This is a genomic window from Terriglobia bacterium (assembly GCA_020073085.1).
In the GTDB taxonomy this organism is placed as follows: Bacteria; Acidobacteriota; Terriglobia; order JAIQFV01; family JAIQFV01; genus JAIQFV01.
This window is the reverse complement of the sequence record JAIQFV010000027.1, coordinates 1-49,810: the sequence shown is the minus strand read 5'-3', so window position 1 is coordinate 49,810 and position 49,810 is coordinate 1. Positions and strand designations below refer to the sequence as shown.

41 protein-coding genes, 1 tRNA gene and 1 CRISPR repeat array are annotated in these 49,810 nt (G+C 57.0%); of the genes, 17 read left to right on the top strand and 25 right to left on the bottom strand.

What is annotated here, in order from left to right; all coding sequences use genetic code 11:
• The 12 genes from LAO21_19810 to LAO21_19755 form a co-directional block, all read right to left on the bottom strand.
• A partial coding sequence (locus LAO21_19810) for a hypothetical protein (GenBank protein ID MBZ5554968.1) occupies positions 1-1,058 on the bottom strand: 1,058 nt, incomplete at its 3' end.
• Positions 1,059-1,085: 27 nt separating this feature from the next.
• A complete protein-coding gene (locus tag LAO21_19805) occupies positions 1,086-1,805 on the bottom strand; it encodes an ABC transporter ATP-binding protein (protein MBZ5554967.1) in 720 nt (239 codons plus the stop codon).
• 13 nt (positions 1,806-1,818) lie between these two features.
• Positions 1,819-3,180, bottom strand: a complete 1,362-nt coding sequence (locus tag LAO21_19800) for an efflux RND transporter periplasmic adaptor subunit (GenBank protein MBZ5554966.1) — start codon at positions 3,178-3,180, stop codon at positions 1,819-1,821.
• A gap of 53 nt (positions 3,181-3,233) precedes the next feature.
• A complete protein-coding gene (locus tag LAO21_19795) occupies positions 3,234-4,394 on the bottom strand; it encodes an ABC transporter permease (protein MBZ5554965.1) in 1,161 nt (386 codons plus the stop codon).
• Between the two features lie 325 nt (positions 4,395-4,719).
• Complete coding sequence (locus tag LAO21_19790) at positions 4,720-5,868, bottom strand: ABC transporter permease (GenBank protein MBZ5554964.1); 1,149 nt, start codon at positions 5,866-5,868, stop codon at positions 4,720-4,722.
• A gap of 380 nt (positions 5,869-6,248) precedes the next feature.
• Positions 6,249-7,340 (bottom strand): diguanylate cyclase, encoded by a 1,092-nt coding sequence (locus LAO21_19785; protein MBZ5554963.1) that lies wholly within the window; start codon positions 7,338-7,340, stop codon positions 6,249-6,251.
• Positions 7,341-7,386: 46 nt separating this feature from the next.
• Positions 7,387-8,415: a chemotaxis response regulator protein-glutamate methylesterase gene (locus LAO21_19780; protein MBZ5554962.1), complete on the bottom strand. Its 1,029-nt coding sequence runs from the start codon at positions 8,413-8,415 to the stop codon at positions 7,387-7,389.
• Positions 8,412-10,652: a hybrid sensor histidine kinase/response regulator gene (locus LAO21_19775; protein ID MBZ5554961.1), complete on the bottom strand. Its 2,241-nt coding sequence runs from the start codon at positions 10,650-10,652 to the stop codon at positions 8,412-8,414. The genes LAO21_19780 and LAO21_19775 overlap by 4 nt, the downstream gene beginning before the upstream one ends.
• Positions 10,649-11,362 carry a chemotaxis protein CheW gene (locus LAO21_19770; protein ID MBZ5554960.1) on the bottom strand — a complete coding sequence of 238 codons (714 nt, stop codon included), beginning with the start codon at positions 11,360-11,362 and terminating at the stop codon, positions 10,649-10,651. Before LAO21_19770 ends, LAO21_19775 begins: the two co-directional genes overlap by 4 nt.
• 64 nt (positions 11,363-11,426) lie before the next feature.
• Positions 11,427-12,698: a protein-glutamate O-methyltransferase CheR gene (locus LAO21_19765; GenBank protein MBZ5554959.1), complete on the bottom strand. Its 1,272-nt coding sequence runs from the start codon at positions 12,696-12,698 to the stop codon at positions 11,427-11,429.
• Positions 12,698-13,162 (bottom strand): chemotaxis protein CheW, encoded by a 465-nt coding sequence (locus LAO21_19760; protein MBZ5554958.1) that lies wholly within the window; start codon positions 13,160-13,162, stop codon positions 12,698-12,700. Before LAO21_19760 ends, LAO21_19765 begins: the two co-directional genes overlap by 1 nt.
• Positions 13,163-13,169: 7 nt before the next feature.
• Entirely contained in the window at positions 13,170-14,795 is a 1,626-nt protein-coding gene (locus LAO21_19755; GenBank protein MBZ5554957.1) for a methyl-accepting chemotaxis protein, read from the bottom strand.
• A gap of 498 nt (positions 14,796-15,293) precedes the next feature.
• Here LAO21_19755 and LAO21_19750 point away from each other — a divergent pair, with 498 nt between their 5' ends.
• Positions 15,294-16,670, top strand: coding sequence for an insulinase family protein (locus LAO21_19750; protein MBZ5554956.1), 1,377 nt, complete (start codon positions 15,294-15,296; stop codon positions 16,668-16,670).
• Complete coding sequence (locus LAO21_19745) at positions 16,667-18,217, top strand: insulinase family protein (protein ID MBZ5554955.1); 1,551 nt, start codon at positions 16,667-16,669, stop codon at positions 18,215-18,217. The genes LAO21_19750 and LAO21_19745 overlap by 4 nt, the downstream gene beginning before the upstream one ends.
• 66 nt (positions 18,218-18,283) lie before the next feature.
• Here the strand turns inward: LAO21_19745 and guaA are convergent, their stop codons facing one another.
• From guaA to LAO21_19690, 11 genes are all read right to left on the bottom strand, one after another.
• The gene (guaA, locus tag LAO21_19740; protein ID MBZ5554954.1) at positions 18,284-19,918 is read right to left on the bottom strand and encodes a glutamine-hydrolyzing GMP synthase; all 1,635 of its coding nucleotides are present in this window, start codon (positions 19,916-19,918) and stop codon (positions 18,284-18,286) included.
• Entirely contained in the window at positions 19,908-21,167 is a 1,260-nt protein-coding gene (locus tag LAO21_19735) for a PLP-dependent aminotransferase family protein (GenBank protein ID MBZ5554953.1), read from the bottom strand. Before LAO21_19735 ends, guaA begins: the two co-directional genes overlap by 11 nt.
• Positions 21,157-22,140, bottom strand: a complete 984-nt coding sequence (locus tag LAO21_19730) for a hypothetical protein (GenBank protein MBZ5554952.1) — start codon at positions 22,138-22,140, stop codon at positions 21,157-21,159. The genes LAO21_19735 and LAO21_19730 overlap by 11 nt, the downstream gene beginning before the upstream one ends.
• 115 nt (positions 22,141-22,255) lie before the next feature.
• Positions 22,256-23,110, bottom strand: coding sequence for a CDP-diacylglycerol--serine O-phosphatidyltransferase (pssA, locus tag LAO21_19725; protein ID MBZ5554951.1), 855 nt, complete (start codon positions 23,108-23,110; stop codon positions 22,256-22,258).
• A 116-nt stretch (positions 23,111-23,226) separates the two neighbouring features.
• Positions 23,227-23,850: a phosphatidylserine decarboxylase family protein gene (locus LAO21_19720; GenBank protein ID MBZ5554950.1), complete on the bottom strand. Its 624-nt coding sequence runs from the start codon at positions 23,848-23,850 to the stop codon at positions 23,227-23,229.
• A gap of 219 nt (positions 23,851-24,069) precedes the next feature.
• Complete coding sequence (locus tag LAO21_19715) at positions 24,070-24,312, bottom strand: YdcH family protein (protein ID MBZ5554949.1); 243 nt, start codon at positions 24,310-24,312, stop codon at positions 24,070-24,072.
• Between the two features lie 151 nt (positions 24,313-24,463).
• Positions 24,464-25,549 (bottom strand): hypothetical protein, encoded by a 1,086-nt coding sequence (locus LAO21_19710; protein MBZ5554948.1) that lies wholly within the window; start codon positions 25,547-25,549, stop codon positions 24,464-24,466.
• Positions 25,550-25,563: 14 nt separating this feature from the next.
• A complete protein-coding gene (locus tag LAO21_19705) occupies positions 25,564-26,082 on the bottom strand; it encodes a sigma-70 family RNA polymerase sigma factor (GenBank protein ID MBZ5554947.1) in 519 nt (172 codons plus the stop codon).
• A gap of 207 nt (positions 26,083-26,289) precedes the next feature.
• A complete protein-coding gene (locus LAO21_19700) occupies positions 26,290-27,258 on the bottom strand; it encodes a hypothetical protein (GenBank protein ID MBZ5554946.1) in 969 nt (322 codons plus the stop codon).
• A gap of 308 nt (positions 27,259-27,566) precedes the next feature.
• The gene (gene thiS / locus LAO21_19695) at positions 27,567-27,770 is read right to left on the bottom strand and encodes a sulfur carrier protein ThiS (GenBank protein MBZ5554945.1); all 204 of its coding nucleotides are present in this window, start codon (positions 27,768-27,770) and stop codon (positions 27,567-27,569) included.
• Positions 27,771-27,811: 41 nt separating this feature from the next.
• Positions 27,812-28,447, bottom strand: coding sequence for a hypothetical protein (locus tag LAO21_19690; GenBank protein MBZ5554944.1), 636 nt, complete (start codon positions 28,445-28,447; stop codon positions 27,812-27,814).
• 165 nt (positions 28,448-28,612) lie between these two features.
• On the opposite strand from LAO21_19690, the gene ndhC reads away from it, so the two are divergent.
• From ndhC to LAO21_19630, 12 genes are all read left to right on the top strand, one after another.
• The gene (gene ndhC / locus LAO21_19685) at positions 28,613-28,975 is read left to right on the top strand and encodes an NADH-quinone oxidoreductase subunit A (protein MBZ5554943.1); all 363 of its coding nucleotides are present in this window, start codon (positions 28,613-28,615) and stop codon (positions 28,973-28,975) included.
• 106 nt (positions 28,976-29,081) lie between these two features.
• Positions 29,082-29,624: an NADH-quinone oxidoreductase subunit C gene (locus LAO21_19680; GenBank protein MBZ5554942.1), complete on the top strand. Its 543-nt coding sequence runs from the start codon at positions 29,082-29,084 to the stop codon at positions 29,622-29,624.
• 36 nt (positions 29,625-29,660) lie between these two features.
• On the top strand, positions 29,661-30,887 hold the full coding sequence (nuoD, locus tag LAO21_19675; protein ID MBZ5554941.1) for an NADH dehydrogenase (quinone) subunit D: 1,227 nt from the start codon (positions 29,661-29,663) through the stop codon (positions 30,885-30,887).
• A gap of 177 nt (positions 30,888-31,064) precedes the next feature.
• Entirely contained in the window at positions 31,065-32,852 is a 1,788-nt protein-coding gene (gene nuoF / locus LAO21_19670) for an NADH-quinone oxidoreductase subunit NuoF (protein ID MBZ5554940.1), read from the top strand.
• A gap of 66 nt (positions 32,853-32,918) precedes the next feature.
• Positions 32,919-35,234, top strand: a complete 2,316-nt coding sequence (gene nuoG / locus LAO21_19665; protein ID MBZ5554939.1) for an NADH-quinone oxidoreductase subunit NuoG — start codon at positions 32,919-32,921, stop codon at positions 35,232-35,234.
• A gap of 50 nt (positions 35,235-35,284) precedes the next feature.
• A complete protein-coding gene (gene nuoH / locus LAO21_19660) occupies positions 35,285-36,328 on the top strand; it encodes an NADH-quinone oxidoreductase subunit NuoH (GenBank protein ID MBZ5554938.1) in 1,044 nt (347 codons plus the stop codon).
• Between the two features lie 107 nt (positions 36,329-36,435).
• Entirely contained in the window at positions 36,436-36,930 is a 495-nt protein-coding gene (locus tag LAO21_19655; protein ID MBZ5554937.1) for an NADH-quinone oxidoreductase subunit J, read from the top strand.
• A 59-nt stretch (positions 36,931-36,989) separates the two neighbouring features.
• Positions 36,990-37,292: an NADH-quinone oxidoreductase subunit NuoK gene (gene nuoK, locus LAO21_19650; protein MBZ5554936.1), complete on the top strand. Its 303-nt coding sequence runs from the start codon at positions 36,990-36,992 to the stop codon at positions 37,290-37,292.
• 80 nt (positions 37,293-37,372) lie between these two features.
• Positions 37,373-39,334 carry an NADH-quinone oxidoreductase subunit L gene (nuoL, locus tag LAO21_19645; protein ID MBZ5554935.1) on the top strand — a complete coding sequence of 654 codons (1,962 nt, stop codon included), beginning with the start codon at positions 37,373-37,375 and terminating at the stop codon, positions 39,332-39,334.
• Between the two features lie 61 nt (positions 39,335-39,395).
• Entirely contained in the window at positions 39,396-40,931 is a 1,536-nt protein-coding gene (locus LAO21_19640; protein MBZ5554934.1) for an NADH-quinone oxidoreductase subunit M, read from the top strand.
• 111 nt (positions 40,932-41,042) lie between these two features.
• A complete protein-coding gene (locus LAO21_19635; protein ID MBZ5554933.1) occupies positions 41,043-42,512 on the top strand; it encodes an NADH-quinone oxidoreductase subunit N in 1,470 nt (489 codons plus the stop codon).
• A 161-nt stretch (positions 42,513-42,673) separates the two neighbouring features.
• Entirely contained in the window at positions 42,674-42,907 is a 234-nt protein-coding gene (locus LAO21_19630) for a hypothetical protein (protein MBZ5554932.1), read from the top strand.
• A 12-nt stretch (positions 42,908-42,919) separates the two neighbouring features.
• On the opposite strand, the gene LAO21_19625 is transcribed toward LAO21_19630, so the two are convergent.
• The gene (locus LAO21_19625) at positions 42,920-44,269 is read right to left on the bottom strand and encodes a sigma-54 dependent transcriptional regulator (GenBank protein MBZ5554931.1); all 1,350 of its coding nucleotides are present in this window, start codon (positions 44,267-44,269) and stop codon (positions 42,920-42,922) included.
• Positions 44,250-45,854, bottom strand: coding sequence for a HAMP domain-containing protein (locus LAO21_19620; protein MBZ5554930.1), 1,605 nt, complete (start codon positions 45,852-45,854; stop codon positions 44,250-44,252). Before LAO21_19620 ends, LAO21_19625 begins: the two co-directional genes overlap by 20 nt.
• A gap of 451 nt (positions 45,855-46,305) precedes the next feature.
• On the opposite strand from LAO21_19620, the gene serS reads away from it, so the two are divergent.
• The 3 genes from serS (at position 46,306) to LAO21_19605 (ending at position 49,024) form a co-directional block, all read left to right on the top strand.
• Positions 46,306-47,598 (top strand): serine--tRNA ligase, encoded by a 1,293-nt coding sequence (serS, locus tag LAO21_19615; protein ID MBZ5554929.1) that lies wholly within the window; start codon positions 46,306-46,308, stop codon positions 47,596-47,598.
• Positions 47,599-47,931: 333 nt separating this feature from the next.
• Positions 47,932-48,021 (top strand) — tRNA-Ser (locus LAO21_19610).
• Between the two features lie 583 nt (positions 48,022-48,604).
• The gene (locus LAO21_19605) at positions 48,605-49,024 is read left to right on the top strand and encodes a hypothetical protein (protein ID MBZ5554928.1); all 420 of its coding nucleotides are present in this window, start codon (positions 48,605-48,607) and stop codon (positions 49,022-49,024) included.
• A gap of 567 nt (positions 49,025-49,591) precedes the next feature.
• Positions 49,592-49,803: direct repeats of the CRISPR family, unit length 29 nt; unit sequence CGGTTCATCCCCACGCGCGTGGGGAACAC.
• Between the last annotated feature and the right edge of the window lie 7 nt (positions 49,804-49,810).

Genomic DNA, 49,810 nt, shown 5'->3' with positions numbered 1-49,810 from the left:
TTATTCGTCAGGCGATTTAAGGCATCATACTGATAACTCGTGATGATCCCGCGCGCATCGGTCTTCGAGAGCAGGTTCCCATTGCCGTCATAGCTGGTGTAGTTCACTGTTCCGCTCTCGGGATTGGTAGCGGTGGTGAGGCGTTTCAAGGAATCATAGGAAAAGCTGCGCGTTTGGCCCCCTTGCATGACCGTTTTCAGATCGTCCAGCGCATCATAAGTATAATTGGTCGGATACCCCAATCCAAGAGAGTCTTCGATCACCTGGGTCAAACGGCCCAGCCCGTCACTCAAGCTCTTCCTTGATTTGCCGGCCGGATCGGTCACCGTGGTGGCATTCCCGCTGTAGCCGGTCGCCATCCCCGCCCCATCCGGCGTCGTCACCGACGTGATCCGCGACAGGGCGTCGTAGCCAAAGGTGGTGATCCCGTAAGTCGGATCGGTCGTCAATCGATACGGATTCGACACCGTGTGTTTGCGCCCCAGCCCGTCGTAGGTGGTGTCGACATAGACGATCCCTTGCGGATCGCTCTCCAACTGCGTCTGAATCACCCGGCCCAAACCATCGTATTTCGTCAGAGTTCTAATCACTTGATCATTTGATGAATCCTTATCGCGTCTCGTTTCGACCGTCAGATTGGGGAAGATGTCGGCGTAGACAAACGTCATGCCCCCTCCGTCGGGAAATGAGGCGTGAGTCAGCCGATCCAGCGAATCGTTGTAAGCGTAGCTTGTCGTTTGCCCGTTGGGATCGGAGGTCGACAGCGGTTTTCCCCGACACGAATCATAGGTGTAGTGCGTGACCAGCCCCGTGGGGACATTCGGCGCGGCGGGAGTCGTCAGGGTGGTCAGATAGGCGGCCGCCTTCCCGAGGGATGGCGCACAGCTTGAGTTGCCCCATGAGTCGGCATAGCTGAATGTCGTGGAAAAACCCCGTGGATCGGTCGTTTGCACGACATTGCCGGCATCGTCATATTGGTGGCTGGTCGTCAACCACGTCCCATTGAGCCACCTCTGAACCGACGTCACGTTGCCACGGGTCGTATACGAAGTGCCCAACTAACACCTAACACCCGACACCTCGTCTCACGCTGGCAACAATTGTCCCTTCTCCAAATGCCTTGTGGTGTGGGCGTAAGCGGCGGCATGGGGATCGTGGGTCACCATGACGATGGTCTTGTGGAAGTCCTCGTTGAGGCGTTTCAGGATCTCCAAAACCTCAGTGGCGGAATGGCTGTCCAGGTCGCCGGTCGGCTCATCCGCCAGAACAAGGGTCGGATCCGTCACAATGGCGCGGGCAATCGCGACGCGTTGTTCCTGGCCGCCGGAAAGCTGCTTGGGCAAATGGTTCACTCGATCTTCAAGCCCCACCAGCTTCAGCGAGGTGGTGACGTGCTCTTTCCTCTGGGATTTGGAAAGACCCGTCAGCAGCAAAGGGAGTTCCACGTTTTCCGCCGCGGTGAGGACCGGGATCAGATTGAAGGTCTGAAAGACATAGCCGATGTGCTCGTTGCGCCAGCGTGAAATTTCCTTGTCGTTGAGCCGGAAGATATTCTCCCCCATGACCAAGAGTTCACCGGAGGTGGGATGATCGATGGCCGCAATCAGATTCAGCAGGGTGGTCTTGCCGGAGCCCGAGGGACCCATCAAAGCGAGGAAGTCCCCCGCCGTGATCTCCAGGGAAGCCTCATCCAAAGCCTTGACCTCAAAACTGTCGCGCCGGAATACGCGGCTTACACCGCGCGCCTGAACAATCCTTTTGGGAATGGCGGCGGTTCCCTTCGGCTCCTCTGCAACGGTCGGCATCAACAAGGTCCTTTCACTTGGATTCCTTCAGCCGGATCCGGTTCCCTTCTTTCAATCCGGCCGGTGGGTTCACGATGATATTTTCGCCGCCCGTCAGTCCCTCGACCATGACGCCCCCGCTGCGCTGACCCGCCATCCGGACCTCGCGGGCCAGAACCTTCCCGTCGAACGCGATCAGGACATACTTCTTCCCCTCACGATCGCGGACGGCGTTTTGAGGGACAAGCGCCGCATTCGATCCGCGGGGCGTTTTGTTATCTCCTTGGCTCGGCAAAAACGCCACCTTCGCATTCATTTCGGGTCGGAGGTATTCGTCCGGACTTAGGATCTTGACCTTGACCTGGACGGTGGCTTTCTGGCGGTTTGCTTCCGGGGAGATTTCGTCGATGGTCCCATCGTACTTTCGGTCTGGAAACGCGTCGGTCGTGACGATCCCCCGCTGTTGGGGGGTGAGTTTGGCGAAGTCGTCCTGACTGATGTCGAGTTCGACCTGGAGGTCATTCAAGTCCGCCAGGGTCACGACGGAACCACGCGGACCGCCTTCCGCCCCGCTGGCGAATTGCGACGTGACCAGTTCGCCCTTCTCCGCGGTGCGCTCAAGAATGGTTCCACTGACGGGCGCGCGAATGAGTGTCGCGTCCAGCAATGTCTCCGCGTAATTAAGCTGTCCCTGCGCTTCGACGAGCTGGCCCCGGGCCTGATCGATGTCCTCCTGGCGCGGACCGATACGCACCAACTCATAAACTTTCTCAAGCGAGCTGGCCTGCTCCCTGGCGGAGTCATAGCGTCCGATGGCGTCGTCGAGTTGCTGGTGCGTGAAGACGCCCTGGGCGACGAGGTCGCGGGTTCGATCCAGGGTCGCCTTGGCGTTGACGAGATTGGCGCGGGCCTGTTCGAGGTTGTGAAGGGCTCCGGCGATCTCCTGGGGGCGCGAACCGGTCTCCAGGGCCTTCAATCTCGCGGCCGCCGCGGCCGCGGTGCCTCGGGCCTGTTCCACCTGGGCCCGGAATTCCCGGTCCTCGAGCCGGACCAGGACTTGATCCTGTTTGACTTTGTCGCCCTTTTCGACGCCAATCCAGGCGATGCGCCCGGTCACTTTTGAGTTCACATTGATCTTATGGTGGGCGACGATATAGCCCGCCGCATTCAGGATGATGGAAGATGAAGTGGCGCTGTCCACCACCGCGCGGGTGACCTCGACTTCCGTGGCCGCGGGCGTCAGGACCCGGTAGGCCAGCATCGAGAGGCTCAATACCACCACCACGGCGATTCCAATCAGGATGTACCGTTTCGACCAGCCCGAGGCATTGTTTGTTCCACTCGCGCGGTCAATCTTCAGGTTTTTGAGCTCGTCGTATTTGGTGTCAATCGGCATATGAATTTCTAAAATGGGTGATCAGGGCGCCGTGCTTTCACCGCCTCCACTTTCTAATCCCTCAATGCTGTCAGGATATTCTCTTTGGCGGCGTGCCAGGCGGGGGCCAATCCTCCAAAGAGCCCCATGATGACGGCGAACCCCAGCGCCGTGGAGGCGACGACCGGCGTGATCCTCAGGTTGAAGACGACTTCGCTGAATGTGACCATGTTTGAGGTTCCGGTGGTCAGGCCGTTGAAAGGCAACATCAAGAGGATCCCGATCGAACCGCCCAGGATCGACAGTAACACGGATTCTATGACAAAAGAGGTCAGGATGCTGGATCGGGAAAACCCGAGAATGCGAAGCGTAGCGATTTCGCGGGACCGGTATGCCACCGCGGCGTACATGGTGTTCATCGCGGCGAAACAGGATCCGATAGCCATAATGATGGCGACCAGCGTGCCCACAAACTGGATGGGTTTGCCGGATTGGGTTTGGGTCGCGTAGTATTCCTGTTCGATCATCCCATCGAGCTTGAGCCGTTGATCGTCGCTCATGCGATGCTTTAATGCGTCGGCTGCCACGGGGTCCGTGGCCCTCAACAGGGCCGAAGAGTACTCGGTCCGGTCGAAGTCCGCACCCATCTGGTTCACGTCGGCCCAAATCTCGGAGTCGTGCGTTGTCCCCCGCGCATTGAAAATTCCCACGACGGTCCATTTCCCCTTCCCGAATTCAAGGGAATTTCCCAGCGATGTGTCGTCAAACCGCTCGTGGATCGATTGACTCACCACCACCTCGCGCTGCCCTGGAGTAAACCAACGGCCTTCAGCCAACTGCACTGTGGGTCGGAGCTTGAAACCTACCGGGGTCATCCCGCGCACGGTGACATTGGTTTCTCCAGAACCATTCTTTCGAGGCAGAACAATGACGACCACCATTTCCCCGGAGGCCAAAGGTTCCCCGGCACTATCCTGGGAAACCCCGGTCAGATACCTGAGGTCCTGCATCTGAGCCCGGGTGACGGTGCTGTTCAGTTCCGCTGTGGAGCCCTTGCGCAGAACTAATACGTTCAAGGGGCTTCCACTCGTCTTGAACGCGCTATTCAAACCACTCAACAAGGCCATGATGAACAGCGCCACGGTGACTGTGAGCGCGATGCCCAGGGCCGTCATTAGAGTGGCGCCCAATCGCAACCGCAGGTTCCGGATGTTATAGGTGATGGGAATAGCCATAATCTAAAGGCAAATTCCAAAATCCAAAGTCCAAATTCCAAATAAAACCCAAATTCCAAGGACCAATTTCCAAAGAACGGACCCCGCAATTAAGTTGAGAGCAAATTCCAAAATCCAAAATCCAAAGTCCAAATAAAACCCAAATTCCAAGGACCAATTTCCAAAGAACGGACCCTGCAATTAAGTTGAGAGCAAATTCCAAAATCCAAAGTCCAAATTCCAAATAAAACCCAAATTCCAAGGACCAATTTCCAAAGGCCAAAACCATGAACAAAATCGCAACTCCGCAATCTGAAATCCGCAATCGGCAATCCGCAAGCCGCAATCACCCAATGTGCCTCAGGCCCTCCACGATATTCAAGCGGGAAGCCCGGAAGGCCGGCACGAAGGCGCTGGCGAATCCCACCAGGGCGGCCACACCAAGGGAGATCACGAAGGTGAAACCGGTCACCCTCATGCCCGCCATCATGTCGCCCATGGGCGAATGGCTCGCGCCCGCGATGAGCCCTTTGGCCGCGAAAGCGCCCAGCAAGCCTCCCACCAGAGCCAGGAACATGGCTTCCGCGACGAACAGCACCAGGACGGTCGACTGCGTGAACCCCAGGGTTTTCAAGATCGCGACTTCCCGAATCCGCTCGCGGACCGACATCGCCATCGTGTTGGCTGAAACCAGCAGAATGGCGAAGGTCACGGCCAGGGCAATACTCAGGATAAAGGCCTTCACGTTCCCCATCATCGCGACAAACTCGAGCAGGAAGTCTTTCTCGCTTTCCGTTCGCGTCGGCGCCGGGGAGTTGCGAAACGTATCGTCAATCCCCGCGGCCACCCGGGAAACATCATCGGGGGAGGCCACCCGGATCGCAAAGGTGCCCGCCTGACCTTTGGCCCAGGCCACGGCTTCCTCCACATACTCTTTGTCGAAAAGCAAAGAGTTGAATTCCTCCCCGGCATCAAAGATTCCCCGGATCGTGAGTTCCAAATCGACTGGAAAGATATTGCCCTTGATGACAAGGCGATCCCCGATCTTCCAGCCGTATTTTTTGGCGAGGGTGGTTGAAACCACGGTTCCCGCGCGATCCCTCTGCCAGGCGGTGAGCTGGTCGGAGGGGATTTTCCACTCGTTGTGGACTTTGAAGATCTCCTGCGGGTCAGTTCCAAATTGAGCGAAAAAATTTTCAGGTTTGGTGTCCTTGTAGATGCCGCCAAACCAGTTCAGGGGAGAAACCTGGACCACGCCGGGGACAGCCCGTATCTTTTCACGATAGTAAGACGGCATGAAGAAATTCAACGACACACGGTGTCGGGTGATGAGCCGGAGGGCTGAATCAGCCGGTCCCTGGTCAATATAAAACCCTCGATAGACCGTGATCATCAGGGTCAGGAGCAAAAGCGAGAAGCTGATGCTCAGGACGGTCAGGATACTCCGGCGCTTGTTACGGAAGGTATTCTTGTAAACAAATCGTGCAAGGGTCATGCCCTGTTCCCTAATCGAGAGATGAGAGCGATGCTTGCCCTCTGAAACTCTTCGTCCCACCGGAGCGTTGCCTGGATCGGAGTCTGCAGAGGAGGGGATCCCGCTGTCTAGCTACTCGGGCGCACCGACCAAGGGCCGCTTCTCCTCTCAGCACGCCTCCGGACGACACCGTTCCCGCCGGAAATCAGTGTGAGGCAGATTCAGAGAGTTCATTCTAACGATCCGGATTGTATCATCGCCCTTGCGCGGGCCGTAGCAAAATTGATACTGAGGGAGGACTCCGGGGCGTTTCGTTGTGGGCGGAATGATCCTCACCTGGAGATGCAGGATCCGGGGTTCCGGTCTGGCTTGCCTAACGCTGCGTTAAGGAAGGATGGAATTCAGGTGTGGGTGGGAGGGTCCTGGTCGTCATCGGGCCGGGACGGGTCGGAAGGCGAGGCGGCCGTCTGCAGGGAGAACTCCGAGATCACCTGATTCCGGCCGTTTTTCTTTGCATTGTACAGTGCCGTGTCAGCGCGCTCCAGAAGACGTTGAGTGGACTGCCCGGGGAGCAGGGCCGCCACGCCTATGCTCGCTGTGATCGTGCGGGGACAGTCCACAACCTTTAAGGCTCTCAACTGGGCGCAAATCCTCTCGCCGGTTTGAACCCCCGTCTCCAGACCACAGCTGGGGAGCAGAATGACAAATTCATCCCCCCCGAAGCGCGCCACCACATCATAAGGACGGACGTTCCGGGCGAGGAATTCGGCGACAGCGATTAAGATGGCGTCCCCCACCCTGTGGCCGAAGCTGTCATTCACGGATTTGAAATAATCCAGGTCCAGGATCAGGGCGGTCAGGGGGTGACCTTCACGGATGGAGCGCTCGGCATTTTTTGTCAATTCGTCATCCAATACCCGCCGATTGACCAGCCCGGTCAACGGGTCTCGCCTTGCCATCTCAAATATTCTTCCATTGACCTCCTCCAGTCTCTGGTTGAGCAGGAGCAGGGACGCGTTGCTCTCGGACAGTTTTCGCTCACTCTCCTGGAGGGCCTGGTAGGCCGCGGCACGCTGCACCTGGTTGAGGAAGGCCCTGGAGTGATAACGGATTCGGGCGATCAATTCAATCTTGTCCGGCAGTTTCACCAAATAATCATTAGCGCCGGCCAGAAACGATTGACTCTTGACCTGCGGGTCGTCTTTCGTGGAAAGGACGATGATGGGTACTTCCGACGTGGCGGGGTTCGAACGAAAGCGCCGCACCAGAGTGAGCCCGTCGATTCCGGGCATAAGGAGATCTTGCAGGATGACGGTGGGGTTGAGTTTGTTGGCCTGGTAGATGGCCTTCTCGGGGTCGGGGCAGTAACAAAACATGATGTCCAGCTGATCGGATAACAAGCGGCGGACGGCTTCTCCCACCAGGGCCTGGTCATCGACCAGTAAGACCCGGGTGGCGTCATTCAAGGCTGCGTGGGGTGGTTTTCTCGTCATGGCATCAGTAGGAGTCATAGAGTTTGCCGGTGTATCTCTGGTTTCATCAGGGTCCCTGGAGATTAAAAGAACTGACCAGACTTCCTCCGATTTTGTCAAGCGGAAGGATCCGGGCAGCAGCATCCAGTTCCGCGGCGGCCTTGGGCATGCCGTAGACCACGCTGCTCAATCGATCCTGCGCAATGGTCATCACCCCGGCATTCCGCAGCGCCTTCAACCCCCTGGCGCCGTCCTGTCCCATTCCCGTCAGCAAAACCGCGATCAATTCGCCCTTCCAATGCTTCAGCGCGCTTTCGAAGAAGACGTCGATGGAGGGGTGGTAAGAACAGTTGCGGGGTTCCGAGGTGAGAGCGAGCGTTGTGGAGTCGGCAAAAACAAGGTGATCCTTGGATCCTGCAACCAGGACGGTTCCCCTCTGTGGGGAATCTCCGGCCTTCGCGAGGTGCACCGGAAGAGCCGACTGGTCATTCAGCCATTCGACCATGCTGGGTGCGAACTGAGAATCCACATGTTGAACCACGATGATGGCCGCCGGAAACTCCATGGGCAGTCCACTCAGGATTTTGGCCAGGGCCGTCGGGCCTCCCGCGGAAGCTCCAATGATGACCAGCCGTTCCCTTTGGCCGGCGACACGCCGTGCCATTGGGTCAGTCGGGGGCAACAACTTCCGGTCCTTCGGCCTCCCGAGCAGACGACTGATGGTGCTGATCTTCTTCAAAAGGGAAATGGCCCCTTCCGCTTTGACACCGCTTCCCATGATCGGCGTGCGAACAGCGTCCAAGGCGCCTGCCCCCATGGCCTCAAACACCTTGGCCGAATTCTTCCCCACCGAGGCCGTGACGACCAGTATGGCGCAAGGCGTTCGAGCCATGATCTGCCGCGTGGCTTCAACCCCATCCATGACGGGCATGATCAGATCCATCAGAATCAGATCGGGAACATCCTTCGCACAGAGCTCCACGGCCTTTTGGCCATCCTGGGCCACCCAGGCCAATTCATGATCCGGCATCCCTTCCAGAAACCGTCGCAGGACCTCGACAGCCATCGGAGTGTCATTGACGATGGCAATCCTCATGCCTCGACCTCCCCAATCAAGTCCACGACAGCCTGCAACAGGGCCTCCTCATGGAAGCTCCCCTTGGTCAAATAATAGTCAGCTCCGGCTTCCAACCCGCGGTGACGATCCTCATCACGATCCTTGTAGGAAACGACCATCACCGGAAGGGAAGCGAGCCGGGCATCTTTCTTGATCAAAGTCACGAGCCCGATCCCGTCTAGCCGGGGCATATCGACATCCGTGACGACCAGATCGTAATGCCCGGTCCGAACAGCGTTCCAGCCATCCATGCCGTCGACGGCCACCTCCACTTCATAACCCTGGCTGTCCAGGAGCTTTCGCTCCAATTCGCGCACCGTCAAGGAATCATCCACGACCAGGATACGCTTCTGCTTCCTGACCCCGCCTGAACTGCTGAATTCCGGCACCTGGGCCAACCGCTCGCCGCTGAGCAGGGTTTCGATGGACCGGATCAAATCTTCCACATCAACGATCAAGACCGGGGAGCCATCCGGCATGAGAGCGGCGGCCACGATGTCTTTGATCTTTCCAAGGCGCGGATCCAGGGGACGAACCACCAGTTCCCTTTCCCCCAAGAAGCGATCAACCACCACACCGAACATTCGACTGGCGTCCCCGAGAAGGAGAATGGATATTTCATCACTCAAACCCCAGGATTCCTTGCAACCCAGTACCTGGTGAGCGGTCACCAAACCGATTTGCTGAGTTCCCTGGGAAAAGAACTGGTGACCTTCCAGGACCTCAATTTTCCCCTTGGGAACTTTCAAAACCCGGGTGATGCGGCTTGAAGGCAGGGCATACGGTTCCCCGCCGATTTCCACCAGCAGGGCCCGCATGACCGAGAGCGTCAGGGGGAGTTGCAACTCAATTTGCATCCCTTGGCCTGGCCGGGTGGAAGCATGCGCCGTGCCCCCAACCTCCTTAACCATGGACTGGACAACGTCCAGCCCCACACCCCTCCCGGAAATTTCGGTCACATCGTTCTTCAGGGTGAATCCCGGCAAAAACATGAAATCAAGCAGTTCCTGGGCATTCATTCTCCGAGCCACATCCGGCCGGGCCAGTTCCTTTTCCACGATGATTTTTCGGAGGTTTTCCGGATCAACTCCCCGCCCGTCATCGGCCACCAGGATAACAAGCATCCCGCCCCGGTGCTGGGCCTCAAGCCGGATCGTGCCGGTTTCCGGTTTGTGGGATTGCCGCCGTTCCTCCGGGGATTCGATGCCGTGATCAATCGCATTTCTTACAAGGTGACTCAACGGCGCCTCGAGCCGTTCCAGGATATCCCGATCGACCGAGGTGGCCTGACCATTGATTTCGAGTCGGACGTCCTTTTCGAGTCGCCGCGCAAGATCTCGCACCATTCGGGGGAATCCCTGAGTGCCATCGGCAAAGGGGCGCATGCGACAATCCAGCGCCTCCTCATAAAGCCGATGAGACAGATTGATAAACCGGCGATCGAAAGACTCCATCTCCTCCAAATGTCTGGACAAGGCCAGCTGATTTGCCGCGGTCTTGGAGACCAGTTCCATGAGATGGCCTTCTGTCCGTTCATTCAGTTTCCCTTCCATCAGCGTATTCTGCAAGACGTCGAGGGAGTGGGACATTCCCTGGTGGAGGTTTTTGAGTTGCTTCATTGTGGCCACATATTGATCAAACCAGCGAGAGGCCACCAGGGTCTCACCCGCGAGTCCCTGCAGTCGATCCAGGGTTTCAGGCGCGACCCGGAGGACCCGGCTCAGGCCGGCCACCGGTCGGGGGACGGTCCAAGCAGTCTCAGGAACAGAGGGTCGAGCGGACGTGACGGAACCCGAGGCCGGGGAGCCTGAGACGGCCTTGACCGACGACAGGGCGGTCAGGAAAGCCGCCACTTCACCCTTCAACACATTCGGGTCCGGAGGTGAATCCTGGGCCAATCGAGTAAGGAGGTCGACACCGTTGAGCAAAATGTCGATTTGTTCCTGGGGAATCGTCAGATTCCCTCGCTGCGCGGCGACAAACCAGTCTTCCATTGTATGGGCGAGTTCGACGGCAATACTGTGATCCACGATGCGGGCCGCGCCTTTCACCGAATGAGCCGCCCGCATCAAGGTTTCGTAGGTGGAGGAGTCCTGGGGGTTATGCTCCAATCGCAGCAAGCCACGGGTGAGGATGGCGGTCTGGTTCTCCACCTCCAGACGGAAGAGTTCCCTCATGGAGAGGTGACTCAGATCGTTGGGATTCTTCGGCTTCATACCCAGCCTCGGTTCACAGCATGAAATAGCAGCTCATCATGCAGACAACCCACTGATTTGCCCTTCGACGAGAGGATACCGAGCAGATAGTGCGCCGATGTTTCAGGGATGGTGGCGGGAAGGGGATGCAACTCCTTCGGCTTATAGGAGGACACTCCCTGGACTTCGTCGACGGCAAACGCGAAGGGCCCCTCGCCGCCGCTCACAACCAGAAGCCGACGATACACGTTGGCCGTATGTGACGGTCCCTCATGGGGCTGCCTCTCAATTCCCAACAGCTTTTCCAGAGAGGCACATAACAACAGCTCGCCCCGAATGCAAACCAATCCGCTCAGGAGCCCCTCGCGGTGGTGAGGCACGGAATGCAAAGTGGTCTGTTCCGCGACCTCCTGGAAAACATGGGTAGGAAGCGCCAACCATTCCTTCCCGATCCGGAAAATCAGGACGGATGTTGTTCCGGGATCGAGGGTCGTTCGATCGGCGGCAATCTGCTTTGTCCATTGCGACTGGTCCTGCGGCGACAGGTCGCGGTCAAGCAGACGAGCAGCTGCCGTGGTGAACACCGAGCACTCCCGGCAATGGACGATTCTCTCCATCTCAGGGCATGAACCGTCTCCCCACACCCCTATCTTATTCCAGCAGTCCTCCAGCATTCGGAACGGAGAACTCGAAGGGTGGGAGAGAGCGCCACTGGCTTCATCAGTGCTCATGGATCACATTTTCCTCTCATTGGACGACGCGCCTGGGGGCTCCCGGCGAGTCGGGCGTCATCCCTCATCGCTTGTGGCGCGCCTCGACACGGCATGCCCGTGCGCGCAGCCGTTGCGCGCTGATATGATCTCCCCTTTTTTCCGACAACAGGGCAAAGTGAATCAGGGCCTCCAAATAATCAGGCTCCAGGTAAAGTGCCTTGCGGTAACAGTCGCCTGCCTCCTTTGAATCTCCTAATCCGTCCAGAGCTAAACCGAGCAGAAAATAAGCGGGCGCCGAAGGGCCCTGTTCCTTCAAGTACGCTCGGCAGAGGTCCGAGGCTTCCCCTAACCGTCCAGAGTCGGCCAGGCGGCGGGCGACTTCCAGATCACTCAGCCGCGGGCTCCGGGAGGTGGATGCCGGAAGAGGGTTCTTTTTCAGCGGCGCCGGTATGCGCGGTCTGGCTCCAGCAAACGCAACCGGTTTGTGGCCGGGAGCCGAGGGGTTCTTGAAGCCTTCCCCTTCTTGCGGAGGAAAGGCGGGGAGATGCTCCGGGGACATCGTGTTGCCTTTCCGAAAGCCGAATACCACCGGGTAACCAAGAGATTTGAAGTTACTGCTTATCGTCACAAACGTGTCCGCAGGGCCAAGAAACAGCACTCCATCCGGTACCACGAGGCGATCCAGTGATTTCAGCACGCGTTCGCGCGCGGAGCGCTCCAAATAAATGATGACGTTCCTGCAGAAAACAATGTCGTACGCCTCGGTCCCCCAATAAAAATCCTCCGCCAAAAAGTTGCGTTGCTGGAAGTGAACCTGCTGACGGATGGAGTCCACCAAGTGGTGTCCGTCTGCAGTGGGGCGGAAATAGCGCTCTCGAAAGCTCAGGTCCCCTTCCCGGAAGGAATTGTCATGGAACACGCCGTGCTTGGCCGCGACAAGGGCCTGCGAGCTGATATCGATGGCATCGACCCGGAATCGCTCGGGAGGCAGGCCGGCTTCAAGCAGCGCGATGACGATCGAATAGGGCTCTTCCCCCGTGGAACACCCGATGCATAAGAGCCGCAGGACGCCGTTCGGATGGGTTGGCAACCACTCCTTGACCCCCAGGTTTGCGAGGGCGACAAACGCTTCCCGGTGCCGGAAGAACCAGGTCTCAGGCACCACGATGGCTTCGACCAATTCCTGCAGTTCAGCCTCGGAACTGCGTACCTTTTCGCAGTATTGACCCATTTGTTTCAACCCGTTTTTGGCCATGCGGTGCCGCACGGCCTGATCAATGGCGGGCCGGCCGATGGTGCTGGCATCCAGGCCGATGGCGGAGCGGAGCAGGTTCTCGATCTCTGCGTGGCACATCAGAGCGGCTCCAAAGGCAGTTGAAACAATTCATTCAGTACGGAAGGCGGAAGCAGGCGCTTGACCTCCACCCTTTGGATAATCCCTCTATCGTCCATGGTGACAGAACCAAGATACGGCGCCGAGGCCACAGAAATCCCGGAATCGAAGAACTCCTCTTCCGACCGCCGGATCGTCTCGGTGGCTCTCTCTGCCAGCAGGCCGAGCAAATGTCGCTCCTGGACATCGCCGGTGTATTCCACGACGATGATGCGGGTGCTCATCCAGCGACGGGACGGTTTGGACAGTGCGAGGTCCCTCAGATCAATTAGCGGAACAGGCGAGCCGTGGTAGTTGAACACCCCCGCCACCCCCGCGACCGTCCCGGGAACGGTTTTCCAGTGGACCAGCGGCAGGACTTCCACGACGGAGCCTGTCTCCAGGGCGTATCGATCCTTTCCCAGTCGAAAGAGTAAGAACAGCATCGAAAAATCAGTCCTCCAGCTTGAAGCGAGAGACAGCAACTTGCAGCCCGTGCGCTGCCTCGTTCAGTTGTCCGATGGCAAGGGTCGACTGTCGGAGCGATTCCACCGTCTGCTCGACCCCGTCACTTAACTGCATGAGAGCGTCACTGATCTGCTGAGCGCCCTGGGATTGGGACTGCATCCCTTCGTTGACCGACTCAAAGTTCGGGGTCAGGGCCTGCACCTGTTGAATGATCTGGGTCAACTGACTGCTGACATGGCTGACCACCTCCACGCCCCGGCGGACTTCTTCGGAAAACTTGTCCATGCCCATGACCCCGGCAGAGACGGCCGCATGCATCTCCCGAACAATCTGTTCAATATCATGAGTCGAGATCGCCGTTTGGTCGGCCAGGCGCCGAATCTCGGTGGCGACCACCGCAAACCCGCGCCCATACTCGCCTGCCTTCTCGGCTTCGATGGAGGCGTTGAGAGACAAGAGGTTGGTTTGGTCCGCCACCTTGGCAATCGTGGTGACCACCTTGGTGATGTTTCCAGCCTTTTCACTCACGACCGCCAGCCTTGACGAAATAGAGCCAGAGGCCTCTGTGATTTGACGGATGGTCGCATCCATACGGGCGAGGTCCGCCTGACCGCTCCCCGCCAGGGTCGCCGTTCTCTCCGCCACTTCAGTAACATCTTTCATGGTCTTCACCAGCTCCTTTGAAGTCGCCGAGATTTCCTTGGCGGTGGCGCCGACTTCCCGGGTGGTGGCGGCTATTTCACTGGCCGTGGTCTGTTGCTGTTTGAAGCTGGCGGCAATTTCGGTGGTGGAAGTGCCCACCTGGATGCCTGAACGCTGCACCTGGCCGATCAGCGAAGCCAGCGCGGTTCTCATCAGATTGAGACCTTCAGCCAGCATCCCAAATTCATCCCGCCGCACCAGGGTGAGGGGCTGAGAAAAATCTCCTTGACGCATGACGTTGAAGGCAGCCACGAGCTGCCGCAAGGGTTGGTTGATGGCCCTTACAAGTAGATACACACTCGTCGAGGCGAGAAGAAAACCGATCAGTAAGCCGAGGAGCAGGCTGTTTTGGGCCCCGCCCACGAGGTCTCGAATCCTGGTCCCTGCCGCGTCGACGTTCTGCTTGTTATGTTCGACGTTTTCTTGAATTACATTCAAATATGCCTGATGCGTTTGGGTAAGCTGGTCAAGTAGAGGACTTAAGGCCGCCTTATCTTTGGAATTCTGGCTGGCGCTCATGAGGGCTCGAGAAGGCCCGAGGTAGCGTCCTCGGGCGCTGACCATGGCATCATAATGCTGTTGGGTCTCCACATCGCCGATGGTGGCTTCATATTGCGTGTATAGATTAGTGATCTTGGCTCGATTGTCTTGGATCCCCGCAAGATACACTTGTTTTTGCTTGGCATCTTCCGAGATCACCAGTTTGTGCGTCAAAGCAAAATTGGCATTGGAGGTGGCTTCGAGTTGCCCCAGAAGATAGAGACCGGGGATGTAGCGTGTCGTAATGCGAGTTGCCTCGGCTTTGATGAAAGCAAGCCGCATGTAAGCGAAGCCGCTCAGGATGATCATGATCAGGATCACGGCAGAGAAGCCAAAGATGATTCGCCTACGGACAGTCCAGTTTCTCATGGTGCCTCCTTCAGGATGAATAGAGCTTCCCTAACGCGCGAGCCTTGCCCATGGAGTCGAGTGCCGGTCAGTTCGTATGTCCTATCCATCAATCAAGGTGTGGCTCTCTTCCCAGACGATCCAAAGCTTCCGTCAGCTTGCAGGGCCGCCATCCCCGGATCCCGTTCCTCCTGGGTCTCGGGCGGTATCCAGACACCCTTGCTGCTGTGCTCTCACACCTCAAACGACCAGCGGAACACCCCATCATGGACATTCGTTAACCCGATGAACCTTATCGACAGAATCGTGCTTCGGGTTTAGGAGTTTAAGTGAGGCATCCTGTTCCGGGGAGGCCGGGCGTGGAATTCCATTCGGGGGGATGCTTTCAGACCGGGATCCCGATCCGCTGCCCTCCCTTGCATCCACCTGTGCTAGACTCAGGGAACAGTTTCAGGGAGTCCTTTCCGGATCTTGTGGCCTTTCCTGGTGCTCATTCAATTCTTGTTGAGGAGGAAATCCATGACTTCGTTCAAGCTCCCGATCCAGTTCGGGAGATCAATGATTGCCTTGGTGGGGTTTGTCTCTATCCTGATGGTTTTGGGGAGCTCGATTTCTTTTTCGGCCGGCGACATCTTTCCATTCTCAATCCACAAAGCCGTCCTGGAGAACGGGCTGACCGTGATTGTCGTTCCCTACGACAGCCCTGGCGTCGTGGCCTATTACACGGTGGTCCGCACCGGCTCGCGCAATGAAGTCGAGCCGGGACATTCGGGATTTGCGCACTTCTTCGAACACATGATGTTTCGCGGGACTGAAAAATACTCTGAGCAGAAATACAACGACACGCTTAAATCGATCGGCGCCGATACGAACGCCTCCACCTCCGACGACGTGACCACTTATTACATCAACGCCAGCTCCTCGGCCTTGGAGACGATTATGGACCTGGAGTCGGACCGTTTCCGGAATCTCAAGTACACAGAAGCGGCCTTTCGAACCGAGGCGGGATCGATCATGGGGGAGTACAACAAGAATTACTCGGTTCCTTTTCAATCCATTTTCGAAAAGCTTCGTGACACGGCGTTCAGCGAGCATACCTACCGGCACACCACCATGGGCTTTTTGGCGGACATCAAAGACATGCCCAACCAATACGAGTATAGCCTGAAGTTCTTTGACCGGTGGTACCGCCCTGAAAACTGCGCCTTGATCATCGTGGGGGATATAAAGCCGGAGACGACCGAGGCAATGGCAAAGAAGTACTACGGCAACTGGAAGCGGGGCAGCTTCAAGTTGGAGGTGCCCCCCGAGCAGGAGCAGACGGCTCCCCGCGGCGCCCATATCGATTGGAAGAACCGGACGCTGCCTTACGTGGTCCTGGCCTATCACGTGCCGGCTTTCAGCGACACGAACCTGGATGGGCCCGCCCTCGATATGCTTTCACAATTGATGTTTTCCGAAACCTCCGCCTTGTACCAGAAACTGGTGATTGAAAAGCAGGAGGTCGACCAACTCGGAGGAGGTTGGGCAAAGCGCCGCGATCCGTATCTCTTCACGATTTCGACCCGGGTGAAGAATCCGGAAGATGGGGCGAACGTCCGGAAGGAGATCGAATCCGCCCTCGACGCAGCGCAGACCCAGCCGTTCACTGAGACTCAAATGGCACGCGTCCGATCTTTTTTGAAATATTCTTACGTGATGGGCCTGAACACCCCGTCTCGCATCGCCAGCCAGCTGGCCCTGTATGTCCAGCTTGCCGGTGAACCGCAGGCCGTAAACCGGTATTACGCTTTGTATGACCGTGTAACCCCGGAGAAGTTGCAGGAAGTGGCGAAGAAGTACTTCCGCCCTGAAAACCAGACGGTCGTGACGCTGTCTTTTGGAGGTGCAAAGTGAAACATCACAAACTCCTGTTCATGGTTCTATTCATCCTGTTCCTGTCCGTGGGTTCGTCTTTGATGGCACAGCCGACGGCTCCCGGGAAGACACCTCCCCCGGCCAAGGCGGCGATGACTTCCCCCTCGGTGGTGGAACTTCCCAGTGCCAACTCCCCGCTGGTTTCCTTCCGCATCCTCATCCATGCCGGATCGATTAACGATCCCCAGGGAAAAGAAGGTCTGAACGCGCTGACGGCCCTGATGATCGGCCAGGGCGGCACGAGGGACATGACCTACAAGCAGATCGTCGACACGCTTTATCCATGGGCGGCATCGATTGCGCCGCAGTCAGATAAGGAAGTCACCGTCTTCATCGCCAACATCCATAAGGACAATCTCCTTAGATTTTACAGGATCTTCGCCGACCTTCTCCTTCAGCCCCGTTTTGATGAGAGTGATTTCAAACGTAATAAAGATGAGTTGCTGAATTATTTGCAGAACACCTTGCGGTTCAATGATGACGAGGATCTCGGCAAGCAATCACTCGAGGCCATGCTCTATGCGAATCATCCCTATGGCCACACCCCGGAAGGGACGGTGGAGGGTCTGAAATCGATCACGCTGGACGATGTGAAGGCGTACTACAAGAAATTTTACACCCGCGACAACATCACTCTGGGTATCGCGGGAGGCTACAGGCCGGATTTCATCCAAAACATGAAAACCGACTTTGCAAAATTGCCGGCGGGGAGGGTCGTTCCGGTCGCGCTGCCCAAGCCGGCGCCGATCAAGGATGTTCAGATCGATATTGTGAAGAAGGAAAATCGCGCCATCGCCATCTCGTTCGGGTGCCCCGTCGACGTCACGCGCGCCGACAAGGATTTTTACGCTTTGATGGTGGCGAGTTCGTACCTCGGAGAACATCGGACGCAGAACGGTGTGCTCTTCAATTACATTCGGGGTTTGAGAGGATTGAACTATGGCGATTACGCCTACGTCGAGAATTTCATCCAGGATGGGGGCTCCACGTTTCCAGTCCCGAACATTCCCCGCCGCCAGCAGTTCTTCAGCGTGTGGATTCGTCCGGTCGAGCCGCAGAACGCCCATTTCGCACTGCGCGCAGCCCTGTACCAGGTTCAACAGCTTGTCCGGAAAGGACTGACCCAGGAGCAGTTTGAGCAGCAGCGGAAATTCCTGCTGAATTATTCCAAGCTGTGGAACCAGACCCTCTCGCGGAGGTTGGGGACACTGCTGGATTCAAAATTCTATGGCATCGAATATTTTCCCGACCGGGTGGAGCGGGAGTTGAAGGCGCTCAAGGTGGAGGAGGTGAATGCCGCCGTCAAGAAGCACCTCCAGGACAAGAATTTCGACGTCGCCATCATTACCCGCGACGCCGAGCCTCTGAAAACGGCGCTGGCGGAGAACCAGTCCTCCCCGATCAAATATGCGGGGCCTGTTTCCGGGGATGTCCTTCGAGATGACAAGGTTCTTGTCGATCTCAAGCTCACCGTGAACCTCGACAAGCTTCGGATTGTCCCGTCCAGTGAGCTGTTCGAGAAATGAAAAGTTGATTGAAACACGGAGACGCCGAGAGCGCAAAGGCCTTGGCGCCTCCGCGGTTCCAACCCGCTATTCCCATTCAATCGTGGACGGCGGTTTGGAGGAGATGTCGTAGACCACGCGGTTGACACCCTTGACTTCGTTGACAATGCGCGAGGAGGTTTTTTCGAGGACTTCATAGGGCAGACGGACCCAATCGGCGGTCATGCCGTCGAGGGAATGGACCGCGCGAATGGCGACAACGTTCTCGTAGGTGCGTGCATCCCCCATCACCCCCACCGACTGGACAGGCAGTAACACGGCAAAGGACTGCCAGATCTTGGTGTACAGCCCGGCCCGTTTGATTTCGTCCACCACGATTTCGTCGGCATCACGCAGAATCCGGAGACCGTCTTCGGTGACCTCTCCGAGGATTCTGACGGCCAGGCCCGGGCCGGGGAAGGGCTGGCGTTGAAGAATTTCTTCCGGCAGGCCGAGAGTGCGGCCCACCTCACGGACTTCATCCTTGAACAATTCGCGCAGCGGTTCGATCAATTTCAGGTTCATCTTCTCGGGGAGCCCACCCACGTTGTGGTGCGACTTGATGGTGACCGAGGGCCCCTTCACCGAGACCGACTCAATGACGTCCGGGTAAAGGGTTCCTTGCACCAGGAACAGGGGTGGTTTTCCGGCAGGATGCTTTGACGCCAGCTCCCGCGCGGCCTGTTCGAATACTGCAATGAACTCGGCCCCGATGACTTTGCGCTTCTGTTCCGGGTCGGTGACTCCGCGAAGCTTCTGAAGAAAGAGCCCGCTCGCGTCGATACCGACGATGTTCAATTTCCGCTTGTCCTCGCGTATTGAGCCCAGATTCGACAATCGCTCCAGGACCTTGGTGTACTCATCTTTCCGGAGCACCCCGTTGTTGACGAAGATACACGTGAGCTGATCCCCGATAGCCCGATGGACGATGGTCGCTGCGACCGTGGAATCGACGCCGCCGCTCAGCGCGCAGACCACTCGCGCCTCTCCCACCTGCTCTCGGATCCGCTGAACCGCTTCTTCCACGAACCTCGCCGGCGTCCAGGTGCCGTGGCAACCGCAAATCTTCAGGACGAAGTTTTCCAGGATCTTGCGGCCCTGCTCCGTGTGGGCCACCTCGGGATGGAACTGGAGGCCATAAAGCTTTCGTTGCGTGTCTTCGGCGGCCGCAATGATGTCCCCTGAGGTCGCCACGGTCTTAAATCCCGGCGGCGGCTGGGCGATATGATCGCCATGGCTCATCCAGGCGGTTGAGGTCTTTTCGGCGCCTTCAAACAGCTTGCTTTCCCCGCAGACCGCGAGCTCCGCCCGGCCATACTCCCGGCGCTCTGACTTTCCCACCTGCCCGCCCAGTTCGTGCGTCATCAATTGAAGGCCGTAACAGATCCCGAGGACAGGGGCCGATTTTTTGCCGGGGCCCTGAGTCAATGTGAGGTACCGTGGATCACACCGGAGCGAGCTTTCTGCCAGCACGGAATCCGGCCCTCCCGAAAGAATGATGCCTTGCGGCTGTTGTTCCATGGCCTTTTCAAAGGGGAAGGTGCAGGGGAGGATTTCGCAGTAAACGTGGAGTTCACGAATACGCCGCGCAATCAGCTGGGTGTATTGCGACCCAAAATCCAGGATAAGAATTTTTTCCTGAGTGGCGTGGGGCGTAGGAGGTTCCTCTTTGCTACCGCGCAATCACCTCTTTTGGAGACCGCTCGATCTCCGGGAGGTGTTTTCGGATGGCCTCTCCCAGACGGCGAATGCCTTCATCAATGTTGGATTCCGTCTCCTTGGAAAACGCCAGTCGCATCGTGTTGGTCCCGGTACCGTCCACGAAGAAGGGCTGTCCGATCACGAAGGACACATTGTACTCCTCCATCGCCGTCTGGAGCAGGGCGAGGGTATCGAAACCCGGGGGGAAGGTGACCAGGACGAACAGGCCGCCGTGCGGTCGGTTCCACTTGACCTCCCCGGGAAAATACTTTTCGAGCGCTGCCAGCATGGCCCCGCATCGGGATTCGTAGAAGGACCGGATAACCGGGACGTGCCGGTCGATCAGATTGTCCCGCAGGCACCGGTAAATGATCCGCTGGTCGAGGGAACTCCCGCAGATGTCCCCCACCTGCTTGGCAAACTCCATCTTGCGGATGATCTCGGGGTGAGCCACCGTCCAGGCCCCACGCAGCCCGGCCGCCAGCAGCTTCGAGAATGTCCCCAGATAGATGACATTTTGTTCGGTGTCGAACGACTTGATCGGAACCAGCGAGGCGGGATCCACCCCGGTGAAGTAAATTTCCCCGTACGGGTCATCCTCGATCAGAAGGATGTTGTGACGCTCCAGGATCTCCAGAAGCCGGTGGCGACGCTCCCATCGCAAGGTCACCCCGGAGGGATTCTGAAAATTCGGGATGGAGTACATGAGCTTGATGCGCCGCCCGGTCCGTCGGACCTGCAGAATCTTTTCTTCAAGGTCCTCGAGCACGGTTCCACCCTCATCGTGCCTCACCCCGACCAGGGTGGCACGGTAGTTGGTGTAAGAGACGATGGCGCCTACATAGCTGGGCAATTCAAATAGAACGACATCGCCGGGATCCAGGAAGACACGGCCCAAAAGGTCGATCCCTTGCGCGGAACCATTGGTGATGATGATGTTTTCAGGGCGTACCCCCCTGACCTGCCGCCGTTCCATGAACGGACACAGCGCCTCGATCAGCTTGGTATGGCCTACGGTCAGACCGTATTGCAGCGCGTTGGCGCCCTCGTCCCGCAGGATCTCCTGGGCAAACTGCGAAATCTCGGCGATTGGAAAAGTCTCCGGATTGGGCATGCCTCCGGAAAAGGCGATGATGCCTTGTTTCAGGGCAAACTTCGACATCGCACGAATCACGTTCTCGCGCATGACCCGCGCATCTTCGGAAAAGTAGGATTGAATATCAGTGCTCATAGATTATTTTCTCGGGATGGGGAAGGGGATGAGAAGCACTAACCGTTTGAGGTTCGAAAAGACAGGCAAAGCTTGCCAGGTTCACCACAAAAAGATAATACAACAAAACGCTCTGGACAAACCAGAAGACCGCGCTGGTCGCAATCGCCAGCGGCGTCGACACTGCGCCCAAAACAAAATTAGCGGCCATGTTCAGTAAACCAAAGATGAGACCGGACAGGCATCGCAGGACAAAAATGATAAGGCCGATTCCAATGACGGCGCCAATCCTCTTTTGGATGATCTCAGCGGTGCGACGAATCGACGCGGTGAAAGGAAGCCCTTCAAAGACCACTGCAATCTGCGCCATGTCAGTGACAAGGTCTATGAGGGCCCACATGAAGAACATCAGCGTGAGTCCCACCGTCACACACACAATCGTCACCCACGGGGCGATGACGTCAGGGAGATGAGACCCCAGCAGGATTGACCCCCAGAACACCCCCGCGCTGAGGATCACGACGAGGGCTGAAAAAAACATATACGTCACATTCACCATGCCGATGCGGCCCCAAAAGGATCGAAGATCCCGCGCAAAACTGCGGCCGGCGGAATTCAGGATTCCGTCTTCCCGTTCCAAATGGAAGGCCTCCGCGAGCATCCCGACGATGCCCGGGCGGAAAATCGAGGCAAACAGCAGCCACATCACACCGGACAGGATGCAGACGAATAGAAACAAGTGCCAAAGATCCGGTCCATAGCGAATCACCAATTGTTGAACCTCCGCTGAGACAATAACGGGGATGCCGGAACGGAGCATTTTGAGCTCGGGATCGGAAAGGATCACATTCTTGAGAAAAAAGCTGGACCCAATGAGGATGAACAGCAGGACAAGGATGGTGAATGCGGTACGCCAAATCGTCTCAATGGCGCCGATGCCCGGATATCGACGGGCGATGCGAAAGCCGGTTCGAACGGCGTCAAGAGTCGTCATAAGAGTCAGAATCCAGCAAGGCAGCGCAACGATTGCTTCCGGCCGACGGTGCTAAAGGACCGGTGGCCACAGCGAAGAACCCATCTTCCGAATCTGCGTTGAACGCGGCATTCGGTCATGACGAGGCGCGATGAGTCTGCTCCTGCGGACTACGGTCTGCGATGGTTCGCCGGGGATGCAGCATGCCAAGGATCTTGGAAAACGGGCCTGAAAATGCGTAAATGGATGCGAGAATGAGCAGGACGTACTCCGAATAGTAATAGATGGCCCCGATCAACAAGGCGATTCCAATGACCAGCACGAAGGGCTTGCGGCTGCGCAAATCCAGTTCCTTGAAGCTCGGATACCGGATCGTGGAAACCATAAGGAAGGCGAGCACCGCGAGGATGGCGATCCACGCCGCGCTGACCTGCCATTCCGTGAGACTGTTGAACTTAAAGACGCCCGAAATGAAATGGACGACGGCCGCAATGAATGCCGCCGCGGCCGGAATGGGCATCCCCACGAAATGCTTCTTCCTGGGCAAATGGGCAGTGAGCTCGGGAGTCCCGCTCTGGATGTTGAATCGGGCCAACCGCGCGGCGCCACAAATGAGATAGGCAAAGGAAATCACCCAGCCGATTTGATTAATGTTTTTGGCAGCGTGGGACCCTTCGACTGGCACGACCGAACGGATGCCCCACATGAACGCCAGCACCGCGGGGGCAATACCGAAAGTGATGACGTCAGCGAGGGAATCAAATTCCAGGCCAAACGCACTGGTGGAGTTCGTCATCCGGGCGATCCGTCCATCCAAGCCATCAAACAGGATCGCCAATCCGATCGCGACCGCCGCGGCATTGAAATCGCCTTTCATGCAACTGATGATGGCGTAAAAGCCGCAGAAGATATTGGCTGTAGTAAAGATACTGGGGAGGACGTAGATACCGCGCCGGAATCGCTTGCTCCGGGCGGGGCGGGGTCCCTTCATCGGCTCGTAGTTGAGGTCGTCCATGTCCATGGCAGAATGAATGTGCCGTCCGGGGAGCCGGCCGCGATCCCGGCCGGGGGGATGAATCCAGGCGCTCCCGCGCCCATAACGGCTGATTACTCCCCCTTCAATCGGGCAATCGTGCTCGCCCCCCCACGCACGTGATCGCCAACCTTGATCCTCACCTCGGCGTCGGGCGGCAGGAGACAATCCGTCTTGGATCCAAACTTGATCAATCCGATGCGTTCCCCGCGGAGGACCGTGTCTCCCTCTCCTTTGTAACACACAATGCGACGTGCAATCAAACCCGCGATCTGAGCGACCTCCACGGTTGCGGTCCTTCCGGCGATGGTCAATCGGTTCTGTTCGTTCTCGATCGACACAGATTTCTTAAAGGCCGCTTCAAATCTTCCCTTTTGATATCGCACCGAAGTGACCCGCCCGGCGATGGGGGAGCGATTGATGTGGACGTCAAAAACTGACAGGAAGATCCCGATCCGGATCTGTGACGCCCCCTCGATAGTTACGGGTTCGACTTCCATGACGCGACCATCGGCGGGAGAGACGACCGCGAGCGGATCGTTCGGGATCTTCCGTTCCGGATCCCGAAAAAAATACAGGATGAACAAGGTGAGCGCGAGGACCACCCCGGAGGCAGCCAACCAGTGCAAAAAATAAAGGAGGAGGGTCGCGACGAGGAGGGGAAGCACAAAGATCCACGCGTCCTTAGCGATTCTCATGCGGGTCCCAAATCAACCTTTCCTGACGATGAGAGAATATGCAAGCGGGCTGTCTCAGGTTTGGCTCCAGGCCTGGTGCAGGCCGGCTGAAGGGAGAAACAAAAAGTGGGGGCTCTTCACCCCCACTTTGTTTCCGAAATATTTGGATTGTAAGAACCACTTGATCCGACGACCGTGTGGGTCGGCAAAGGCAGTTCGTGATTGGAACCGCGGGACCCTTCAGTTGGCGACAGGCTGCTGGCGGTGCTTTTGGATCAGGAATTCCATTTGATCCTTCATCTGGAGCTTCAGCTTCTTGAGATTCACTTCCTCCAGTTTTTCTTCTTCGGTCAGATAAGACTTGTGAGCCAGTTTTTCCAGTGCCTCGGAATAGCGAGAGTGTTTTTGAGCCAGTCGGCGAAAATCCTCGCTATCCCGCATCAATCGTTCTTTGATGACATCCGTGGCAGTGGCCTCAGCCATAACGGACCTCCTAGGGTGGGTATTCAATGACTTCCAACGCACCTCAGAGGCTAGCACAGATTTTTGACCGGAGGCAACCGAATTTGGAGGGGCCGCGAGAGACACGGCGATCAGTACTCGCGACCAAAAGAACTGTCCGGACAGCCCCCTGTCACTTTTTCATTCTTATGTCCTGCAGCAGATGGGACAGATCGCCAGAGAACACAGGAGAATCCTCCCCTCCCGAGATCCAATACCGGTGGATCCATACGGATCGGGGCTGTGAGCCCCCCGTGATCGGTGTTGCCGAGAACACTGTATAATCCGCTCCGTCTAAATTGAACTGCAGCCGGCCCCAGTAGCCCCGTCCCTCGATGGCTCCCTCGAAGGGGTGCAGTGCCAGAACGAATAATCCTTCCTGGGGAGCATAAAAGGCGACTGCGGCATCGTTTCCTGAAGCAGTCACCCCGAAGTCCACCGGCATCGTGGACACAAGCTGTTTTTCTTTGACAAGAACAGGTCCCCGAAGGGCGACTTCATTCTCTTCCAACACCAGGGGTCTCTCCTTGAAACCCACAAGGGATCTTTCTTTCGAGATTCGGCCCGTTAGTTTCAGGTCGCCAAAGCCGTTGACGGGGATTCGGAGGGTTTCTCCGGAGACATACCAGTACTCCTGCGGCGGAGCAGTCTTGAGAGAGGCAATGATGGCCTGGTTTGTGGCGGCGAGGGGGAACAATCCCACGCGGATCTCCAGTCGCACAGATCCACTCTTGATTTCTAGCACACGCAAAAGGCATGAGGCCTTTTGGGTGTCTGAGCCGCTCAACTTTGAAACATTGAGATTGCCTTGCCCACCGGTACCGGCCCTCAACACACCTCCGGCACTGCTGGTGTCGTCAGGGCTGCTGATGTCAAACTGAAACCAGGGACCCTCGTTCTGTGCCAATCCCAGACCCACACTCAATCCGACGATGAGCAGTGCAGTCAGCACAACCGCAAAGCGCGGGACTGAAACGCCCCTCGTCAATGCATAGAGCCACCGTCCCCGGATTCGCGGCGGCGATGGAAGTTGGATCCGGCCTTCTGCTGGGTGGCTTTGGGCGCTGGCGAGCAGGCGCAGCTCCGCAGCGATTTCAGCATAATCCCGCAGCCGATGAGAGCAGGTCGGACAATCAATGATGTGTTGTGCCGCTTCGGGGGGCACACTTTCCCCATCATGTAACGTTGAAACAAAAGGTCCCGCTTGTTCGCAGTCCATACATCCTCCCGAACTCATGGGCGGCGCCCATGCCACTTACACCTCAGATCTTCACGCGCAGCAAATAGGCGTGACTTCACTGTACCCATGGGAATTTCCAGGATTTGAGAGAGTTCTGAGTAGGAATATCCCTCCACTTCGCGGAGCCAGAGCAAGCCCCGCAGATCCGGCTCCATCTTTTCCAAGGCTTGCTCCAGGATCAAGCCGGTCTCAACTCCCTCTTCTATGGGTTCCAAAGCACTCGGGTTCTCCCGGGAAGAGTGCTGTCGCAACCACTCAACGCCGCGATGGCGAGCCATCCCGAACAGGTAGCCTTTCAGGGTCCCGCGCCCCGGATTAAACCCGTTCGGTTTTTTCCATAGATAGAGAAAGACTTCCTGGGCGACATCCTCGGCGGCACTCGCATCCCCTAAGTAATGGCGCAGAAAGCTGGACAGCCGTGCCTTGTGGGTCCGATAGAGGTCTTGGAACACCTCAACATCGCATTTCCGCAACCTTTCCGCGATCTTCAGGTCGTTGGGATCGGACTCCATCAATGAGCCTCCTACCCTATATTCGCTCAAATAAGCGGAAATGTTCGGACTGGAATAGACAATTTAGATTTTATTTGAAAGGGAGGTCCCAGGGGGAGGGAGATACTGCAGGCGTCAAAGGATAAGGGGACAGGGGGAGAGACGGGTCAGATAAGCATGACATCCGGCTTGAATGCTCCGCTCCCCCTGTTCTGAGGTCAGGGTATTTTAGCGCTTGGGAAAATTCACCTTAATCTCATTTGCTTCCTGGACATCCTTCAACTTGACTCGAATGTTGTGGGACTGATTGAAGGGAATATCAGGAGTAAACCGAAGAACGTACTGCTGGTTGAAGGCCTCCTGGATGGTGTTGAGCCGGGCCGTCAGGTCTTGGACGACACTGCGGTCGATGTTCCAGAAGGACAGACCTCCGGTCGCCTCGGCCAGGTCCGCCATGTTCGACGATCCCGACAAATCAAAGAGCCGTGAGAATGGGACGGCGGAAGGGACCCAAATGGTGTGGACCACGACGTTCTCTTCTCGTGCTTTTCTTTCGGCTTGTTGGAGGTCCATGTTGGACGAAGGACTGATTTCTTCCTGTAGAGTGTCGTAGCCGGGACCTACCATCACAATCTCTTTGCGTCCGTCGAGCCCCTTGAATCGCCCGATGACATCGGAGAGCGATACAAAAGCACTCAGCGGAACCTCGGAAGGGACATCTTTGAGAATTGAAATGGAATTTGCCGCCCGCCTCAGATCGGTGGTAAACGGGACCACCAGGTTGGCGTGATTGCGGTCGATGGTCGCGATCATGACGTCTGTACCCGCAGGCAATTGCTCGATAAACCGACGCAGGTTGGCCAGTTGATTGTTCAGGGATGGAGCGGTCCCTTCCTCAACCACCAGGGCCACATGGAGCGGTGACTGAAGAGGTGGCCCCGCCAGAACCTGAACGTTCTGCATCTGGCCATGGTCCGTCACCACAAAGTTCGAGGCGGTGAGCGTCGGGATCGACTTGGCGCCACCAACCGTGACGGTGAGAGTGACTTCGGGGGGTGTCTTCGCCAGAAGGGAAGTCGGAACAAAGGTGGCACCGAGAATGGCCAGCGTTGCCGCCGCAGTGAGCCCGATTGCCGAAATGCGCATTCGCATCCCGGATTGTTGCTTCAATTGTTGCAGGGAAACCTTGGAATTCATTTATGTTCACCTTCCTTTGGGGGTTCAACTTCTGGTCTTGCTGATCCCGTTTACAACCCTTTAGATTCTATGGAACTGAAAAAGGATATCTGGAATTGGCGAAATGACTATTGCGGAGGTGTGCTTCAGGAAGGATCCCGCTGAGCGGATTCTGAAAGATTTGGACCGATTTTGAGACTGAAAGCGGAAAGGTGGTGATGCCACGCCCGGAGGAATTAGGTCATGGTTATGCTCTTGGGGTTTTGAGAGGGTCAGGATCCGGCCTCGCCCTCCATCGGATGATACCGGGCATCCTGGTCCGCGCGAAGCTACCCTCCCCCCACAAAGTGCACGATCTCAATGGTGTCCCCCTGCTTGACTTCCCTGGAGCCCCAGTCCTTTCGTTTAATAATCTCGCGGTTGTGTTCGATCGCGATTCTCTCCGCGGGCAATCCCAGGTGGACGACGCAATCGCTTAGGGAAAGATTTTCCGGCACCTGGATTTCATCGCCGTTGAGGATGACGTGGATCATGGTGGTTGGGCTCGTCTCCTGTTGAGGTCACGCGGGTTCGATCAGACTTTGGACCCGCTATTTTTCTCTGTTTTCACAAAGAGGACCTTGAGTTCCTGACTCGGGTCAGGCTTGTCGACGCGGAAAAGCATGGCAGCAGCCACCCGGTGCGAAAGCGGGACATCGATCTTCAGGCTCAGAAAGCCTTCGTCATCCGTGATGCCGGAGAGCCGCTGGGTCTGGATCCCCTTGCCAAATAACTCCACAAAAACCTCCGCATTCGGGATCGGTTTGGCGTTGAAAGTTTCAATGATGCGGATGCGCATTTCCCGCAGCTCTTCATCGGTGTTCTCGTCCAGCTCCGGGCTGAACAATTCCACATGGGGTGTAATCAGGGTGTCCGGGGGAAGAGGGCGAGCCTTGGGCCGTGACCGTTTTTGCTGTCGGGCCGTGACCCGTCCCGTTCGAATGGCCTGAACGATGGCATAGTGCTGCCGTTCAAGCAGCGCTCGCAATTTATCTTCGGTGAAGGATCCGGATTCCAGTAACTCCTTGTAGGAGGCCTTCTTCGAGCCGAGAATGGCCCCTCCCTGGTAGATTATCGATTCAATCACGGGATTGTCGCGCCCACGGTCTTCCGTTTGCACGTGATAATCGTGTTCTTTGAACGTGACTGCGGTATTGAGTCCTGTGATCATCGTCCGTTAGGTGAGCCTCCGGTGATGGCAATAAGTGGCACCCTCATTATATGGAAGATCAGTCTGATTTTTGGCAACAAAAATCTTGACACCTCACAAAAGCAAAACGTATATTCCTCGTTTCGGCCTTTCCACACCCGGTTCCCGTCGTTCCCGTGATCTGCTATGCTGCGAAGTTATCTACCCATTCTGATTCAACTCATTCTTGTTTCGCTGATCGGCCTGGGCATTCTCGGATTGTCGTATCTGGTGGGGAAGCACAAGCCCACACCCGAGAAACTGATGCCTTACGAAAGCGGGGTGCGTCCGACCGGATCTGCCCACGAACGCTTTGCCGTTAAATTCTATCTCACGGCGATGCTGTTTATTCTCTTCGACGTGGAAGTGATTTTTCTTTACCCCTGGGCGGTGATTTACAAGGAATTGCGCTTTTTCGGATTCTTTGAGATGTTGACCTTTATTCTAGTCGTTCTGGCGGGGTATGTATACATCTGGAAAAAGGGCGCACTCGATTGGAATAAGAATTGAAGGTTCACTCAAGCCGGGCGGCGCCCCGGGAATGGATTTGCATTGAAAGCCGGAAGGCTTTTTTGCTGAAAATTGTGAATTCTTACACTTGCCCTTTTCATAGACAATGGTGACGATTCCTCCAGCATTGGAAAGCAATTCCACCGTCAAGCGATTCGTGGAGAAATTCGGCGACGCTCTTACGGAAGTTGTTTATTTCCAGGGTGAGACGACGCTGGTGGTGGAGAAGGGCCGGATCCTGGAGTTCTGCCTATTCGCGCGCGGGGATGACACCTTGCAGTTTGATTTTCTCGCCGACCTGACCGGGGTGGATCGGATGCCGGACGAACCGCGATTTGAGGTGAATTATCATCTCCTCTGCCTCTCCCGCGGGGAGCGACTGCGCCTCAAAGTCCGCATTTCCGAGAAGGACGGGAAAGTGGCCAGCGTAACCTCTGTATGGCCCACCGCAAATTGGCATGAACGAGAAGTGTTCGACATGTTTGGGATTGTTTTTGAGAACCATCCGGACCTGCACAGGATTTTGTGCCCCGAGGAATGGAACGGGCATCCGTTGCGGAAGGATTATCCGATGCTCGGCTACGAAGAGACGGCGCCCTCTCCCGAGCCGCCGACGAAGCGAGGCTGGTACAGTACCTTGAGCGATTGAGGGCCCGGGCGGCGCTGTCGTCAGACAAGATAGCTTATGGAAACGATGCGCTTCAATCTGGAATCCGAGCAGGTCGAGTCGACGGCCGGCAAGGCTGAGACCATGATCCTCAGCATGGGGCCTCAGCATCCCTCCACGCACGGCGTACTGCGCGTGGTGCTGGAGCTCGACGGCGAAACCGTGATCAAGGCGCGTCCCGACATCGGCTATCTCCACACGGGCATGGAAAAGCTGTCGGAAACGAAGACCTATGCACAAGTCCTGCCTATCACCGACCGGACCGATTACCTGGCGCCCATGTCGAACAACCTCGGTTACATCATGGCCGTCGAAAAACTCTGCGGCATCCAGAACGAGATTCCGCCCCGCGCCCAGTACGTCCGGGTGATTATGGTGGAGCTGAACCGCATCGCCAGCCACCTCGTGTGGCTGGGAACCCACGCCATGGATATTGGCGCCATGACGGTGTTTCTGTACTGCTTCCGTGAGCGCGAGCAGATCCTGAATTTCTTCGAAGCCGCCTGCGGCGGGCGACTGACCACCAGCTACTTTCGCGTGGGCGGGCTGCCCAGCGAGATCCCCGCCGACCTTGTTCCACGAATCCAGAAATTCATCAAGGAGTTTCCGGATCGGGTGGACGAGTACGAGACGCTCCTCACGAAGAATCCCATCTGGCTGCGACGGACCCAGGGAGTGGGGACGATCAACGCCCGGGATGCGGTCGCGATCGGGCTCTCCGGTCCTTCCCTGCGCGCGACCGGCGTCAACTACGACATTCGAAAAAAGGAGCCTTATTGCGGCTACGAAAGGTTTGACTTTCGAGTGCCCACCCGGACGGAAGGGGATGTCTATGCACGATATCTCTGCCGGGTCGAGGAACTGCGCCAATCCCAGAAAATTGTCCAGCAGGCCCTGGATGGACTCCCGGCGGGGCCGATTCGAGCCGACTGCCCGAAGTACGTTCTGCCCGACCGGAACAAAATGAAGACCGAGATGGAAACGCTGATCCATCACTACAAGATCATCACGGAAGGCATTCATCCTCCGGTCGGCGAGGTCTACCATGCGATCGAAGCGCCGAAAGGAGAACTCGGCTACTACCTGGTGAGCGACGGCGGTCCCAAACCCGTCCGGATGCACATCCGGGGACCCTCGTTTGTGAACCTTCAGTCCCTGGCCTCCATGTGCGAAGGCCGGTTGGTGGCCGATGTGGTGGCGGTGATTGGTTCTCTCGACATCGTGCTCGGTGAGATTGATCGTTGAGTCGGTGTTCGCAATATTGGGGGGGCGGCGTCCCTAGGGCGTCGTTGATCCTAAGCGCAATGTAGGACGCTCCCGTCCTGTGCCAAAGCCGGCGCGGAGCGGTCGCCATCCGGTTTTTGGGGAAAAGTTCGTAACACCATGTTTTCACCTGAAACGCAAATTAGATTTGAAGCCCTTGTGAAGCGCTACCCGTCCAAGCGCAGCGCCGTAATCCCGATGCTGATGTTCGCGCAGGACGAGAGGGGGCACTTGACGCCTGAAATCGTCGACGACGTGGCGCGGTTTCTCCACCTGACGCCGCTCGAAGTGGAAGAGGTGATTTCCTTCTATTCGATGCTGACGAAGAAGCCGCGTGGAAAATACCACCTTCAAGTGTGCACCAACATCTCCTGTATGCTCAAAGGTGCCGACAGGATTTGGGAGCACGTCAAGGAGAGGACGGGGCTGATACCCGGCGAAGTCACCGCCGACGGATTGTTCTCGATCGAGGAGGTCGAGTGCATGGGCGCCTGCACGACGGCCCCTGCGATGCAGGTGAATTATGACTTCTATGAGAACCTGACTCCGGAGCGCATCGACCAATTGCTTGCGGACCTGAAGACCTTTAAGGGCCCGGAGCAGAGCCCCGGCGCGGTCGCGGTGGAATCCACGCCGCTCCGGCGCCAGAACGCAGCCCATCCCAAGGCGACGCGCGTCTTGACCGCCGGGATGAGCGATGCCGACTCCAACTCGATGGAGAACTATTTGAAGCGGGGCGGGTATGCGACGGCGGAGAAGGCGCTCAAGACCATGAGTTCCGACGAGTTGATCGGGGAGGTCAAGAAGTCCGGCCTGCGCGGCCGCGGGGGCGCTGGATTCCCCACCGGCATGAAGTGGAGCTTTGTGCCGCGCCAGTCCCCGAAGCCGAAATACATCGTGTGCAACGCCGACGAGAGCGAGCCGGGCACCTGCAAAGACCGGCCCTTGCTCGAATATGATCCTCACCAGTTGATCGAAGGCATCGTCATCGCCGGACGGGCCATAGAATCCCACCAGGGATACGTTTATGTCCGCGGGGAGTATCGCTACCTCTACAACATCGTGAGCCGCGCCATCGAGGAAGCTTACTCCCGGGGTTTTCTTGGAAAAAACGTGTTTGGAAGCGGCTGGGACTTCGATCTGGCGGCCCACACCGGCGCGGGCGCCTACATCTGTGGTGAGGAAACCGCGCTGCTCGAATCTTTGGAAGGGAAGCGCGGTTACCCGCGCATCAAGCCGCCGTTTCCGGCGGTGGTCGGCCTCTACGGCTGTCCGACAGTGGTCAACAATGTAGAAACCCTCTCCGCGATCCCCCACATCATCAAGAACGGCGGCGAGTGGTATGCCAAATTCGGGCCGGAGAAGAACGGCGGAACGCGAATCTTCTCAGTGAGCGGTCATGTGAAGCATCCGGGAAATTACGAAGTGCCGATGGGAACCACCCTGCGGACCCTGATCGAGGATTTTGCCGGAGGACTCCGCGAAGGGCACCGCTTGAAGGCCATCATTCCGGGAGGCTCCTCGACCCCGATCCTGCCCGCGGACAAAATAGACACGCCGCTCACCTTTGAGGACATCGCCAAGGCGGGTTCCATGCTGGGCTCCGGCGCCGTCATTGTCATGGATGAAACCACGTGCATCGTGCGGGTCGCCCAGGTGCTGGCAAAATTCTATTCCCATGAGTCCTGTGGGTGGTGTGTTCCCTGCCGCGAAGGGACGAGCTGGCTGAAAAAGATCTTCAACCGATACCACGGCGGCTTTGGCCGCAGGGAAGATATCGATCTTCTCGACAGCGTGGCCCGGAAGATTCTGGGTCACACCCATTGCCCGCTGGGAGATGCGGCCGCCATGCCGGTGATGAGCGCTATTCAACATTTCCGGCCGGAATTCGAAGAGCACCTGAAACTGGGTGCATGCCCGCTGGAAAAGGAACTGGTCCCCGCGTAGGGATCGGACGCTGTAAGGGCACACCGATGTGCGCCCGCGTTTTCGTATCACGAGAGAACCGCACTTATGCCCGAGACCGTCACGCTTACCATCAACGAAAGGCAGGTCACCGTTCCTGCGGGCACGCTGCTCATCGAGGCGGCCCGGCAGAATGACATCCGCATTCCGTCGTTCTGTTATGTCAAGGACCTGACGTTGCAGGCGGCCTGCCGCATGTGCCTGGTGGAAATCGAAAAGGCGCCGAAATTGCAGGTGGCCTGCACCACCGTGTGTATGAACGGCATGGTGGTGCGGACGGAATCTCAACCGGTGATTGAGGCCCGCCGGGCGGTTCTGGAATTCATCCTGACCAATCACCCGCTCGATTGTCCGGTGTGCGACAAAGGCGGCGAGTGCGAGTTGCAGGACATGACCTTCAAGTACGGCCCCGGAACCAGCCGCTTCATCGAGGAGAAAGAGCACCAGCCGGAGCAGCAGGTCTCTCCCATCATCTTCTTTGACGCTCCCCGGTGCATCCTGTGTTACCGGTGCGTCCGCATTTGCGACGAGGGGATGGATGTGAAGGCCCTGGAGCCGATTGGCCGCGGGGTCAAGACGATCATCGGGACAGGACACGATACGCTGGACTGCGAAGACTGCGGGAACTGCATTGACATCTGCCCGGTGGGGGCGATCACCTCCAACCAGTATCGCTACAAAACCCGCCCCTGGGAACTCAAGTATTTTGGGACCACGTGCACCCACTGCTCCAACGGGTGTAAGACCACCCTGTCGGTGCGCAACAATGAAATCATCCGGGCCAACAACCGCGATCGCACCGGCATAAACGAAGAGTTTCTTTGTGTGAAAGGGCGGTTCGGATTTGATTATGTCGGCAGCGGGGACCGGTTGAAGACGCCCCTGGTTCGTCGAGGCGGGACCTTGCAGCCGGCCTCCTGGAACGAAGCCCTTGGGTATGTGGCGGACCGGCTGGGTGAGATCCGGAAACAGAACGGTCCCGACTCCATCGGGGCCCTGGGTTCTCCTCGACTCACCAACGAAGAGAATTATCTGCTTCAGAAATTCATGCGGCAGATTGTTGGAACGAACAACCTGGACCATCACCGCACGGCCGACTATGCATCGCTGGAGGTTGCCCTGGCAAAGCATTCGAAGCCGGAGGGGCTGTTCAACGTCGATCAAATCAAAACGGCCCGGACCATTCTCGTGATTGGAGATGACCCGACCACGCAGCAGCCGCTGGTAGCCTTCAATATTCGATTTGCCGTGCGACGGCATGAGGCCCGGGTTTTCATCGTCAACTCGAAACAGATCAAACTGCTCCGCAAAGCGGTGGCCTCTTTGATATTGAAAGAGGGGTCCGAGGCGGCCCTGGTGGCGTATCTGGCCCGGCGTGAGGGTTCGGCCCTGGAGAAGGTGGCGGCGGAAACCGGACTTTCCATGGAGTCGATCGAGTCGTTTGAAAAGGAGCTTCGCGCCTCCAGTGACGTCGCGATCCTTTTCGGGGCGGAGGTCCGAGGCAAAGCGATTCACGACCTCGTTGAATTCGGGACCTCGCTGGCTGGAACGACGCGCTACCTGGCCCTTTCTGATTTCGCCAATTCTCGCGGGGCCCTGGACATGGGCGTGGTTCCCAATCTGCTTCCAGGTTATGCGCCCACGGGTGCAGAGGCGGCTCGCGCTCGCTTTGAAGAGGTGTGGCAGGGCAGCATTCCCCGGCAGCGCGGTCTATCGGGGCCTGATATGGTGGGCGCCATCGATGCCGGTCGAATGAAGGCGATGATTCTGTTTGGCGCCAATCCCCTGGAAGATCCATCGAGCCCGCCGGACGGATCCCCTGGCCCTGCCCGGGTGGCGACGCTTGGAAAGCTGGATTTGTTGGTCGTTTCAGATCTGTTTCTGACCGAAACGGGCCGGCACGCCCATGTTGTTTTGCCTTCCGCCTCCTTTGCGGAGAAAGAGGGAACGATAACAAATTGCGGAGGGCAGGTTCAGCGCCTGCAGCGCGCGGTGCTGCCGCCGGGGGAGGCGAAGTCCGACCTGGAGATTATCGTCGACCTTGCGCGAGCCTGCGGGGCACTCACCTGGATGCATATGCCCTGGAGCACCGTCTTGAAAGAGATTGCGGCGGTCAACCCGGGATATGAAGGGGTGACAGCGCGGGCCTTGCTCGAGGGCGCCATTCCCCAAACCACGCTGGCAGCATCGAGGGAGGCTTTGCCGGACGTCGCGGATTTGAATGCCCTCGCGGAGTCCATCCGGTCCAACCGGAGCCGGTCGCTCTACGCCTCCGGCTCGCTTGCATGGCACAGTCGCACCCTGGTCCAGCTGGAACCGCGTGCCGCGGTGCAGCAGGCCTTTGTCGAGAGATACCAGATGTAACGCCATCGAATGATCCCATCTCGGCTCCTGGACGGCTTTACCCAACGCGCATGACTGAATTCTCATTGTTTCTTCTGGGCACCACGCTAAAGTGCATCGTGGTCATCGCTGTGCTCATCGGGGCGGTGGCATACACCACCTGGCTGGAGCGAAAGGTGGTTGCACATCTCCAGATCCGCTGGGGTCCGTCCCGCGTGGGCTGGCATGGGCTGCTCCAGCCCATCGCCGACGTCCTGAAGCTTCTGTTGAAAGAGGACATGACCCCGGGGCAGGCCTCGAAACTCATTTACGTACTGGCTCCGTTGATCGCCTTTGTGCCTGCCGCGCTTTCCATCACGGTGATCCCGTTCGGGAGCGTGGCGCAATTTGGTTCCCAAACGGTCCGCTTCCAGATCACCGATCTCAACGTCGGCATTCTCTTTATTTTTGCGGTCACGTCGGTGGGAGTCTATGGAGTGGCGCTGGGAGGGTGGGCTTCGAATAACAAGTATTCCCTGATGGGTGGCTTGCGTTCGTCGGCGCAGATGATCAGCTACGAACTGTCGCTTGGCCTCTCCGTGGTCAGCGTCCTTCTGGTGACCGGGACCTTGAGCCTGGGACAAATCGTGGATCTCCAGGGGGGCCGGTGGTTCGGGATAATTCCCAAATGGAACATCTTTGTATTCCCCCTGTTCATCAGCTTCTTCACCTATTTTGTCAGCGCCATTGCTGAGACGAATCGTTTGCCGTTCGATCTGCCGGAAGCAGAGAATGAACTGGTGGCGGGGTTTCACACTGAATACAGTTCGATGAAATTTGGCATGTTTTTTCTGACGGAATACATCAACATGATTACCGTTTCCGCCATTGCGACCACGCTTTTTTTTGGCGGCTGGCATGGTCCCGCCTTTGGACCGGTGTGGTTGCGCGGGGTATTGCCGCTGTTCTGGTTTGTCGTGAAGATCGTAGCGTTCCTGCTCTTTTATATCTGGACGCGGGGAACCTTGCCTCGCTTTCGATATGACCAGCTCATGGCATTTGGCTGGAAGTTTCTGGTGCCGCTCTCGCTCGCCAATGTCGTCTTGACCAGTCTGGTGGTGGCTTGGCGGGCTTGACCGGGCTCAATTCCCGGGAAGGGGAAGGGAAGCTGACAATTTTCCTGCAGCCATGCCGGTCTGATGTGGTTTCACTGATGAATCGACCGTAACGAACTGGTTTTCTGATGCAGACGATAGTGTTTTTCATCTTTGCGTTTATCGCGGTCGCGGCGGCGATCAATATGCTTGTCCAGAAGCATCCCATTCACAGCGCCTTGTCCCTCATCGTGGTTATGGCGATGCTTTCAATTTTCTATGTCATGCTCTATGCGGAATTCCTCGCCGTAGTGCAGGTGATCGTGTATGCGGGCGCCATCATGGTGCTCTTTGTGTTCGTCATCATGTTATTGAACCCCAGGGAAGAGAGCCACGGGACTCGTCAGAACCGTCTCCTGCTGTGGGGAGGCGTTCCGCTCGGCCTCTGCCTTATGGTGGAGATTGTCATCCTCTTGAAGCGATCCCCCCTGGATGTGGGCGAGACCGGCCGGCAACTGGTGGGGACCACTCAGGCGGTGGGACGGGTTTTGTTCACGGACTATCTGTTGCCTTTTGAATTCATTTCCGTTCTGATCCTGATCGCGATCCTGGGCGCCGTGGTCCTGACGAAGCGGGAGTTGTAACGGATTTTCTTTTATGGAGACGTCCCACGGGGATGTCTTCTCGGGCAGAGCACACAACCATGGTTCCATTGCATTACTTTCTGATTCTCGCGGCCATTCTTTTTGGCCTGGGCGTGATTGGCTTCGTGATGAAGCGCAATCTGATCACCATGTTCATGTCAATCGAATTGATGTTGAACTCGGTCAACCTGACCTTCGTGGCCTTCTCACGCCACATCAACGTGCTGAGTGGACAGATCTTCGTTTTCTTTGTGATGGTGATTGCTGCGGCGGAGGCCGCGGTGGGGTTGGCGATCATCGTGGCCTTCTACCGCAACCGCGAATCGTTGAATGTCGATGAAGTGGACCGAATGAAGTTGTAAATGGTCGTGGGGATGGCCCGAACGTCACCCTGGCGCGGCTGGGCGCCCACGCGGAATCAAGGCGGGACTTTTTGAATTAGATGAATTCGACGACGCATCTTTGGCTGATTCCGATCCTTCCGTTGATCGGAGCTGCATTGAACGGCCTGTGGGGCCGCAAGCTTTCGAAGGCCTGGGTGTCCATTGTCGCCATCGGTTGCACCGGACTTTCCTGTGCGCTCGCCATTTTCGAGATTGTCGCATTCAATGACTCCTTTCCGCTGATCGAACGGCACTTCACTTGGATTCAGGCGGGGACTCTCCGCGTGGGGTATGACCTTCTCCTGGACCCGTTGTCGTCGGTGATGGTGCTGGTGGTGACTGTGGTTGGATTGTTGATCCACATTTACAGCATCGGGTACATGGCCCATGAGGAAGGGCCCCACCACGGCGGATACTATCGCTTCTTCTCCTACATCAATCTCTTCATGTTTGCCATGCTGACCCTGGTCCTGGCCAACAATTACGTCCTGATGTTTGTCGGCTGGGAAGGCGTGGGCCTCTGTTCTTATCTGCTCATCGGCTTCTATTTTCACAAGAAGAGCGCCTCCGACGCCGGAAAGAAAGCATTCATCACCACGCGGATTGGAGATTTTGGCTTCTCGCTGGGCGTGTTTTTTATCTTCTGGCTTTTCGGGACTTTTGATTTTCAGCCCATCTTTCATAAGGCCGCCAGCATGGCTGTGGAGCCGATGCATCAACTGGGAGCGCTCACGATCATTACCTTGCTGCTGTTCATGGGGGCCACGGGCAAGTCCGCCCAGCTGCCGCTGTATGTTTGGCTTCCCGATGCCATGGAGGGACCCACTCCGGTCAGCGCGCTGATTCATGCGGCCACGATGGTGACGGCGGGCGTTTATATGATTGCGCGCTCAAACGTTCTGTTTTCACATGCCCCCTTCACGCTCCTGGTGGTGGCCGGGGTCGGCACGATCACCGCCCTCTTCGCCGGAACCATCGGATTGGTCCAGAAAGACATGAAGCGGATTCTGGCCTATTCCACGATCAGCCAACTCGGTTACATGTTCCTGGCCTGCGGAGTGGGGGCTTACTCCATGGGGATTTTCCATCTGATGACCCACGCCTTTTTTAAGGCGTTGTTATTCCTGGCGGCGGGCAGTGTCATGCACGCCATGGGGGGCGAGCTTGACATTTTCAAGATGGGCGGCCTGAAGCGGAAGATGGGGACCACTTATTGGACCTTTCTGATCGCCTCCCTGGCCATCGCGGGAATTCCGGGGTTGGCCGGATTCTTCAGCAAGGATGAGATTCTGTGGAACGCCTTCAACTCCCCTCATTACGGGCACGCGCTCTGGGCGATTGGATGGATTACGGCGGGGTTGACGGCCCTGTACATGTTTCGCATCGTGTTTGTGGCCTTTCATGGAGAGTTCCGCAGCAGCGAAGAAACGTGGCGCCACGTTCATGAGTCCCCGCGCGTGATGTTGATCCCGCTGATTCTTCTGGCAGTCGGGGCCATCTTCAGTGGTTACGTGCAAGTGCCCAAATTCCTTTTTGGCGGGGTCGAAGGGTTCACAAGGTATCTGGCGCCCGTGCTGGGTTCCGCGACATCGGGGGAGGCGCAAGGCGTCGTCGAGGCAGCCCCGCATGGCTTGGAATTCAATCTCACCATGGCCTCAGTCGTCATTGCCCTGGTTGGAATAGCCTTGGCATTCTTTATTTATCTTTCGAAGCCGGCGCGGGGGAAAGCGATTGCGGAAAGATTCAGACCCCTGTATTCCCTCCTTTATCACAAGTACTGGGTGGACGAAATTTATTCGGCCCTTCTCTTGAAGCCCATCCAATTCGTCTCGACCTGGGGCCTGTGGAAGTTGCTGGACCTCCTGATCATCGATGGGTTGTTCGTCAACGGGAGTGGTTTTATTGTGCGCAGTTTTGGAAAGGGGCTCCGTCATCTGCAGTCAGGCCGGGCCAGAAGCTATGCCGCATGGGTGGTCGTTGGAGCCGCTTTGATGGTGGCGTTTCTGACCTGGGGCCGATGAGTGTGGGCGAGGGAGATGGACCCGGCGGGTCGCGCTCCGGGCGCGACAAGAATGGTTCGAAATGGAATTCATTAACTCACACATCCTGACGATTCTCATCCTGGCGCCGGTCGCAGGGGCGGTGGTTCTGGCGCTCCTCGACCCGGAGAAGCATGAGGCCATCCGCCGTACCGCACTCGTCTTTGCCTTGCTGACCTTCATTTTCTCGCTCCACCTGGTCATGCATTTTGTGCCTCACGAGGCCGGTTTTCAGTTTGAAGAGAACCGTTCCTGGATTCCCGCTTTCGGCATGAATTATCACCTGGGCATTGACGGCATCAGTTTGTGGCTGGTCCTGCTGACCAGCTTTCTCACCTCGGTTTCGGTCCTCGCCTCCTGGAAGGGGATCGAGAAGCGTGTCAAGGAGTTCTTCATTTTCATCCTGCTGCTTGAAGCCGGGATGGTGGGGGTGTTTGCCTCCCTTGATCTGTTCCTGTTCTATGTCTTCTGGGAAGTGATGCTGGTGCCCATGTACTTCCTGATTGGGATCTGGGGACACGGCCGGCGCATTTACGCCGCCGTCAAGTTCATCATTTACACCGCCGTCGGGTCGGCGTTCATGCTGGTGGCGATTCTCTCCTTGTACTTTTTGAACGCCCACGCGACCGGGGTTTCCACGTTTGACTTCCCCGCGATCCTCGACAATATCGTCAGCGGCCGGCTGGCGATCGACCCACAGATTCAAATCTGGCTGTTCCTGGCTTTCTTCGTATCGTTCGCAATCAAGGTTCCGCTGTTCCCTCTGCACACCTGGCTGCCCGATGCGCACACCGAGGCCCCCACGGCGGGCTCGGTGTTGCTCGCCGGCGTGCTGTTGAAGATGGGGACCTACGGCCTGCTGAGATTTAACATCCAGCTGTTTCCGGATGCAACGCAGACCTTCACTCCGCTGATCGTGGTACTCGCCGTGGTCGGAATCATCTACGGCGCGCTGGTGGCGATGGTGCAGCCGGACCTGAAGCGGCTGGTCGCCTATTCCTCCGTGAGCCATCTCGGTTTTGTGGTGCTCGGGATCTTTGTGTTCAACATCCAGGGCGTCGAGGGCGCAGTGTATCAGATGCTGAATCACGGCATTTCGACCGGCGCGTTGTTCCTCATTGTCGGGATGATATATGAGCGGCGCCATACGCGTGAGATCAGCGAGTTCGGCGGGCTGGCGACTCCGATGCCGGTGTTGGCCACGATCTTCATGATCATCACCCTGTCGTCGATCGGATTGCCATTGCTGAACGGTTTCGTGGGGGAGTTTCTGATCCTGGTAGGGACATTTGGAGCCGCGGTCGCCAGGGCGAAGCTCTATTGCACGCTGGCGGCCACCGGCGTCATCCTCGGGGCCGTGTATATGCTGTGGATGTACCAGCGCGTGATCTTCGGCGAGGTGACCCGCGACGTCAACAAGACTCTGCCGGATCTCTCGACCCGGGAGAAATGGGTCCTCGTGCCGATGGTGATCATGGCGCTGTGGATGGGGATCTATCCCCAATTCTTCCTTCGAAAGATGGACGCCAGCGTTTCTAAATTGTTGAATACGCCGCGGGTGATAATGGTAAAGAAATAGGTGCTGGGTGTGACCCGGTGCGTCAGCGCGTCTTTTCGCGACAAGCAATTCACGCCATGGCGCGCAGACGCAGAGAATCCGGGGGCGCGACAAACTGATAAAGATCTGACCATGACATTGCCTCAAGTCCCCATTTTGCCGATCCTCCCCGAACTCATCCTGACCCTGTTCGGGATTGCCGTGATGCTCTTCGATCCGTTTACGGCGAAGTCCCATAAGTCATGGCTCTCGACCCTCGCCTTCATCGGCGTCCTGGCCGCCCTGGGCGGCAATGTCCTGCTGCTTACGGGGGAAGGGGAGTATTACAACGGATTGATCATCGTCGATTCCTTCAGCCTCTTCTTCAACTTTTTGTTTCTGATCATCGCGGGGCTTTCAATTCTCGTGTCCCGTCAATACCTGGTGCGCGAGGGCGTGAACCATAGCGAATACTATGCCCTGCTGCTCTTCGCCACGGTGGGGATGTGTTTCATGGGCGGGGCGAACGAGTTGATCATGATCTTCATCGGGCTGGAAATCACTTCCATCTCGACCTATGTGTTGGCAGGGTTCCGGCGCACCGACTTGAAATCCAATGAGGCTGCGATCAAATATTTTCTGCTGGGGTCCTTTGCCACGGCGTTCCTGCTTTATGGAATCGCCCTGACCTACGGCGCGACCCACACCACTCATCTCTCGCAGATCTCGAGCGCCTTGCTGACCGGCCGCATCGACCTGCGCCTGGTGCTCGCGGGAACGGCGCTCATGATGGTGGGATTCAGCTTCAAGGTGGCCACGGCGCCCTTTCAAATCTGGACCCCGGACGTCTATGAGGGGGCTCCCATCCCGATCACGGGCTGGATGTCGGTCGGTCCCAAAGCCGCCGGGTTCGCGGCGTTCCTGCGGGTGTTCTTCGTGGCCCTGCCGGCGCTGGACCAGAAGTGGTTTTGGGTGCTGTGGGTGTCGGCTGTGCTGACCATGACGATTGGAAACACGGCCGCCATGCTGCAGTCGAACATCAAACGCATGCTGGCGTATAGCTCCATCGCGCATGCCGGCTACATTCTGGTGGCTTTTGCCGCCCTCACGCCGAACGGCATTGCCTCCATTTTGTTTTACCTCCTCGCTTATTCGGTGATGAACCTGGGTGCCTTTGCGGTCATCAGCGCCTGGTCCCTTTCGGGCGAACGCCGGGTGACCATCGATGAATTTGCCGGCCTGGGTTACCGGCACCCCTGGCTGGCGGCCGCCTTTACCGTGTTCTTGCTGGGACTCACCGGCATCCCGCTGACGGCTGGCTTTACCGGCAAATTCTTCATGTTCCGGGCCGCCATCAATTCGAAGCTCTACTGGCTGACCCTCATCGCTCTCCTCAACAGCGCCGCCTCGCTCTACTACTACCTGCGGCCAACCATCGCGATGTATATGCGCGATCCGGGGGAGCCGGGCAGGGCGCCAGCCCCGGAAGACGCTGCCCCCCTTCAGATTTCCATGGCAACGAAGATGGTGATCGTGGTCTCGGTCCTGGCCGTGTTCTATCTCGGCCTGTTCCCATCCGCCATTCTCGATTTTGCCCAGTCCTCCGCGTTTCTCGCGCGTTGAACCCGACGATCGAAATTGACCTCACGCCAAGTCGCCAAAATGCAAAGCGGGAGCCGTGAAGAGAAGGGTCGGCGCCCGGGTGGATCAGTTTCTTCTGTTGGTAATAGGTTCAATCTGTGTCCATTGGGGGAGGGGTCAATCGATTCCTTGATGAAAGGGGGATGATCCGGGTGACTTGTTGCGATGGCATGGCACAGGCGCAATCCGAGGAGGCGATTGTGCAGAAGGAGAAGTATGAGCTGACCGATGGGCGGATTTTAAATGATGTGGAAACGGAGTTTTTCATCCGCTCCGCCAACGACCGGGGGCGGGTCGGCTATTTTGGCCTGAATTACTGTCCCTTCTGTGGGCGACCGCTCTCCCGCGGCCTCTGGTTTGCGGAGAAAAAGAAATAACGAAGAGGTTCCTTACAGCTTGATCCCATGCCGCTCGACCATGCGGGTCAGGGTCTTCCGGTTAACACCCATCATTTCGGCGGCGCGCGACTTGTTGTTTCCCGCGGCCTCCAGGGTTCGTATCAGGTAGCGGCGCTCGAGCTCGTCGAAGGAGGGCAAATCGGCGAACAGGGCATCGGGGCCCGGTGGGACAGGAGATTCAATGACGCGGGGAGGTAGTTCTTTGGCGGTGATGACGCTCGTCCGCGTCAGAGCGGAGGCGGCCTCTATCGTGTTTTCCAGTTCGCGAATATTACCGGGCCAATGATACGAGCAGAGAACCGCCATGGCATCCTCCGCAATCGAGATCGGCGGGGAAGGGGGCTGGCTGAATTTTTTCAGGAAGTGGGCCACGAGCAGCGGGATGTCATCCCGGCGCTCCCGGAGGGGAGGCAAATGAATGTTGATGACATTCAGCCGGTAAAGCAGGTCATGGCGAAAGGTTCCCCCCTCTGCCAGTTCCACGAGGTTCCTGTTACTGGCGGCGATGATCCGGACATCGAACTTGATCGATCCCGACCCGCCTACGGGCCGGACTTCCTGTTCATCGAGGACGCGCAGTAACTTCACCTGAAGCGCGGTGGACATTTCTGAGACCTCATCGAGGAAGACGGTTCCCCCTTCGGCCTCTTCGAAAATCCCCTTCTTGTTGCTCATGGCGCCGGTGAAGGCGCCCCGCACATGACCGAACAACTCCGATTCCAGGAGCGTTTCCGTCAGCGCGCCGCAATTAATGGCCATGAATTTCTTCAGGGCCCGCTGGCTGTTGTAGTGGATCGCCTTGGCGACCAGCTCCTTGCCGGTCCCACTTTCGCCGGTGATCAGGACCGTGGACCGCCCGTCGGCCACATACCCGATCTTCTTGAATACCTCCAGCATGGCCGGAGTCCGTCCGATGATCGACGAGAGCGAAAAACGCTCTTCCAGTTGATGCCGCAACTGGAGATTCTCGGTTTGCAGGCGGCGTTTCTCCACGAGCCGCTCCAGGATCAGCAGGATCTCTTCGAGGCGGAACGGCTTGGAGATATAGTCATAGGCCCCGGCTTTGACGGCCTCGATGGTCGATTCCATGGAACCAAAGGCGGTCATCAGGATGACATCGGCTGTGGGCGTGATCTGCCGGAAGCTCTTGAGCACGTCGAGCCCGCTGAACCCCACCCCCATCTTGATGTCGCTGATGACGACATCAAAGCCCTGGGTACGCCCCAGGTTCAAGGCCTCCTCGCCGCTTTGACAGGTGGTCACGGAATGGGCCTCCGCCGTGAGCGCCTCCTGCAGCAAGTCGAGGGTGGTGGGATCGTCATCAACGACGAGAATGTTCAAGTGATTCCGCATAGGTGGGTTCCGCTACAGCAAGGGGCAACTCCAGAATGAACCGCGCACCGCCGCCTTCAGGGCTCTCCGCAGAAATCGTTCCGCCATGGGCCTTCATGATCTGTTTCGAAATTGCCAATCCAAACCCCGCCCCGCTGCCAATTCTCTTCGTCGTAAAGGTCGGCTCGAAGATACGGGACAGGTTCTCCTTCGTAATGCCTCCTCCCGTATCGGAGTACTCAATGCCGGCCACCCCTTCGCCTTTGGAATTACGTGACAGGAACGTGCGCAGTCGCAGGGTTCCGCCATTCGGCATGGCATCGATGGAGTTGTTAATCAGGTTGAGAAACACCTGCTGCAGGCGGAGGGCGTCAAAAAGGACCCGTGGCAAAGTGCGATCAAAGGCGGTTTCGACGTGAATTCCCTTCATGTCCAGCGTGGGGGTTGCAAAAAGTAAAATCTCTTCGAGAAACTGGGTCAAGTCGGCGGGGGTTTGCGAAAGCGTGATGTCGCGGGTGGAGGCCAGGAGGTCCTTTACCACGCGGACGATGTGGTCGATCTGCGTTTCAATGATCTTGAGGCGCTTTCGCGCCGCTTCGTCTTCCGGGGCGAGCGTCTTGGTCAGCAGCTGGACATGACCTGAAATGGCATTGAGCGGGGTGCCGATCTCATGGGCGAGGCTGGCGGCCAATTGTCCCGCAATGGCCAGCCGCTCCGAGCGCGCCAGCATGCGCTGGGTTTCAAAGAGCTCCTCGTTGATGCGCGTCAGTTCAATGTTTCGCTCACGCAACTCTTCCGTGGCCTCGGCCACGCGCGTGGAGAGTTCTTCGTTAAGCGCGGTCACCCGGTCCATCATCCGGTTGAATCGGGAGGCGATCGTACCCAGCTCATCATCCCGGTGAACATCCACGCGGGTGTTCAGCGCCCCCGCTTCAGCCTGTTCCATCGCTTCAAGCAATCGTTCAATGGGCTTATTGACGAGTCGGGAGAAGAGCAGGCTCAACAGGGCGACAATCGCCAGAATCGCGAGGAGCAGAACCGCCACGTTGTACTTGATCATCTGGCGCGAGACGACGTTGATCCCGTATTTTGAGACCTTCAGATTGAGGCACCCGACCGGGTGTCCCCCTTCGATGATCTCCGCGCTGACAATCCAGGAGAGACTCTTGCCGGACCCCGTTTCAATGGATTGCACCCCCTCAAACGGGTTGTCGTACTCGAACATCTGGCGGACCATGGGCTGCGCATCCAACTCCAGGAGCGGAGACACAGGAGGGGTGGCGAGGACCAGAGAATGTTCCTGTCTGGGGCCGTGGGTGTAAACCGCAATGGCCAGGACGTCCTGATGATCCCGCTGGATGATCTGAAACTCCTGCGCCAGGGAGGCGGGATCCCGGAAAATTCCCCGCCGGGCGAAACGGTCTGAATTTGAAAACGTCAGCTCCACCGCCCGATGATACTGATCCTCTTCCACGGGTAACTGGATGAAAAAATGCCCAATGTAGGTCGACACGGCAAGCACGGAAATCATGACTACCGTCACGGTCGCGATGATCTTGGTGCGCAACCTCAGATTATGAAAGAATGGTCCCATGGCCTTGAAAGGAAAGAAGCGCTGGAAGCATCAAACATCCTATTATATCTGAAATCTCCGATACCGGATGATCCTTGTGCATGTTTCCGGGTGCCGGAAAACCCATGAATAACTTATCAATAGCAGTCGCGCCGACAAGGGCAAAAAATGACCATGAGGAGGCCAGGAATACTGTAAGTTTAAAACCTTCCATCGGAAGAGAATGGGACGATCCTGCGGCGGAGGGCTTTCCATCGACGACCGATTCCCCGGGTTCCTGGGTTCCTAATAATAATATCGGGTTTTGGTTCCGGCTTGTCCGGATCTTGAGGTATGGAATGAGAAAGAGTCTCTGAATCGCTTCTGTTTGACAGATCTTTTCTCCGTGCGCTAGAGTCGCATCGCCACGGAGGCGCTCAGAAGATGCGCCCTCCGCCGCTCGTTGCAGAAAATCTTACGAAAAGGGAAAACCATGCTTGATGTCTCATTTGTGCGCAATCACCCGGATCGGGTAATCGAAAGAACGGCGCAGCGCGGGATCGCTCTCAGCCTGGAAGAGTTCTCAACGGTCGACAAACGGCGGCGTGAGCTGTTGACCCAGGGGGAGCAGCTGAAAGCTACGCGGAATAAAGCCTCTGAAGAGATCGCGGTCTTGAAGAAAAACAAGCAGGACGCCTCTTCAAAGATCGCCGAGATGAAGGCCGTTTCCGATCAAATTACCGACTTCGACTTGAAAGTCCGGGAACTGGATTTGAAACTCCGCGATTGGCTTCTCGTGGTCCCCAATATCCCGCATGAGACAGTGCCGGTCGGGAAGACCGCGGAGGAGAACCGCGAAGAACGGAGATGGGGCACTCCGCCCTCCTTCAATTTTCAGGCGAAAGATCATACCGATCTGGGCGAGACCCTGGGAATCCTTGATTTTGAACGGGCCTCCAAGATTTCCGGCGCTCGGTTCGCGCTGTATAAGGGCGTCGGGGCACGGATGGAACGCGCCCTGATCAATTTCATGCTGGATGTCCAGACCAAGGAGAACAGCTACACCGAAGTGCTGCCGCCCTTTATCGTGAATTCCGCTTCGCTGCTCGGCACCGGAAATCTCCCCAAATTTGCGGAGGACCTGTTTCGGCTGAAGGTAGGGGAAGAGACGCGTGACCTGTGGATGATCCCGACCGCCGAGGTGCCCGTGACGAACATCTACCGGGATGAAATTCTTGATGAAGCCCAGCTGCCGATTTCTCTGTGCGCCTACACTCCATGCTTTCGGAGTGAAGCGGGAAGCTACGGCAAGGATACCCGGGGGCTGATCCGCCAGCACCAGTTTAACAAGGTGGAGTTGGTAAAGTTCTCTCGACCGGATACCTCCTACCAGGAACACGAAAAGCTGACACGGGATGCGGAAACCATCCTGCAAAAACTGAACCTCCACTACCGTGTCGTCACGCTCTGCACCGGCGACATGGGGTTCTCCTCCGCCAAGACCTATGATATTGAGGTGTGGTTGCCGTCTCAGAACGGCTTTCGGGAGATTTCCTCCTGCTCCAATTTTGAGGCGTTTCAGGCGCGCCGGGCTAACATCCGGTACCGGCCACGGGAGAAGGGCAAGGTGGATTTCGTTCACACGCTCAATGGAAGCGGACTGGCAGTGGGCCGCACCTGGCTGGCCATTGTCGAAAACTATCAGCAGAAGAACGGCAGTGTGGTCATTCCCGAAGCCCTGAGGCCGTACATGGAGGGGATGGAGGTGATTGAACCGGCTCAGTGAGGCAAATTCTAAATCCCAATATCCAAAATCCAAATAAAATCCAAATTCCAAAAGCCAAATTTCAAACAAAATTTAAAGTCCAAAATCCAAACAAAGGAATTCCATAAGGGCTTCCCAAACCTCTATGGCATTTGCTTTTCTCGGGCAACAATATTGTCGATTAGTTTTTCAGATTTTGAGATTTGGGTTTTGTTTTGAGGTTGGATATTGGAATTTGGCTTTTATTTGGAATTTGGCTTTTGGACTTTGGAATTTCCGCAGGCTCCCTCAACCCCGGCTGCACTGAACAAATTGACAATTCAGAATCCAGGCCAGTACACTGACAGGGCCTGCGGAGGCGTGGCCGAGTGGTTGAAGGCGGCGGTCTTGAAAACCGTTATCCGTTTACGCGGATCGTGGGTTCGAATCCTACCGCCTCCGCCAAATCTTGAGCGGTCGAGGTGAAATCCCTTGTCAATCTCGGGATAGGCCCTTTTTCTTTCGGTCTTCGGTGGGCTAACTGTCAGCAATTTCGTGCGGGGGAAATTTCCGCACGGCGAATTAGTCACATCGAACTTAGGGACCAGGCTTTCGCCTCACGCACACATGTTCCCACAAGGCTATCCAGAGTCGTAAGACGATTTGACCCCACTTAAGTGGGGAACACATGTTCCGAATTTGCTTATTGGATACATCGGGTGCCGCGGGCATGAGCTCTTTGCATGCCTGCGCTGCATGGCCTTCCATCTCATAATCTCGATGCTTGGAATATGGAGTTTACTTTGATTTTGGCCTTTGGAATTTGGAATCTCCGCTTCGGCCAATCCTCCCGCCCGCGTTAGTTCTTCCCTTCGCCAACTATATTCCCCTTGAATTCCGTTCTAGCGAGTCCTACACTTCTCACCGGCCAGGCGACCCCCAGGTCGGGCCCTTCTTCTCATTACGGTGATTGGCTGGCCGTTGTCGCTCACCTGTGTTTCTTTGTTGCCAGTCCAGGACGGATTGGCATTTACCCTAGGGAGGCTTCATGACCATCACCAAAGTCTTTCTGTCTCTTCTTTTCATTTGTAATTGCTGTTTTGCCGCAGACAAAGAAAAACTTCGTGTCTTTGTGACTGACAGCAAATCGTGGGAGGTCGCTGGAGGGTTTGGAGGAACCAGTGATGGGTTTGGTGGTGCGGTCAAGGGCGGAGCTCGCCCTCAAACCGCTGAGATTATCAAAACATTTGGCGAGCGGTGTCCGGGCGTCACGGTCAACATGAAGCAGGAGAAGGCAGATTACATCGTGCTGCTCGATCACGAAGGGGGCAAAGGCTACGCGCTGAAGGACAACAAATTCGCCGTCTTCAAGAAGGACGGCGACTCCATCGCCAGTGGATCGACGCGAAGCCTCGGCAATGCCGTCAAGGACGCCTGCGCTGCGATCATGAAGGATGTCGGGAAGTAGACAAAAAGAGGGGTCAAAGGAACGTGAAAAGGCCCGACATCACGATCCAAGGCGGTGATTTGTCGATTGTTCTCGGGCGGTAGACGAAACCGAATCGCTGGGTCGGGCGACCCGGCCTACAACGAAAAGTCATGGAATTGCGTTGTAGGCAGGGTGCCCACCCCGGGCGCTTTAGACATTGAGCAAGAGCCCCTTCAGACTAGGCACCAATGAGCATTCCCGAATCGAACACATCATTTCAGGAGCGAAGCGAGAGGATTTGAACATGGCCAAGCCGCGGAAACGGACAAAGAGACACTTGAAGACTTCAACTATTGGCGTCTACACGAGCGTTCAACTTTTGAACGAGTGGGTCAAAATCACGATTCGAGTCCCCAGAAAACGTTTAACCCAGAGGCTCGTAGGCAAATACGGGCACCATTTGAAGCGCCTTGGAATCAGATAAACGGATTCTCGCAATTAGGGCGCCTTAACCTAGGGAGTCTACGGGGCGAGATTTGAGATATCGTCGAATGTCGGTGCCTGACGCCAAAATGCTTCGGCGGAGAAAGAGGCAGCGTCGGTTTTCGGTTCATCCCCACGCGCGTGGGGAACACTTACCACGGTATGATTGGGGATGGATTGATAGCGGTTCATCCCCACGCGCGTGGGGAACACTTACCGGAAGGAATTTCTCGCACTACTGACGACGGTTCATCCCCACGCGCGTGGGGAACACCTCTTGCTCTTGTCCTTCTTGTGCTCCAGCTTCGGTTCATCCCCACGCGCGTGGGGAACACATGGAAT

Bases quoted from the DNA above. Each gene is read 5' to 3' on its own strand.
- LAO21_19805 (MBZ5554967.1), bottom strand. From the start codon at position 1,805: ATGCCGACCGTTGCAGAGGAGCCGAAGGGAACCGCCGCCATTCCCAAA.
- LAO21_19800 (MBZ5554966.1), bottom strand. From the start codon at position 3,180: ATGCCGATTGACACCAAATACGACGAGCTCAAAAACCTGAAGATTGAC.
- LAO21_19795 (MBZ5554965.1), bottom strand. From the start codon at position 4,394: ATGGCTATTCCCATCACCTATAACATCCGGAACCTGCGGTTGCGATTG.
- LAO21_19790 (MBZ5554964.1), bottom strand. From the start codon at position 5,868: ATGACCCTTGCACGATTTGTTTACAAGAATACCTTCCGTAACAAGCGC.
- LAO21_19785 (MBZ5554963.1), bottom strand. From the start codon at position 7,340: ATGACGAGAAAACCACCCCACGCAGCCTTGAATGACGCCACCCGGGTC.
- LAO21_19780 (MBZ5554962.1), bottom strand. From the start codon at position 8,415: ATGAGGATTGCCATCGTCAATGACACTCCGATGGCTGTCGAGGTCCTG.
- LAO21_19775 (MBZ5554961.1), bottom strand. From the start codon at position 10,652: ATGAAGCCGAAGAATCCCAACGATCTGAGTCACCTCTCCATGAGGGAA.
- LAO21_19770 (MBZ5554960.1), bottom strand. From the start codon at position 11,362: ATGAGCACTGATGAAGCCAGTGGCGCTCTCTCCCACCCTTCGAGTTCT.
- LAO21_19765 (MBZ5554959.1), bottom strand. From the start codon at position 12,698: ATGTGCCACGCAGAGATCGAGAACCTGCTCCGCTCCGCCATCGGCCTG.
- LAO21_19760 (MBZ5554958.1), bottom strand. From the start codon at position 13,162: ATGCTGTTCTTACTCTTTCGACTGGGAAAGGATCGATACGCCCTGGAG.
- LAO21_19755 (MBZ5554957.1), bottom strand. From the start codon at position 14,795: ATGAGAAACTGGACTGTCCGTAGGCGAATCATCTTTGGCTTCTCTGCC.
- LAO21_19750 (MBZ5554956.1), top strand. From the start codon at position 15,294: ATGACTTCGTTCAAGCTCCCGATCCAGTTCGGGAGATCAATGATTGCC.
- LAO21_19735 (MBZ5554953.1), bottom strand. From the start codon at position 21,167: ATGAGCACTGATATTCAATCCTACTTTTCCGAAGATGCGCGGGTCATG.
- LAO21_19730 (MBZ5554952.1), bottom strand. From the start codon at position 22,140: ATGACGACTCTTGACGCCGTTCGAACCGGCTTTCGCATCGCCCGTCGA.
- pssA (MBZ5554951.1), bottom strand. From the start codon at position 23,110: ATGAAGGGACCCCGCCCCGCCCGGAGCAAGCGATTCCGGCGCGGTATC.
- LAO21_19720 (MBZ5554950.1), bottom strand. From the start codon at position 23,850: ATGAGAATCGCTAAGGACGCGTGGATCTTTGTGCTTCCCCTCCTCGTC.
- LAO21_19715 (MBZ5554949.1), bottom strand. From the start codon at position 24,312: ATGGCTGAGGCCACTGCCACGGATGTCATCAAAGAACGATTGATGCGG.
- LAO21_19710 (MBZ5554948.1), bottom strand. From the start codon at position 25,549: ATGGACTGCGAACAAGCGGGACCTTTTGTTTCAACGTTACATGATGGG.
- LAO21_19705 (MBZ5554947.1), bottom strand. From the start codon at position 26,082: ATGGAGTCCGATCCCAACGACCTGAAGATCGCGGAAAGGTTGCGGAAA.
- LAO21_19700 (MBZ5554946.1), bottom strand. From the start codon at position 27,258: ATGAATTCCAAGGTTTCCCTGCAACAATTGAAGCAACAATCCGGGATG.
- thiS (MBZ5554945.1), bottom strand. From the start codon at position 27,770: ATGATCCACGTCATCCTCAACGGCGATGAAATCCAGGTGCCGGAAAAT.
- LAO21_19690 (MBZ5554944.1), bottom strand. From the start codon at position 28,447: ATGATCACAGGACTCAATACCGCAGTCACGTTCAAAGAACACGATTAT.
- ndhC (MBZ5554943.1), top strand. From the start codon at position 28,613: ATGCTGCGAAGTTATCTACCCATTCTGATTCAACTCATTCTTGTTTCG.
- LAO21_19680 (MBZ5554942.1), top strand. From the start codon at position 29,082: ATGGTGACGATTCCTCCAGCATTGGAAAGCAATTCCACCGTCAAGCGA.
- nuoD (MBZ5554941.1), top strand. From the start codon at position 29,661: ATGGAAACGATGCGCTTCAATCTGGAATCCGAGCAGGTCGAGTCGACG.
- nuoG (MBZ5554939.1), top strand. From the start codon at position 32,919: ATGCCCGAGACCGTCACGCTTACCATCAACGAAAGGCAGGTCACCGTT.
- nuoH (MBZ5554938.1), top strand. From the start codon at position 35,285: ATGACTGAATTCTCATTGTTTCTTCTGGGCACCACGCTAAAGTGCATC.
- LAO21_19655 (MBZ5554937.1), top strand. From the start codon at position 36,436: ATGCAGACGATAGTGTTTTTCATCTTTGCGTTTATCGCGGTCGCGGCG.
- nuoK (MBZ5554936.1), top strand. From the start codon at position 36,990: ATGGTTCCATTGCATTACTTTCTGATTCTCGCGGCCATTCTTTTTGGC.
- nuoL (MBZ5554935.1), top strand. From the start codon at position 37,373: ATGAATTCGACGACGCATCTTTGGCTGATTCCGATCCTTCCGTTGATC.
- LAO21_19640 (MBZ5554934.1), top strand. From the start codon at position 39,396: ATGGAATTCATTAACTCACACATCCTGACGATTCTCATCCTGGCGCCG.
- LAO21_19635 (MBZ5554933.1), top strand. From the start codon at position 41,043: ATGACATTGCCTCAAGTCCCCATTTTGCCGATCCTCCCCGAACTCATC.
- LAO21_19630 (MBZ5554932.1), top strand. From the start codon at position 42,674: ATGATCCGGGTGACTTGTTGCGATGGCATGGCACAGGCGCAATCCGAG.
- LAO21_19620 (MBZ5554930.1), bottom strand. From the start codon at position 45,854: ATGGGACCATTCTTTCATAATCTGAGGTTGCGCACCAAGATCATCGCG.
- serS (MBZ5554929.1), top strand. From the start codon at position 46,306: ATGCTTGATGTCTCATTTGTGCGCAATCACCCGGATCGGGTAATCGAA.
- LAO21_19605 (MBZ5554928.1), top strand. From the start codon at position 48,605: ATGACCATCACCAAAGTCTTTCTGTCTCTTCTTTTCATTTGTAATTGC.